Here is a 57,671-nt window from a genome sequence, read left to right as displayed (position 1 = left end):
CGGCTCTTTCATTTACATAGTGGGCAAGGTTCATTTTGTTCTGCTGCTTAATTTTCCCTAACTCCGTCAGCAAAGCCGGATCCTCTTTTTCTTTGAGTAATTCAGACAGCCTGGCGGGATCATCCACCCACTGTTCTCCAATCGTTTCAGTAATTAAATCAGCTAAAGCCGGATTCGCGTGCATGAGCCAGCGGCGATGCGTAATGCCATTTGTCTTGTTGTTGAACTTCTCTGGAAATGTATCATAATAAATCTTCATTTCCCGTTTCTTTAAAATTTCCGTGTGAAGCTTCGCCACCCCATTCACACTATAGCTGCCTACAATTGATAAATGAGCCATTTTTACTTGGCCATCCGCAACGATTGCAAGGCTTGCAATCCTGTCAAAATTGCCAGGGTCCTGTTTCCAAAGCATTTTGCAAAACCGTTCGTTGATTTCATCAATGATCATAAAGATTCTAGGCAGAAGGGATCGTACAAGGTTAACCGGCCATGTTTCCAGTGCTTCACTTAAAGTGGTATGGTTGGTGTAGGAAACAGAAGATTGGGTGATCTCCCACGCTTCCTCCCACCCCAGCTGTTTATCATCCATTAAGATTCTCATTAACTCCGGGATGACCAGGGCAGGGTGCGTGTCATTAATGTGCAGGGCGACTTGGTCAGAAAATGAGGACCATGGCAGGTTTAACCGTTCAAAGTTTTTCACTGCGCTTTGAACTCCAGCTGAAACGAGGAAGTATTCCTGCTTTAACCGGAGTCTTTTCCCTTCCTCAGTGGAATCATCGGGATATAGGAACTCACTGATGGCTTCCAAAGATCGTTTGTGAGCCAGAAAATTGCTTGGTTTTTGCTGATGGTTGAACGCCCTGAGCAGCGTGTCTTCTTCAGTGGCTTCAGCCGACCAAAGCCTTAACGTATTCACTGTCTCATTGTTATAACCGACAACAGGCACGTCATAAGGGACGGCGTTCACTTTTTCATAATCCGTATGTTTGAAACTCAAATTCCCTTCTTCATCTTTTACTGCTTGAACCTGACCCCCGTACCTTACTTCTACAGCTTCCTCCGGCCGCTTCACTTCCCAGACGAATCCCTTTGACAGCCAGTGATCAGGAAGCTCTACTTGATAGCCGTCGATGAAGTGCTGGTCAAACATCCCATAGCGGTAGCGCATACCAAATCCGTGGCCTGCATAACCGAGAGAAGCTAAAGAATCAAGAAAACAGGCAGCCAGACGGCCGAGGCCGCCATTGCCAAGTCCTGGATCTTCCTCTTTTTCTTCAAGACTCTTAAGCTCAAGTCCTAAATCGAAGAGACCTTCCTTTACGATGGATAGAATTTGCATATTCAGAAGATTATTCCCTAATAAACGACCCATGAGAAATTCCATAGAAAAGTAGTAGACTTGTTTTTCCTGAGCCTTCTCATAACGGAGATTCGTTTGAAGCCATTCTTTACTGAGTTTATCCCGTAACAGCGATCCTAAAGCTCTAAAAGCATCGAGATCGGTCGCTATGTCTACTTTTTTACCAAGCTCTGTTTCGAGCTTCTCACAAAACGCCTGTTTAAAATCTTCTTTATCGCTGAACATACAGCTTCCTCCAATCAGGCTCCTCTACTCAAACATCGTTTCATACAACTCCAAGTACTGGGCGGCAGAAAGCTTCCAGGAAAATTGACTCTTCACCATGTTTTTAACGAGCTGCTGCCATGCCGCTTTGTCCTGATAGATTTCCAGTGCTCTTCTAATCGTAAACAGCATATCGTGAGCGTTATAATTCGTAAACGTGAATCCATTTCCTTCTCCCGTCTCTAAATCATAGGAATGAACCGTATCCGCAAGGCCGCCTGTTTCGCGGACAATCGGTGCTGATAGATAGCGAAGCGCAATCAGCTGGCCGATTCCACAAGGCTCAAAACGGGAAGGCATAAGGAATAGATCACTGCCCGCATAAATTTGTCTGGAAAGCCGATCAGAAAAAGTGATGTTGGTCGACATCTTCTCAGGATGGCGGTCCTGTGCCCACTGCAGCATTTGTTCATAATGGTACTCGCCGGTGCCTAGCAGGACGATTTGCAAATCCTCATGATATAAAAGCTCATCGATGATTCGTCCGATTAAGTCAAATCCTTTTTGTTCTACGAGTCTTGAAACGATACCGATGACCGGGATGTCCTTATTAATAGGCAATCCCAGTTCTTGCTGGAGCCACATTTTGTTTTGACGCTTTTTAATTAAAGAGCTGCGGTAAGGGAAAGCAAGCGCCTCGTCTTTCATCGGATCATACTCTTTGTCGTTAATTCCATTCACTATCCCAACTAGTTCATCCGTACGCCTTCGCAGCACTCCATCTAGGTTTTCCCCATAATAGGGGGTTTGAATCTCATTTGCATAGGTTTCACTAACCGTTGTAATAAAATCTGAATAATTCAAAGCTGCTTTCATAAAATTAATGTTTCCAAAGAACTCTAAACTTTCTTCTGTTTTCATAGTTTCATCGAAATCCATTAAATCATGAAGCACAGAATCAGGAAATACGCCTTGATATTTTAAATTATGAATCGTAAAGACCGTTTTCATACCTGCGAGTTCTTCCACATCTTTATAATGAGTTTTTAAGTATAAAGGGACGAGAGCCGCATGCCAGTCGTGGCAGTGCAGTACGTCAGGCTTCCAATCAAGCTCCTTGACCATTTCCAGAACCGCACGGTTAAAGAATATGAACCTTTCTGCTTCATCTCCATATCCATAAAGATTCGACCGTTTAAAATAATATTCGTTATCAATGAAATAATAGGTTATACCGTCATATTCTATATATTCAACCCCGGCATATTGGTTCCGCCAGTTAAGCTGAACGTTCAACGTCGTCAACAGGGTCAGCTGCTGTTTCCATTCTTCTTTCATCTCCTGATATTTGGGAAGGACTACTCTTACCTCCTGCCCCTGTTCCTGCAAGGCTTGAGGAAGCGATCCCAGAACATCGGCCAATCCTCCTGTTTTAATAAAAGGCGAGCACTCTGATCCTATCATTAGAACGTTCATTCATCTCCACTCCTTATTAATTGTTCAAACGATCACGATTTATTAAAAGAAAAAGACTGCCAGAATGATGTCTTCAGACAGTCCTCTTCGTGTTTGTTTTACATGGTCTTCTGTTTTGCTACGACAAACGGCTTCTCTGGAGCACCAATTAACGTGCGGCCATAAGAGATCGTGCAATTCTTGTCCAAAATGACGTTTTCGAGAACGGCATTGCCTTCTACTTCGCAGCGCTGCATAATAATCGAATTCTTAACAACGGCCCCTTTGCCAATCTTTACCCCACGAAAGAGGATGCTGTCTTCTACGTGTCCTTCAATATCACACCCATTGGCAACAAGAGAATTCGTGACGTTGGAATCAAGTGAATATTTTGATGGTGCTTCGTCTTTTATCTTCGTAAAAACAGGAGAAGCCTCCTGGAAAATTTCATCATGAAACTGTTCATTAAGCAGGTTGGTACTGTTTCGGTAATAGCTTTCAATCGAGTTTATGAGCGAAAGCTGTCCCTTATACTCATAAGCGCATATATTTAATTCATTTAATTTTCCTTTGATTCCATCGAAGAAAAAGTGTGAGCATCCATGGGCAATGCATTGCTCAATCAACTCATACAGCAGGTTCTTTTCCACGATATAAGCATCCATATAAACATTCTGGTTTTGCAAATCGTTATGAATGCCTGTGACCCTTCCGTTTTCATCGACATCAAGTTTGTGGGATCTTGCATATTCCGGATAAAGCTCTTCCACATTTTTGTAAATCAAAGTAACATCCGCTTTCGACTGCTTGTGTGCTTCTAGAGCATCTCGATAATCGATGTTATAAATATTTTGAGAACCACAAATTACGATATAATCAGCCAGTGTTCGATTTATAAAGTCAATATTATTGTGGAAATGCTGAAGGTCCCCTCTGGAGATGTCCGTTGGATCATTCCAGTCTGGAGGAAGGATAAACAGCCCCCCTCGTTTACGGTCTAAATCCCACGCTTTTCCTTGCTCAAGATGATCCATAAGGGAACGATACTTCCTGCGCGCAAACACTGCGATCGATTCGATTCTTGAATTAGTCAAGTTGGAAATGGCAAAGTCAATCATCCGGTAGCGTGCAGCAAATGGGACAGCAGCACCGCATCTGAAATAAGTCAGTTCATCCAACACGTCCTGCTCGTGATCTAAATTAATAATTCCCGCCAGTCTGTCCATGGGATCCCTCCTATCTATTAGTAGCATAACTGGAAGCCATTACGCTTCCTTCATCCGCAACCAGAGTGATTTCACTGCCAGGAGAAGGATCTCCGATGACAGCATTGTCTTCAATGACGCTTCCTTTCGCAATTATTGCCCGGTTGATTTTTACATTCCTGCCGATTTTCACTTCCGGCATAATCACTGAATCTTTGACGACACTGCCCTCCCCTGCCTGTACTCCATAGAAGATGATCGACGTATCGACGGTTCCATATATTCTGCATCCTTCGTTAATTAATGCGTTTTTCACGGTAGCGCATGAAGAAATATACTGGGCCGGCTGGTTGGGATTCTTTGAATAAATCCTCCAGGAATGGTCGTTCAGATTTAATTCCGGTTCGTCTTTTAATAGATCCATATTGGCTGCCCACAGGCTGTCTACTGTACCGACATCCTTCCAGTAGCCTTCAAATGTGTAAGCCATCAGCTTCTTATAATCATAGAGAAGAGCTGGAATAATATCTTTACCAAAGTCATGAGAAGACTCTTCATTTTCATTATCTTCGATAAGATATTGTTTAAGTACATCCCACTTGAATATATAAACCCCCATGGAAGCAAGGTTACTTTTCGGTTCCGCAGGTTTTTCGTCAAACTCATTAATCCGCCCTGTATCGTCTGTATTCATAATGCCAAAGCGGCTTGCTTCTTCCCAAGGTACTTCTATAACGGAGATCGTGGCATCGGCTCCACTGCCTTTATGGTAGTCAAGCATCGCACTGTAATCCATTTTATAAATATGGTCGCCAGAAAGCACGAGCACATGCTCCGGCTCAAACTGAGTTAAAAACTTAATGTTCCTATAAATAGCGTTAGCGGTTCCTGTGTACCACCCGCCGCCTTCAGACTGCATATGCGGCGGGAGAACAGAAACTCCGCCATATTTACGATCCAGATCCCAGGAGGATCCGATACCTATATAATTATTAAGGATAAGGGGTTCATATTGTGTTAAAACCCCTACCGTATCAATTCCAGAATTTGTACAATTACTCAGGGGAAAATCAATGATCCGATACTTCCCGCCAAAAAAGACGGCAGGCTTGGCAATTCTTTTTGTCAGCGACTTCAACCTTGTTCCTTGGCCGCCTGCTAGCAGCATGGCAACGCATTCTTTATTTTTCATGATTTATCCTCCTTTGTTGATGATGATCTCTTTAAGAAGCTTACAGCTAATGGGGGAATGGTCATTGTTATATGTTGGTCCTGGCCCTGCCACGGTTCAGGTGTCGTTTGGAGCGGTAACCCATTGGTCTGCCCTGAACCTCCGAAGTCTTCAGCATCACTTGAAAAAATCTCCTGATAGCACCCATGCCTGGGAACGCCTATCTTGTAATCGTGATAGACAACTGGAGTGAAATTACATACGACCACAATCTGATCGTTGGATGATCGGCTGTTTCGCACAAAGGATATAATGCTCTGCTCAAAGTTATTGGCATCTATCCAGAAAAAGCCTTCCTCTTTATGATCAAGCTCCCATAAGGCTGGTAAGTCTTGATATACTTGGTGAAGCTGTTTTACGTAGGATAAAGTTGAGGCATGAGACTCATACTCTAGCAATTCCCAGTCCAAATCCTCCAAGTCCTTCCATTCATCGAATTGTCCAAATTCACCTCCCATAAATAGAAGTTTTTTGCCCGGATGAGCATACATATAAGCTAAAAATAACCGAAGATTAGCAAATTTCTGCCAGTAATCGCCCGGCATCTTATTGAGTAACGATTTCTTGCCATGAACGACTTCATCATGGGAAATCGGTAATACAAAATTTTCAGAGTAGGCATACATTAAAGAAAAAGTAATCAAATTATGGTGGTATTTTCTATGGATTGGATCCATTTCCATGTACTTCAGCATGTCGTTCATCCAGCCCATATTCCATTTATAATTAAAGCCAAGACCGCCAATGTACGTTGGAGCACTGACCAGTGGCCATGACGTGGATTCTTCTGCCATCATGAGGACGTTAGGAGCTTCTTCGAAAATCGCTTCGTTCATTCTTTTAATAAAAGAAACAGCTTCAATATTTTCTCTTCCGCCGTATTCATTTAATTCCCATGCTCCTTCTTCCTTACCAAAATCTAAATAGAGCATACTGGCTACAGCGTCTACGCGGAGACCATCCAAGTGGTATTCTTTCAGCCAGTAAATGGCGTTGGAAATAAGAAAACTTTGAACCTCATTTCTATCAAAATCAAAGGTCAGCGTTCCCCATTGGGTTTTTTCCGCTTTGCTTGGATTCGCATATTCATAGACAGGTTCGCCATCAAACCGTCTTAAGCCGTGGGAATCTTTACAGAAATGTCCCGGCACCCAGTCCAGAATGACTCCGAGACCGTTTTGGTGGCATTGGTCTACAAAATACCGGAAGTCATCAGGTGTACCATACCGGGAAGTAACGGAGAAGTAGCCTGTAGCCTGATACCCCCAGGAACGGTCGAAGGGGTGCTCCGTTAAAGGAAGAAGTTCGATATGCGTATAGCCAAGCTCCTTCACATAAGGAATGACCATATCGGCATATTCACGATATGTATAGAAGACTTCCGGTTCAATGTATTTCCATGATCCTAAATGAATTTCATAAATCGACATGGGAGATTCATAGATGTTGGTTGCCTGGCGTTTTTTCATCCATTCTTCATCATTCCACTTATATTCACGGAGAGGATAGACAACCGAAGCTGTATTGGGGCGAAGCTCGCTGGAGAATGCATACGGATCCGCCTTCAACTGCAAGTGGCCATGGGGAGTTAAAATTTCATATTTATAAATCGTACCTCTTTCCAAATCTGGAATAAACGCGTGCCAGATCCCATTATCATTCATTTTGGTCATCGGATTTTCACGGCCGTCCCATTGATTGAAATCACCTACTACACTAACTTGGACAGCATTTGGTGCCCAAACGGCAAAGCGTACGCCTGACTGGCCATCATACGTTTCCAAATGAGAACCTAAAAGCTGGTAGCTGTATCGAAGGTTACCTTGATGAAATAAATAAACGTCATGCTCTTCTAAAGACGTATGCTCCAACATGAATCCAATCCTCCTCTTCACTAATAGTTTCACTTTATTAAAAACTATAAAAAACCTTATTTATCACTGCTTACAACTATCATAAATTTTTCTGTAACCTTTGACAATTGAGTTTTACAATTATTTTTCTGAAATTTTTGTCGATTTATAGAAAGTTTTGTTAATATTGCTAAAAAAAGTGTAACTTTACATATAGCATTTTAATAAAGCGCTTACAAAATTAAATAAAAAAAACAGGAGATTCTCTATAAAGAAAGTCCCCCGATTTTCAATCGCCAAAACCCGTTTTTTACCTAAAAACCATATCTTGTATGTTTCCGTAGTTTGTGAATCGAATGATTTACCCTTTTATAATTTATTGACGGGATGTGGGAGTAAGAAACTATTTTTAACCCTAAAACTCTATTTATTAATAATTTTTTCAAATGATAGTTAAGCAACTTCCCTTTCCCTCTCGGTTTTTCTTCGATGATAAACGACGTTAATCTCTGCTCCAACCATAAGAATAATACCGGTTAAGAAAAACCAAAGCATTAAAATGATCAGTCCCCCCAAACTTCCGTAAGTCGCTGAGTAATTAGCAAAATTAGCGATGTAAAAAGAGAAGGCAAGCGAAATGATCTGCCATAAAGCCGCAGTAATCAGTGCACCAGGAACAATGTGAGAAAAAGGATGGGTTTTGTTCGGCGCAAAATGATAGAGAGCCATGAGTATCAGAGCCATAACAACGATACTAATCACCCACCTAAGCACTTGAAACAGCACAACCGTATTACCATGAAGCGATAAGGCAGAGTCCAGGAAGTTCGTCAGTACTCCGCCGAATATGGGCAGCACAAGAGCGACAACTATGGAGATGATCATTCCAAGTGTGAGCGCGATGGACAATAACCGAACTCGGATAAACGACCTTGTTTCATCCACATTATACGTGACATTGACCGCCTGGATAAACGCGTTCATTCCGTTGGAAGCCGACCAGACCGTCCCTACAATCCCGATCGTAAGCAGCCCGCCCTTAGGTTTGTTAATAATGCTTAAAATATTTTCCCTGAATACTTCAGCCGTATCACCTGGAAGCAGTTTCTTCATAAAATCCATGGCTGTTTCAGGATCGATATTTAAATAAGGCAGAATGGAAAGAAGCAGAATGAGTAAAGGAACAATCGCAAGTAAATAATGGTACGCCTGTGCCGCTCCTAAGATAGGAATGTTATCTTTCTGAAATTCAGCTCCGACTTCTTTTGCATACTGCTTTAGTTTTTTCATCGTTCTCCTCCTCACTTAAGCAAGCTTTTTGGTAATATATCCCCTTTTTCGCTGGTTTTAACCTTACGAATGTGCACGGTTACTTGTTACCTAGTTTCATTCCCCTTGCGTTGTGGTATTCCATAATAAATAACGAGAGGAGGTCTATGGCCATGTCATTAGTATCGATCAGCTTACTCATCATTGCTCTTGCTTTTGCTTTCATTGCCATATTTGTTGCCATCACATTAAAAGCAGCCTCTAATACGCTTGCAAGTGTTTCAACAACATTAGAAAAAATGGAAAGTAAAGTAGACGGAATTACAACGGAATCTGAACAATTAATGAAAAAAACCAACGCTTTAGCAGAGGATGTCCAGCACAAAAGCGACGCTCTTAACCCCCTATTTGAATCTCTTCAGACCATGGGCACCTCGATGGGAAACGTGAATCATTCCCTTCAAGGAATGGCAGAAAGCGTAGCAGCCGCTTCCGGCAAAACGGATGATCAAGTAGCCAAGGCCATTCGTTGGGGAGACGCCGCTATGGAACTCTACTTAAAATTCAAATCACGTAAAAATAAACAGTAAAGGAGTTGGAACCTATGGACTATTTAGGTATTGGAGTACTCATCATCGGAATAGCTTTTGCCATTGTCTCTATTTTTCTTATCCGCGCCCTAAACAATTTAGCCGGCGTTTTAGGTGGAGTAAACAAGACGGTTCAGCGCCTTCCTGACCAGATGGATGGCATTATGAGCCAAACGACGAACATTCTCCATACGAGTAATGACACGCTCGCTGATCTAAATGAAAAAATCAGCACATTGAGCCCGCTTTTCTATATTGTTGGTGATATTGGAGAATCTTCAAGAAAGCTTACGTCTTCCATGCTTGACATGAGCAAATCTGTGAAGAAGAGTACCCATGAAGGAGAAAGGAAAATCAACGAAGAAGGCTGGCGCGGAATTTATGGAGCGATTGCGCTTACGTATTATCTTTCCCAGAAGAAAAAGGCCTTGAAAGAAGCAGGAAAGCCGATAGAAAAAACTCCTGCTGAACCAGCTTTCCAGGAAGCAGCATCAGGAAGTAACAATCATGAGTAGATTCAACCGTGAATCCTTTCTGGGATTTACCTCTGGAATTTTGACAAGCATGGTTTGGCAACCCGCTCGAAAGTCTGTAATGAAAGGCACGCAAGTCCTGCACCACAAGAGGAACCGTCTTTACGAAGCTGGAAAAGCAAACTACGAGAAGTGGGACTTAATGAAGAAAAAACTACAAGCAGAAATAAAAAAAAATACGTGACGGCTGCAAAGTAATGCAGGCTGGTCATGAAAGGAGCAGGAAAATGACACAAAATCAAACCGCACAAACAAAAAAAGGAAAGAAAAAACTGCCGTTAGCCATTCTTGCAGGTGCAGTCATCGGAGGCGCTTTTATTCTAATTAAAGACCCTCAAGAACGCAGAAGGTTAAAACAGAAAACTTCGCAAACGAAAGACACGGTCTCCCAGTATACGTCAGAGGTAAAGGAAGACCCTTCCGGTAAGAAAGATGAAGTTCTTGACCGCGTGCGCCGCACAGCAACTGTGATTAAAGATGTATTCTCCACGGTTCAGGAAATCATAGATAATGAAGGCAAAGAATTAAAGCAGCAGGCACAAACCATTAAAGACGACTCCCAAGATATGCTGTCCACTGCTCAGGATGTGAAAGAAGATCTAAAAGAAGTAGGAGATAAAACAGCAGAAGCTAAAGAAGAACTGACGACTTCTTCTGAAGAAAAAGAAGAAGCCCACGAGCCAGGAACGATTCGTCGTTAATTATTATAGTGGCGGGCACAAAAATGGCTCAGCCATCCTATTACCCGAACGATGGGGAAATTTTTCAAGATAAGATTTCCCCATCGTTCGGGTTTTTTATGGTTATTCTTATTCAGTTCCTATTCATTCCTTTCGACAATTGATTTAGAAAATGGAAGAATATCCGTTCCGACAGCTTGTTTCACTTCCCTCAGGTCTTCAGAACGCCGGCCATTTCGATGTTGGCCCAGGACGTGTGGTCCTCGCTTGTGTGTGCAGCTGTCCACGTTGATAAAAACGAAGAGTGTTATAGAAGTGGATTAACCATTCCAGCGTAGGAAATACCCGGAGTCTTCTACGGGAGGAAGGGTCGGTGAGACCCCGGTGCAAAAGCACGAGCAGACTCACCCGCCGCCCGCGAAAAGCGGAATGTATTTCCTGAGCGACCATTCAGCCCGATCGATAAAGTCAATATTTAGCTGTCCTTCGGTATTTTCTTTCATTCTCATTAGCAGGACTTATGCTGAAAGACATCGAAATACATACTCGTCAAGAGCTAAAGGCAGTTAAGAACCCTAATTGAGAAAGGAAGCTGGAGAGATGAATAATCACGAGATTGATTACAAGCTTTATGGGGATGACATGCAATTCGTTGAAGTGGAGCTTGATCCTGAAGAAACCGTAATCGCAGAAGCAGGCAGCTTAATGATGATGGATGACCAGGTGGAAATGGAAACGATATTCGGTGATGGATCTGACAGCGATGGCAACGGACTCATGGGGAAATTATTCGGAGCAGGGCGACGCGTGATTACTGGAGAAAGTCTGTTCATGACAGCATTTACAAACGTTGGGCAAGGAAAGAAACATGTAGCTTTTGCTTCTCCGTACCCAGGGAAAATTATCCCTATGGATTTAAGTGAACTCGATGGGAAATTGATCTGCCAAAAGGATGCTTTCCTGGCTGCCGCTAAAGGCGTTTCCATTGGCATAGAGTTTCAACGCAAAATCGGCACGGGATTCTTCGGAGGAGAAGGCTTCATTATGCAAAAGCTGGAGGGTGACGGCATGGGGTTTGTCCATGCGGGAGGCACGATGCACAAACGTGTATTATCCCCTGGGGAAATGCTCCGGGTCGACACGGGCTGCCTCGTCGCAATGACCGGCGGTGTAGACTATAACATTGAATATGTAGGAAAAGTTAAAACCGCTTTATTTGGCGGAGAAGGACTTTTCTATGCCACTTTACGAGGACCGGGAACGGTTTGGATTCAGTCTCTTCCATTCAGCCGACTGGCCAGCCGTGTGTTTGCTGCCATGCCGAAGGAAGGCGGCTCAAAAGGTGAAGGCAGTATTGCCGGAGGGCTGTTTGATTTACTCGGAGGCGACCGCCGATAATATGACCATAAACGAAAGGGCTTGCTTATTAAAAGCAAGCCCTCAGCTTGTAGAGAGACCTCAAGTTTTTTCAATAAGTTGGTCTTTTATGCCCCTCGGGCAAATATCCCTTCGTTTTCCACAGCCTTTCACGACACAAGGGCGTGCCGAATTTAATCGAACAGCTTTAATAAAACAGCTCCCTCGAGAAAAACGCACTGCGAGATCTCGGACCGCCCCTTGTTGGTTAAAGCCATTATTAGCTAGTCATTTCATGCTGCAATGGTTTCTTTACCAAACTTCAACAAAACTTATATTATGTGGATAAAAATGGAATAAATTCTCATAAAGTGAAGGGGGAAATGGGAGACTCCTGCAGGAGGAAGAGACAGGGCGAGATCACGGCGGTCGTATGACCGAGGAAGCTCGCCGTCGCCTGCGGAAAGCGAGCGTTTCCCTGCCCCCTCCCTACTAATCAAGGTGAGACTTTTTCAACAGCCTGAGGACTTGCTCTTTACACAAATAACAACCGTATCGCTCCGATGGCCGCAAATGCAAGCACCAGCATCTGGAACGTGCGCTGCGGGAGAAGCTTAAGCACTTTAACCCCAATCAGTGCTCCTATTAAAATCGTAGGAATCAACCACAAATTAAAAGAAATCGTCTCCGTAGTAATCAACCCTAAATAGATGTAGAACGGAACTTTAATAAGATTGACGAACAGGAAGAACCACGCGCCTGTCCCAACAAACTCCTGCTTAGGCAGTCCTTTCACAATTAAGTAAATCGCCATCACACCGCCGGCCGCATTGCCAATCATCGTTGTAAATCCGGCGAGAATTCCCATTAACGAAGTAAACCATATCGAATCTGGAAGCATTTCATTAAACTTTTCCCCAAGACGTTCCCTGCTGAAATGCAGAATAATTAAAGCAAGCACCAGCGCTCCAATCATCGGCTTCAGCTGTTCACTGTTCACTTGATCCAACACAAAATAGCCGGCCACAATCCCGATTAATACCCAAGGAAGCAGCGAAAGCAAATACCTCCAAACGACACTTTTCCGAAAGTAGGTAACCGCAAACAAGTCTCCGACAATTAACATAGGAAGTAATATACCAACCGATGCTTTAGCAGGAAATATGTACATCAGAATCGTTACAACGAGAATACCCAAACTGGAAAGCCCTGTTTTCGTAAATCCTATGAAAATAGTACAAATAAGGACCATTATCCATTGAAATAATGAAAGATCAAACATTTCCCTCACTCCTCTCTCCTTCAAGCGGATTCTCGCACGTTTTAATTAATCAGGCTATGGCAAGAATAACAGGTAGTTACATCTCTGGAGGATGCGCCATGAAAACTAAAACGATTGATTACCTGCTGATCTTCTTTATTTTAACAACGTTTGTTTGTTATTTCCTAATCAAACAACTCGTATGGGACCACATTGGGATCGAAGCGAATATTGAAAAAATGAAAGCAGCAGCAAATCACGAACAATGGGCGGAAGCAAAATTAACGGCTGAAGAATTAAAAAAGGATTGGGAGCATTACAGAGGCATTATAGCCTTGAATTACGGGGAGAACGACTATACATTATTTGAGGAAGCTCTTGAGCACGTCGCTGCCGGCAGTCAAGCCCACGATGCTGAGAAAGTGCTTACCTATACGGAGATTTCTCAAGACCTCTGGGAAAATATGAATCAAATCACCCCGGAGCCATAAGGAGATCATGATGGAAGCCACTGCTTATATCACCCGCTGTGTGTTTATGTTAATTGTGACTTGGACGGCCATTCGTCTGATCGGAAAAAAATCCATTTCCAATATGACGTCGTACGACCTGGCAGCTATTATGCTGATCACTACAGTCGCTGCCGAACCATTGGTCTATAAAATTCCTTCCAAATCGACAATAGGAGTCATTACGCTGACTATCTCGACTATCCTGCTCGGCTTCATTTCTTTGAAGAAATTTTTTTATAATATCGATTCCCTCCCTGTGATTGTAGTCGCCAATGGCAGCATTGTAGAAAAATCATTAAAAAATGCCCGCATGAACATTCCTTTGCTGCTCTCAGAATTAAGACTTCAAGGATACCAAAATATTGCTGACGTTCAATTTGCGATCATTGAACCAAACGGGAAACTCTCTGTCGTACCTAAATCCCAGGCCAGACCCTTGCAGCCAAGCGATATCCACCTTCCGCCGAGTTCCGTCTCCCTAAGCTTCCCACTCGTTATTGACGGGAAAATCATTCACGAAAACCTTGCTTTTTTGAACCAGAATGAAGCTTGGCTGATGTCTCAGTTGAAGGCTTTCACTGTGACAACACTTAATGATGTCCTGCTTGTGCAAATGGATGGACAAAGACAAATGCAAGTAATTAAGCGTGACGGAAACATAAAAGCGCCTAATGTAACGTGACGGATTATGATCTTCTTCGACTAGTCTAAGCCTTAAAGTTTTCGCAGCTATCCCCTTTTCGGAAAGGTTTATTGTTTGTTTAAGCAAGTTACCTCTATTTGATCTAAATCCATACCGGCATCATCCAGTTGTTTCACCGAAACCTTTTTTGTTTCTCCCGGGAGGAGATCAAAAAAGTTGTCGGAGGTAATGATGGATTTGTCATAAGGAATAAGCTTAACGAACCTTGCCAGACCGTCCGTCGAAATATGAATTTCATTTTTTTCATGTACCCTTGTGACGGATAGGACGGTCGGCGGGAGGACTAAGTCTTTCTGATCCTTTAAATAATAGAGATTTTTGTCACATGCGCCGGATGAACTGCTCACGCAGACGACTATTTCCTCCGGGAGACAGCCATTCAAAACGTCTGCTTCCGCAAACTCTGCCAGCTTGAGTGTTTGATTTGCTCCGAGTTCGAACGGGATTTCTTTCCTGCATATCCTTTCCCCTTGAAAAGAATAGCTTTCCAGCACAACCACATCCTTCCACTCGGCAATCAAATCGTTCAAAACCCAAAGGGTAATCGTTCCACCGGGTGCCACGTCTAAGTTCAGGTGCTTTGGTGCAAAGAATTTTTTGCTGTAGTAGTATGAAGCCTTCGGGAGCAGCTCATAATCGATCATCGACCAGCTTGTTCCCGGCCAGCAATCGTTGAGCTGCCAGATGAGCGCTCCGCTCGTTACAGGCTTTTGCCTGCGGTAATGCTCCACAGCGAGCTTCAGCCCTTCCGCCTGTGTCAGCATCGAGTAATCGATGTATTCGTTGATCGATTGCGGTATTCCTGTATATCCTTCCATGAGCAGCAAACCTTTGTGATGATGATCGTCCTTATTCCTATAAGCCATTTCCGCGCTTCCCCAATAAAACTCTCCCGCGGGAAGGTATTTTTTTAAAGTGAAAGCATTCGCGGAGGCATGCATGCCAAACTCACTGCTGAACAGCGTAAAATCCTGTTTATAGTTTTTAAAAGAAACGCCCTCGACGCTGTAATTCTGCGTGGCCGGCTCACCGAATTTCCTCGGTTCAATGTTCCCGTGCCACACCTGCCAGTTATGCCGGTCTCCTATTTCTTCAGAATCATGATCGTTGCCGCCATACGGGCTGCTCGGCCAGTAAAAGCGGTTCGGATCCAGCTTACTTAACAGCTCTGGCAGCAATTGATGATAAATTTTTTCCCCGTAAAAAGGAGTGTCGATCCGGCCTGAGGCGTATTCCACTTCATACAGCCAGTCATTTTCATTATTGCCGCACCATAACGCTAAGCACGGGTGGTTTCTCAGCTTCGTGATGACCGCTTCTGCTTCTTCTCTTACGTTATTCATGAAGTTTTTGTTGTAATCCGGATATAACGCGCAGGCAAACATAAAATCCTGCCAGACTAATAGGCCGTGCCGGCTGCATTCTTCATAGAAGATATCCTTCTCGTAGATCCCCCGCCCCAGACGCGCAGCATATTCATATTGGCTTCTTTCGCAAGTCCGATTAGATGATTATACCGTGAATCTGGCACTGATCCAGGAAAGCTGTCTACCGGAATCCAATTGGCCCCTTTCGCAAACAGTTCTACACCGTTTAATACAAAAGTAAACCGCTCATTGCCTTCATCATCTTTTTGTTTCAGCTCAAGCTCCCGAATGCCGAAAGTGCAATTGTAATGGTCAAGCACTGCGTCATCCTTGGCCAGGAGGACTTCAAGCTCATATAAAAACGGGTCGCCAAGGTCATGCGTCCACCATAATTCAGGATTTGCGACGTCTAACTGGACCGTAGTCCTGCCGTCCCTTCCTGCCTCAACGGTATAGGAATCTGTCTTTTCCTTGCCTTTTACTAACACCGTGAGCGAAAGCTCCTCGTTCACATCGGCCAGCCTGCTTGTAACCACGTCCACTTGGATGGTTGCCGCTTCTTTAGAAGCTTCTCTCGTTCTTGCATAGACATTTTCGATTTCCGCCTCCTGTTTTGTTTCTAGTAAGACGTCTCTCCATATTCCACAGGTGACGATTTGCGGACCCCAGTCCCAGCCGAAATGGTATTGGGCTTTTCTCGTCCATATTCTATCCTTGCCAAATCCGGCCCAGTAGTTTTTTTCTTTTTCTTTGACTCGTTCGGCAACCGAGGCAAATTTGACAGCGATGACGTTTCTGCCTTCCCTGAGCTCACGGGTGACATCAAAGTGATGAGCGATAAACATATTTTCCGTTGATCCAAGTTCGACTCCATTGACATAAATCGTGGCAAAAGTGTCCAAACCTTCAAAGGTCAACTGCTGCCGTGTGCCCGGGTGATCTTTTCTAAAAAAGATAAATTCTTTTCTGTACCACCACGTTTTATCCTCCACCCATTTACATTTAAGGTCGTTGTGTCCAAAGAACGGATCTTCAATCAAGTTACGAGCGAGCAATGTGGAGTGGACGTCACCCGGAACTTCTGCTTTCATCCAGTAATGGTCAATATAATCGGGATCCGCTACTGTCAAATCGCTGACCTTTCCTTCCTCAACATCGTGCAGCTTCCAGCCTTCTGATAAATTCATACCTCTACCTCCTCGTAAATGTTACACGACTAAAATGAAAAAAGGCACCCAGCCTTGAGGCTCGGCACCTTGAACGATCACTTCAGGACAAACTGCATGCCATCCTTAAAGTTTTTACTAAAGATAATAAACAGAATCAGAATAGGCATCGTCAGCAGAACGGAAGCTGCATACATCGGACCTGGGTAACCTCCATAAGGGCCAAACATCTGCGCGAGCAGCACGTTTAATGTGAGCATATTCTCGCTGTTGACGACAAGCATATCCCATAAGAGCTCCACCCAGCGTTCCATAAATAAAAACAGGAAGATAATAGTGGTAATCGAACGGGACATCGGCAGGACGACCCTCCAGACAATTTTAAACTGGCTGGCTCCATCCATCTTTGCTGCCTCAAGCAGTTCATCAGGGAGACTGCGGAAGAAATTCGTGTACATAAAGATCGCCCACAAATTTACTGCTTTCGGCAGAATCATCGCCCAATACGTGTCGTACATCCCAAAATAACGAATGATTAAAAACAGAGGGATGAGCAGAATGATGGCCGGATAAAACATTTGAAATAAAATTACGTTGTTGATAAACCGGCTGCCTTTAAATCTTAATTTCGCTAATGAATAACCGACAAGAATGGCCGTCGCCATCATTAAAATCGTGGAAGTCAGCGTAACAAAGACACTATTAAATAACGCCCGCAGCCACGGTCGTGCCAGCACTCCTTCGCCGCCAAAAAACAGCCATTTATACGATTTCAGCGTAAGTTCTGTAGGAATGATTTTCCGATCCACTTGATCCCAGGGGGCAAGAGATCCGAGCACCATATACACGTAAGGAGCAACCATGATAACCAAGACGACAGAGGCTAAAATATACAGCAGCGTTAATTTGAACGTTCTATTCCCAGCCATGTTTTGCCCCCCACTTCTCGAGAATTTTACGGAACACTAGAATGGATCCGAACGTGACGACAGAATTGATGACCGCGATCGCCGTTCCATAACCCGCATTCAGCTGTTGAAAGGCTTGATTATAGATCTCCAGCTGCCACGTATGGGTGGATAGTTCCGGTCCCCCGCCGGTTAATACATAAGGTTCCGTAAAAATCCCAAACATTAACCCCACGGCTAAGATGGAGACCGTATAAAAAGATGGGTACAGCATCGGAATCGTCACGTGCCAAAACCGTTTCCAGCCCACGGCTCCATCGATGGCCGCCGCTTCATAAATTTCCTTAGGAATGCTCTCAAGTCCGGCTACAAACAAAAGTGCATAGTAGCCTGCGAATTTCCATGCCATCATTAATGCAATGATTAATGGAGCAAGAATGGTGGAGCCGAGCCAGTCGATATCCAGGCCAAATGTCCCTCTGAGCCAGATGTTTAACGGACTGTTGTAAGACAGCACTCCATTCACGACAATCGCTGACGCTACTCCTGATGCCAAGTAAGGCAGGAAGAAGGCCACAGAAAACAGCCCTTTAAATTTAGGCAGTGCATGAATTATGACGGCAAGAAACAAGGCACCCGCAATGACAATAGGCACGAACATCACTAAAAATTTATACGTGACAAAAAAAGCGGCTCTAACACTTTTACTGAAAAAAGCTTCAATAAAGTTCTGAACGCCTACAAAATCATAATCCGGCGCAATTAAATTCCAGTTCGTAAAAGCTAAATAAGTCGCCCATAATAACGGAAATAAAAAGAAAATTGCTGTATAGATGAGGTAGGGGCTGGCAAACAGCCACCCCAGCCTCGCATTTTCTCTATTCATTTACTTCAACACCCCGTCAATAGCATCCTTCATGTCCTTCCATGCAGCTTCCGGATCTTTATCTCCTTTAACTACAGGATTAACCGCCTGTTTTCCAATCGCTTCTTGAATTTCTACCGTCTTTTCATTATCAATCGGAGGTACAGCATTTGGAATATTTTTAGCAAATTTCACTAATTGAGGGTTTTCCTCGAAATAAGCGGTAAAGGTGTCATTACTGGACAAATCGTCACGTGCAGGTGGAAGACTAGTGTCCTTCAGCCACTTCAAATCATTTTCAGGATTTGAATAGACCCATTTAACAAAATCAAACGCGGCCTGCTGCTCTTCTTTTGTTGCCGAAGCGTAAATGGACAGCCCTTTTGTATCGGCAAAGGTTTTTGCGTTCTCAGGATTCATATCATCAGGTACTGGCGGCATAGAAAGCTCATAAGTCTCGCCATACTTCATTTCCGGAAACTTATCGGCCCAGTAAGTAAAGGTCCACGGACCTAAATCCATCATGATCGATTGACCGGTTTCGAACGGATCGGTCGCTTCCCGGGTTAACAGCAGGTCTTTGTTACTTAAATCACTCATAAATGATAATGTGTCGATACCCGCTTGATCGTCAGCAATAAATTTGCTGCCCTCGACGAAATTATTGCCTGAAGACGCGGCGTTATAAAGCATGAAGAAATCAAACCATCTAGCCCACCACGTAGGCTTAACTAGATCAGCACGGGCCCAGAGGAATTTATCCGGATGCTTTTCTTTTAATTTTTCTCCCACTTCAAGGACTTCACTGTACGTCTTCGGAGGTTCTTCATATCCAAGTTCTTTAAGAATATCCATTCGCCAGCTGAACAGCATTGCGTTTGTGTAAATAGGCAGCACGTACTGGCTGCCGTCAGCAAATTTCCATGTGGAAATGGTGTCGGTCATTTTCCGATCTTTGATTAATTCATCATAGCCATCGAACTCTTCAAGCGGCACAATCGCACTCGACGCAGCTAATTGAGCAGCAAACCCACGGGAGATATTTTCAGAAATCGTCGGCGCATTACCCGCAGCAATCGCCGACTGGATACCTGCTTCTGACGACGGGCTCTCAGGCATTGGTGTTACTTTAATGGTGACTTTATCGTTTTCCTTCATGTATTCATCCGCCATCTCTTTCCAAAACGCCTGCTGCGTCGGGTTCGGCGCAGACCAGAATTGAATGCTTACACTTCCATCTTTACTTCCCTCGCCGCCTCCAGATTTACAGCCTGAAGCTACAAGTGCAATCACTACTACCATCACGATTAAACGTGCCCAGTTATTTTTCTTCACGATTACATTCCCCTCCTAAATAAGCTGTTTTGTTGTTCCAAACTGACAAATGGATCAAAAATGACGGCTCTGTATGCTTCCGCATCACTCGCTCCTACATAAAGTGCAGCTTCCTGGTTGTTTAAGCGTTCGATGCCACCACTGAACAACACGTCGGTTAAATCCGGCCTTTTCGCTTCTCCTTCTGGAAAATCATCACGGCAAGCAATGATTTTCATATGGGAAATTTGATTATGCACAGGATCGTATTGAAATACAATGGGATAATAATGACGGTTCCCGGCTTCATCAAACGCTGCCATGTGACCGAGCACGCCTATTTCGTTATTTTTCAAAAGCCGTACTTCGTTAGCCCCGCCCCATTCTTCATCAGCGAAATGTGATTCAATCAACGGAGCTTCAGCGATGGTTTCCGCTTGCAGCTCTTCGAGTTGGGATATAGAAGTATAGCCCATTTTCCCCCGGCCGCCTTTTTCTCCCTGAGGCCTTGTGAACACACCAATGCTTTTATCCTCAAGCTCGACTAAGCGGATATCCTTCATGCCATCAGGTCCTGATGCAAAACGGGTTAAGCCGGATAATCCATCCCCTTTATAAAAAACGGTCCGCCATGATAACGCGCCTTCGTTTGTCGGATGAGGAAAAATCTCCACCCCGCCAAACACGAGCTCATCATGGATTTTCGAAACAAACGGATCCTGCAAGGAATACGTTGGGAGTCCCGGTTCAGGACGCCATTCTCCATTTTGCTCAGAGAAGAAAACGACCTCTGAATTTTCCGAGTCGCGTGCTTCGACTCTTCCGGCGATGATCCGTTTTCCGTTGTCTTCAAAAGGAGCTGTAATGTTGTAGACATCTCTCTTCCCTACCCCAGCAAAAATCAGTTTTTCCGCTTCTTTTACTAAACGGTTTGCCCGGTATTCTGTTAACAAACTTTCCACGCGGTACAAGACGGCACCTCCTTTCAGCGATAAGTCAGTTGTGAAAAAATATCTTCAAGATTCATCGTGGCTGCGGCCATGGAAGTGTCAGAAGCTCCATAATAAACTGTAATTTCCTGCTCCTCCACGACAGCCCCGCAAGTGAAAACAACATTGCCAAAAAATCCGCTTGTTTCATAATCACTCTCAGGCGTTAAGATGGGCTCTTTTGTTTTAGCAAGGATTTGTGCCGGGTTCTGAAGGTCCAGCAGCACGGCTCCGAGACAGTAACGGTTGTTTTTATCAGCCGCATGGTAAATTTCCAGCCAGCCTTTTTCAGTCCGTATGGGAACGGCTCCGCCGCCGATTCGCCCGTTATCCCAGCCGTCTTCACTTAATCCCAGTAAATATTGATGATTTCCCCAGTAAAGCAGATTATCAGACTCGGCAATCCAAATCTCCGGACGTCCGATGCCTTTAGGAACAGGCCTGTGAAGACAGTAATACTTGCCATTGATTTTTTCCGGAAAAATGGCGACATCCTTATTCTCTGGATGAAGCATTAATCCATGCCTTTTCATGCTGGAGAAGTTTTTCGTTGAAATAAGGCCAACTCCGATACCCTCAGGCGAAACTGCACTATATTGAATGTAATACGTATCATCGATCTGTGTGACCCGTGGGTCTTCAATGCCCCACACCTCCCGTTCGTTCTCAGGGTAGATCAATGGTTCATCATCAATTGTAAAATGCCTGCCATCCTTACTGCGGGCGATTCGAATGTAGGAAAGAGAAGTTAAATAAGCTGCTCTCCCACTCTTTGCGTAAGTAATCGATCGTGGATCGGAAAAATCATAGCGGGGATCCTTTAGATCGAGCTCTGCCATCTGCAGCTTTCCTGTTCCACTCGATAAATCAATATAAGGGGCTTTAATTACTTCCTTGTCCGTTGTCAAAGGGCGTTCGGCCACCCTTAGAAGCAAAAGGACTTCGCCATTGTATTCAGCTACTCCTGCGTTGAAAACGCCAATCACTTCATGGTCATTGTGATAAGGCTTCACCTGCTGCGGAGTGATCAGTGGATTCTCCTGAAATCGAATTACATTCATAATGCTTTTTTCTCCTCCAAGCTTCATATAGTAGTTTTCTGAAAACCCTTTCATGTTTGTGAATAAGTAAAGCTTCCTCAATGAATTGGAAGCGATTAACAAATTTTAGTAAGATAATGATAACTGGCCCATGATTACAAATTACTTGTAACGTTAACAAAAACGCCAATCAGTAACGTTACAAAGAATTATACACCGTTAACTTGTAATGTCAACGGTTGATCGAAATATTCTTAAAATAGCTACAAATAAGCAAACCTATTGATAAACTGATCAAATTAACGTATATTGTTTTGTAACGTTACAAATGAACGAATCATCTAATAGAAAGGTTGAACCTTTTATGGCAAAAAGAGTGACCATGCAGGATATTGCCGATGAGCTGAATATATCGAAGAACTCTGTATCCCAGGCATTAACCGGAAAACCCGGAGTCAGTGATGCTACAAGAAAACAAGTTTACAAAACCGCCGATAAGCTGGGATACAACTACGTCCCGAAAGGCTCTCAGGCAAACGACGCGGAGTCTGCTGTATCAGGAAATATTGGATTGATTGCTTCTGAATTTGCTTTCTCCATGAAAAGCTTTTTTGGTGAAATCTATTTGACGGTTGAAGAAGAAGCCCAGAAACAAACGAAAAACTTATTATTACAGTCCATTAATAAAAAGTCCGAAGAAAGCTTATCGCTGCCATCCTTTTTAAAAGATCGTTCGGTTGATGGCGTATTGATTCTCTCCCATTTAAACAATGATTATATTCAGGAAGTCATTAATACAGGTGTACCGACTGTTCTAGTCGATCACCATCACCCTAATATTGAAGCTGATGCCATTCTTACCAATAACCGCTTCGGGGCATACAGAGCCGCCCAGCACTTATTAGAGCTTGGCCATAAGAATATCGGCTATGTAGGAAACGTAGATTTTTCTCCGAGCTACCAGGAGCGTCTGGAAGGGTTTCTCCTCGCATTGAAGGATTACAACGTTCCTGTAAACGAGGAATTTTTGTTTAAAGATGCCCGTGAAGAAGATGACGTCATTAACCGCTTTATCGAACAGCTCCCCAAACAGCCCACGGCCTGGTTTTGCGTCAACGACGGCCTTGGTTATCTAGTCAATTCCGGATTAAAGCAGCTCGGGATTCATGTGCCTGATGATGTTTCTATTTGCAGTTTCGATAACGGCCAGCTCTCGCAGCTTTCTACACCAAGAATTACTTCGATGGATATTGACCTTAAACTGTTTGGACGGACCGCCGTTAACCGATTGATCTGGCGGATGGCAAACAAGGACGAACCGTGTCAGGAAATTCTCCTCCCAGCAAAGCTGGTGCCGGGAGAATCAACCAGCAAAGCCGTAAGCACTGCTCCGTCCAAAGTAGCAGACTAACAAATAGATGAATCCTTCTTTCAACCTATATTCATGAAATCGCATTGACTTTATCTGTTTACTGCGGTAATGTGTTAGACAAATTTATACGGAATACATCCTTATCAAGAGCAGGGGAGGAACTTGGTCCCGCGATCCTGCAGCAACCTGTCCATAATGACAAGGTGCTAACTCCAGCAGACAGAAGTCTGAGAGATGAGGAAGAGTAACGGCCTCTTCCTTTTGAAGTGGCCGTTTTTTATTGAAAAGGAGGATTTATTATGACGACGGTTGGTTATTGGTTTATCGGGTTTGCTCTTGTTTATACCGTTTATTTAATTTTTATCAGCCAGGTCGCAAGGAAAAAAGCCGCCGATGGAAATGGCTATTTTGTAGGCGGCCGCAGCTTTAATACGCTGTTTGTTACCGTTTGTATCACGGGATTGTTTTCGGGTTCCTCTTATATTGCCATTATTGAATTGAGTTATCTTCACGGAGTCTCAGCTGTGTGGTACGGGGTTGCAGAAACCGTGCAGGTCCTGATTATCGCTTTAGTATTGATTGCACCTTTCAGGAAAAAAGCACTTGTCACGATTTCCGGTCTGCTCGGAGACCGGTACGGAGAAAAAGTCCGCGGCTTAGCCGGTGCCATTACGGCATTCACTTTTCCGATGTGGTCGGTCGCTACCGCATTAGCTTTTGCTTCAGCGCTCTCGGTTTTTACAGGCATTTCTCTTGTATGGTCTGTCGTGCTCACTGCGACTTTGTTATTTGCATATTTACAGTTCGGCGGCATGTGGTCCGTTGGATTGACGCAATTAAGCAATGTCGTGATCTTTTTCATCATGCTTGCCATCGGCACCTACGCTTTCTTTGTAAATCCAGGGGTCGACGGACTGAAGGAATTGTTTCAGGAAAAACCTCAGTATGCCCATGTCGGCAGTGTCGGAATGCAAACCATCCTTGCTTGGTTTGGCACGTTTTTATTCAATGTCATCCTTGCCCAGGCCGCCTTCCAAATGGCACTTTCCTGCAAAACGGCTAAACAGGGACGTAACGGTCTGCTTTATGCTTCTCTGTTAGGTATTCCTTTAATTGCCGGCGCGGTTTTATTCGGGCTTGCTGCAGCCCAAGCTGTCCCTGGAGAAACACGTGGGTTGATCGCCGTTCCTATGTACTTGATGGATACACTTCCCGCCCCGCTTGTTGGATTGTTTTTCCTCGGTTTCTGGGCAGCAGCGCTCAGCTGGGGGGCTCCGTGTCAGTTTTCCGGAGCAACCAGTCTTGGCCGGGACGTCGGGAAGGCAATCAACCCGAAAGCAACTGAACAGCAGCTGGTCAAGTACACGAAATGGTCCCTGCTGTTATTAACTCTGCTTATGATCGGATTTGCTATGCTGCGTGCAGAACAATCGGCATGGTGGAATGTGCTTGCCTGGGTGACGCGGAACTCTGCCACCTTCGCTCCAGTTGTTGCAGCTATTTTTTGGCCGGTCGTAACGAAGCGGGCCGCTTTTGTTTCCTTATTTACCGGCTCTGCCGCCGGCCTTCTCTGGTACCACCTTGGCGGCTGGGCGATTAATGGCTTTTATTTGAACATCCATCCGGTGTGGATCGGAATGATCGCCAACATCGTGACCATTGTTTTCATCAGCCTGCTTGATTCTTCTAACGAATGGAAATGGAAAGGATCCGTCAAGCATCTGGGCACGTATGCTTTAGCTGGAGCAGTCGTTTTAATCCTTCTCACCGCGGGTTTCTTTCACGAATTATACCGTTCGGGTTTACTCGGACTTGTGTTAACACTGATTGTATCCGGTTTGTTCATTGCCTGCATGAGTTTTACTAAACCGGCAAATCACACGCAAGAAGAATATTCAAAAATCGTTTAATCAAATGAAAGACGGCCGGAGTTAATCTTCCGAGCCGTCTTTTTTTACAGTTTTTTCTCCATATAAACCTGTCGCATGCTCGTTTCAAATCCTCGACCTTTCAAGAGCTTTACAGCGGTACAGCTGGATTCAGGAAAATTAAACGTCATCCGCTTGCAATGGATGCGCGGCTGAAAGATCCGCCCTAGTCCAAACTCCAGAGCTTCTCGATAGGCTGGATGCTGCTCCTCCCCGCCTGTTTGAAACAAAAGAATCGTTTTCAACCTGCCCTCTTCGTCATAGCGCCGTTTATATAACAGATAAGCAAGCACTTCTCCTTCCTTCTTCACGACGGCAAGCTCACCGTCCAGACGGAGCGACGGCCATTGACATTGCCACGGCACACGCTTAGGAGAAAACTTTAGGTACTGAGCTTGTGAAGCGATGGACGTCTCTAACTGGAAACCCTGCTGGTTTGCAGCTGTTTGAAGTGTACCTTCCTGCTGTAAAAAAAGCAGAGTCTCTATCTTTTTATAACCCATTTTTTCATAGAGCTTAATCGCTCTCCCGTTATCGCTGAGCGCTTCCAGACTGGCTGTGGTTACATCGCGCTCTTGATAAAGCTGCAAGGCATGTTCAATCAGCTCCCTGCCTAAGCCTTTCCCCCGATAGGAAACAGGGATGCCTGTCCCTCCATTCCAGGCGCGCATTTTCCCCTGCTGCTCCCGGATTCCGTTCAGCACGATGCCGGCCGGCTTGTGATCCTTGTAAGCAATAAAAGAAAGTTCAACAGACAGCCCATCAGCTGTGAACCGTTGAATCAGCCCTTCAGTAGTGACAGAAACATTCATGGAATACCCTTCAAAACATAAATTCCAAATCTCAGCCGCTTCTTTAAGGGGCACCTCATTGAGCGTTTTGAATGCAAGCATGAAATCTTCTCCTTCCGGACATATTGTAAAGAATACGTTAATGGTTTCTACATAAATAAATTTTTTCCTCTTTTCATTCTGTGAGCAGGTTACTAAAAGAAAGCAGGGAAGTGTGCTAAAATCAGTTGTTAGGTAATTATTTGAAAAGAAAGAAGGAATATTGACATGGCGGAAGAACAAGCACAGCAGCAGGAAGCCATCAACCGGGTACCGTTGATGATTGTATTAATTTCTGGTGCATTCGTTGCAATCTTAAACCAAACATTGCTTGCTACTGCGCTGCCGAAAATCATGGCTGACCTTCAGCTTGATGCAAATACGGCCCAGTGGCTGCAGTCGATTTTTATGCTAGTAAATGGCATCATGATCCCTATTACTGCTTTTTTAATTGAACGATTTACAACACGGAGACTGTTTATGACGGCCGTAGGACTGTTTGCAGTTGGAACTCTCATCTGTGCGCTCGCACCAAACTTTATTGTCCTTTTATTAGGAAGAATTCTGCAGGCATCAGGAGCGGGAATTATCCTTCCGCTTATGCAGACCATACTGTTTCTTGTCTTCCCGATTGAAAAGCGAGGGGCAGCGATGGGAATGTTCGGGTTAGTAATTGCCTTTGCTCCAGCTATCGGGCCCACACTGTCAGGATACTTAGTCGAGCATTTTCCTTGGAGAAGTTTATTCTATATTATTTTACCGATCGCTATCTTAGATATGTTCCTTGCTTACTTTATCTTAAAGAACGTAACCAAACAGACGTTTCCTCGCGTGGATACACTGTCAATTATTTTATCGACCTTCGGCTTCGGAGGATTGCTTTACGGATTTAGTGTAGCTGGTAATGGAGGCTGGGGACACCCTGAGGTCATTATTTCGCTCATCGTTGGAGCGATAGCCCTGACGCTGTTTATCCTGCGCCAATTGAAACTTGAAAAACCCATTCTTGAATTCCGGATTTTCAAGTATAAGATTTTCACGTTAACGACGGCCCTGGGCATGGTGACCTTTATTGCGATGATTGGCGGAGCGGTTATCCTGCCGATCCTTATGCAGAACATGCTTGGATTCACAGCATTCGAATCAGGCTTAATGCTGCTTCCAGGCGCCTTGCTCATGGGAATTATGAACCCGATTACCGGGCGGCTGTTTGACAAGTTTGGCGCAAAGTGGCTGGCGGTTATCGGACTTGCGCTGCTTGCCTTTTCCACCTATATGTTCACAGACATTACTCCCGAGACCACATTCACGTACCTCGCTGTGGTGAATGCAGTAAGAATGTTCGGGATAGCTATGGTGATGATGCCTGTAACTACAGCAGGGTTAAATCAGCTGCCACAGCATTTAATGCCGCACGGAACAGCAATGAACAATACGATGAGACAGGTTTCCGGCGCCGTTGGTACCGCTCTGCTCGTCTCCATTATGACGAATCAGGCGCATCCATCGGAAGGAGTCACCGGTCTGATACACGGCGTGAACGTTTCCTTTATCGCTGCGACGCTTATCGCCCTTGTCGGTGTCATCTTAGCCTTTTTCATTAAGCATTCCCAGCCGGAAAAAGAATACGGTGTATAGTGAAATCCATCTCCCGTTTTTACACGGGAGATTTTTTATTTCACCATTTTTCTAGCTAAAGGATAAATCCCGATGCTCTGCAGGACTAATGACAGCACGACTACCGCGAAACTGATAGACAATAGTTGATCCCCTTTTCCAAGGAGCTGGGCGTGAAGGCTTAACAAAAGGAACACAGACATCGTTCCCCGTATACCCGCCCACGAAATAAGCGAAGCCCGTTTCCAATCAATAAATTCCCGCCATCCGCTGAATAATTGCATGGAAGCAGCAACCACCATAAACCTTACTACAACGGAGCCCATAAATATGACAATGGCAAGGATCCAGGAAATCGACGTTAAGTATTTCGTAGCTTCAATTCCAATTAATAAAAACACAAGCGAGAGCAGCGATGGTTCCACAACATCCCAGAACCCAGCCAGGGCCTCCCTGTAATGATCTTCTTTATTCATGTGGTCAAACTCCCAGGAAATCATGATCCCGGCTGTTACCGTAGCCAGTACTCCGGAAAAGCCGAGATGTTCTGCCAGATGAAAGATCCCATAGGCAGTGACAATACTGAGCATGACCTGATACTGTTTGTGATGCGTAATATGAACGGCCCGGCTGCAAAGCCAGCCTATCCCCAGTCCGAGAACGATCCCTCCAATAGATACATAAAGAAATTCGCCAAAGAAGGACCATATATGAAAAGATTGACTGTTGACATACATGCCTGCAAGCACCCCGAATAACACGACACTCGTTCCATCATTAATCATCGACTCCCCATCCACAACATCAGCGACACTCGGGTCATTTGATGACTGCTTCAGAATTGAGACTACAGAGACAGGGTCCGTCGGAGTCAGAATGGAAGCAGCGAGAAAAGCACCGGCCAAGGAAATAGGAAAAAACCAGCCAGCGACTACATACATAAGCAATCCCAGCAATAAAGCTGTCGAGATTAAACCGACGGTGCTGAGCACACCAATAATACCGGCATACTTGCGCAGCGCCTGAGGAGAATATGTATAGGCTGACGTAAATAACAAACCCGGAAGAAACACATCATAAATCACCGTTTCAGATACTTGAATAGTTGCAAAATAAGGAACAAAAGATAAGATCATCCCCGTCAACAGGAGGAGAACAGGAACGGGAAGGTTTTTTTGCTTTTTATCAATGGTAAATATGATATAACCGATACTTAGCAACAGGACAACCTGGGAAGCAGACACGTAATATCTCTCCTTTTTATTTGAATGATTTTATAGGAACTCCCTGTCACAGAAGCAAAGATTTTGACAGGAATGGCAAGGATCAGCTATTTTTATAGAACTGAATACTGAGTAAGCTTATCTGATTTCATGAATTTTAACTATCTTAAAGGAGGTTCAAGCATGAAAAAAATTTGGCAAGGTTATTTAGAAGCGTCTCTGATTAAAAAGATCACCATTGCCTTAACCGCCGGTATAGTCGTCGGGTTGATTTTCGGTGAGGACGCAGCTGTATTAGCACCTTTGGGAGATTTATTGATGCGGTTATTAAAGTTTGTGATTCTCCCGCTCATTCTGTTCACCTTGATCATCGGCGTCAACCAGACGAGTATTAGCAGTCTCGGACGGATGGGAGGAAAAGTCTTTCTCTATTATCTCATCACGTCAGCAGCAGCTATGATCGCCGGAATACTCATAGCAAGCATTTTCAACCCTGGGTCAGGTACTTCTTTAACCGGAAACGAAAGCTTCGAAACACCCGAGAATCCTGGAGTTGTTCAGGTCTTATTAAATATTGTCCCTGATAATATCATAACAGCCTTTACGGAAATGAATCTTCTCGGAATTATTTTTACTGCAATTGTATTCGGGATTGCGATTTCCTTTTTAAGAGCTTCTGATTCGTATAAAGAGATCGGGGAGCAGGTTTATCAAGTAGCAAGCGGCCTGAATGAAGCTACACTCGTTGTCATGAAAGGGATTCTTCAGTATGTACCGATTGGGATTTTTGCTATTATTGCTAAAGTTGTCGGCAATCAAGGCACAGAGACTCTATTATCTCTGGGAAAATTTATTCTCGTATTGTACGCGGCGCTTCACGTCCAGCTTGTGCTCTATATTCTATTTCTTACTTTGGCAAAAATCCGCCCAGCGTCGTTTTTCTCAAAAGCCCGCACACCAATGCTGACAGCTTTTGTAACGCAAAGCAGTTCAGGTACGCTGCCGCTGACCTTAGATGCTGCAAGAGGACTCGGTCTCAAAAAAAGCCTATACGGATTCAGCCTCCCGCTCGGAGCCACGATTAATATGGATGGTGCGGCAATTCGGATTGCGGTGTCTGCTGTTTTTGCAGCCAACGTTATTAATGATCCGTTAAGTTTTACCGCAATCCTGCAAATTGTGATTGTCGGAACGCTTGCCTCTGTTGGAACCGCAGGAGTTCCTGGAGCGGGTATTATCATGATTGCAACGGTCTTTTCACAGGTGGGACTGCCCATGGAAGCTGTTGCTCTTTTAACAGCTGTCGATGTGCTTGTCGGTATGGGCTGTACGGCTCTAAATGTCACCGGTGATCTCGTCGGAACTTCGATCATTAATCGCACGGAGAAGTCTTCTAAGTTCACTGCTTCCTCAGAAACGTAAAAAAAGTCTTCAGGGTTTCCTGAAGACTTTCAATTTGTTGAGGAGGAAATTTGAACTTTGGATCGCCCGCTTTTCCACCGAGGTCTCGTAATATCTACCCCACTGAAATGCGGAATTCCATGAAAAACCTCTACGGGTTTCCGTTATACAAGAGAGATTCCGTATACTGTTTTCCTGCTAATAAATCATATTCCAGCAGACGGTATTGATTGAGCAGCTGCTTTTGTTTATCCGTTAAATCAGTAATGATCTGATTCTCGTCATCGAGCTTCACATTTGATTTGATTCCGTTAAACTCACTGTGCACTTCCGATAAGAACGAGTAGAAAGGGGATACCTCCAGCCCTGCATATTGAAGCACCATGGATGGGAAGAATACAGGACTCACCGTCCCCAGATCCTTTTGTTCGATTGGAAAATTCGCATACATGAACATCGGAGTCTTGGAGTACATGACGTCCTCTTCCGCTTTTGACTTTCCCTCAGCGAAATGCGTTTCTTTATATAATGCTTTATTGTCCCCGAGGATCGGCAAGTGATCGCCCCAGAAGACGACAATGGTCGGTTCATCCAATTGTTCAAGCTCGTCAACCAGCATCTGCATGGCTACGTCCGATCTGCGGATTCCTTCGACATATTCTTCAAGTACCGGTGTCTGCTCTTTAGATAATCCTGAAACTTCAATATCCGGATGTTCATAGCGATCACCGCGGTACGGAAAGTGATTCTGCATCGTTACGCTATGAACAAAGGTCGGCTCCTTATGATCTTTAAGTACCTTCAATATTTCTTTCGACACAGATTCATCAGCCACATACCTGCCCGAATATTTCTTGAAGGTAATGTCCTCCACGCTGATAAAATCATTAAACCCAAACCGGTCGTACACGCGGTTCCGCTTATAAAACACTTTATTATTCGGATGATAAGCGGTCGTGTAATAGCCCATATTGTTCAGTGTCGACACTAACGTAGGGACAGGCGGCTGTTTTTCGATCATCTCCTGATAAGGAATCGTTCCTTCTTTTAGAAAGGCCATGGAGTACCCTGTCAGTGCCTCAAATTCTACATTAGCCGTGCCACCGCCAAACATAGGGGACAAAATATTTCCGGATGGGTACTCTTTCATCAGTTTCCTGATATGAGGCATCGGATCCGCACTGAATGTAACATTCGGAAGTCTTGTCGGATCCCAAAACGCCTCACTCATTAAATAAATGATATTAGGTTTTTCCTTAGGTTTTGTATCCGGATTAAAAACGCTGACCGCACTTTCCTTTTGGAGCTCCTGGGCAATTTCTGTGACTTGTGATTTGTTATACTTGTCCGGCTCTTTAAACTGATCACCCTGAAGATTCGAGACAAAGGCAAACAGAAAGCCATTTTTCTTAAAGTTTGTAAGCTGGTTCCAGCCTACCGCTTTAATCTCCAACTTCTCCAACCCTTGTTTAACAAAAGTGCTTTCGTAATACGTACAACTGTACAAGAGAAATGCAGTGACAGGAATGAGCACTAGTCTCGCCCACCAAACCGTTTTGATCTTCGGGAGAAACGGCACTAAAAACAGCAGGATGACAATAGCCACAAGGACAGCCGTAATCCGTCCAAACGATAAGTAACCAGCGATCATCGGCAGCACTTCCTTCATATGGCCAAGCTGTTGAAAGTCAGCCGGATAAAGGGGCTCGCTGCGAAAGTTCATTTTGTTGTAATGGACATAAGCAAGTGCAGTTCCTACTGTGGTAAAAAGAATCATCGATAAATACACATTTCCGAAAACAAAATAAAACAGACAGGCAAACAAAAACAAATAGAGCACACCGATCAGGAAGCGGGCACGGTTTTCCTGAATCCAGTCGATTGCCCTGTCCGGGTGCATAAATTCCTCTGCTGCTTGAAAAATAAAGTTCACAAAAACTGCGGAAGCAATGAGCATCACGAGTAAGATGAGGATTTTACATCCTCTCATAAGGACTTTATGCTCCTGGATCTTTACCAGCAGCTTCAACTGGAGAGGGACTGTTAATAACAGCAACCCTCCTCCAATTAATACGAGCATCCCGAAAAATTTTGTATGTACTTGAACCCAGTCGATTGCTGGATTGGTTTGAAACGAATGACTCGCCCACTGATAAATCGATAGAACCAGCAACGAGATAAATAGATTTCCCACCACGAACGCAATACCGGCGCCGACCTTTTGCATAGCTTGTTTCATACCTTCACTCTCCATCAAGTAACGCATTAGAAGTTCTTATTGCATTATATTACAAATGTAAATCTAATGTAAATTTTGTGTTAAGCACAGCCTTATAAAGGCAAATAAAAAAACAGCCGGGATTTACCAGCTGCAGTCTGTAGAAAAATCTACTCCGAGCGAACCTGAAGATAAGGTTAAAGCTCAGGAAAGTTGAAAACTTGAAGGGTCATATGAAAAGTGATCAATTAATCAATTGAAACATTCTTCAATTCACTTGATTTCTTTGTATCTTCTGTGGGAGTATTCTCTATTTCTTTAATTCCTTCATTAACGGCTTCCAGAATTGTTTTTCCCGCACCCATGATTTGTTTTGATAACTCTGGAGGTAAATGATCCATTACACTTTTAGATACTTTCAACTTATGCTTGATTAAACATTTAATAAAGGATTCATTCATTTTGACCGCCCCCAAAATAAATTCGTAATTTTTCATTCTCAAATTTCGCTTTATAGATAGAATAGTCTAACAGCGTTCTAGGCAAGGTAATATTGCGTTTGATATTCCCGATTTTTATTATGAGCTCATCCCCCTTCTGATTTAGTGACAGCTCATTTTTCTGAACAAACGGCATCTCAATCTCCATCATGTAACCGTCCCCATCGCTGATTATCTTTTGGGCTCGACCTTTATACTTGATTTCAATCGGATCCTCCTCTTTGAAAACTTCCTTCCCCATTCGGTCAAGCATCGTCATTCCAACTACTTCCTTCTCAAAAAGGGGGGCATTATAAATAGGAATGGGACTAAAGCTTTCTTTAATGTCTTTTTTGTATTTCTTTTGGATGTCCTTCCATGATTGAAAATACGTATCCGTCACCTCATCAGGTATAACACGATTGATGACAACGGCATCGATATTGAAATCGTATAGATTCAAATAAGTAAAGCTCCGCTGCGCTTCTTTTATGACCATTTTTTCTGGATTCACCACGACTCGAATACTTGTTGTATCCCGTTCGGAAAAAATCTGTTTCATTTCATCTAATTGGTAATACATTCTATCAATTTCCTCTAACACTTGCCCAGAAGGCATCGGGATTTTCGTAATCGATTGGGCTATCGGTCCAACAACTTTAACAGCCTTCTTTTTCAAAGGGAAAAGTTTTTCCATCCACCAGCGAAGCATTTCCGGAAAACTCAGTAATGCTAGTGTTTCTCCTGTTGGGGCGCAATCAATAATAATGACATCATAAAAATCTTCTTTATAATATTTTAAAATTCTTAATAGGCTGAGAAGGTCCTCCATACCAGGAAAAACCGTTAACTCTTGTGTAGTAATATCTTTCACTGCTTTACTTGTAAAAAGTTCCGTCAGATAACTCTGAACCTTTCCCCATCCCTCTTCCACTTCATGAATCGTATCGATTTCATGCGCCCACAAATTCGCAGCTGCCTCTACTGGCTCATTTGTCAGCTTCATATCAAGGGAATCTCCCAGACTATGTGCTGGATCTGTACTGATGACAAGCGTTTTCTTTCCCTCTTTTGCACATTTAACCGCTGTTGCAGCCGCCACACTTGTTTTTCCCACTCCGCCTTTTCCCGTGTACAAAATAATTCTCATGTTTCTTCCTCCTTTTTATTCATTAACCGAATAGTACGTAAAACGAAGTATTTATCAAAAAATTAAGCATTTCAGCTACTGTCGCCAAAAAACTTAATATTTCTTACAATGGATCGTACGGATTACGAAATATTGGTTAAATGAAAATCCAAGCCTCCCAAGCTTTTCCTACAGAAGCTATTCAATCTCGATTTTTTTAATCGAATGATTATCTTCCGGCTGGACATGATCTTCACTTAACTTTTTCTGAACACTACTAATGATTTTTAATACAATCTGAGTTAGGAATTGTTTCTCTTCTTCTGTCAAATTGTCTAAAACGACATTCACATAACTTGAAACCATATTCATAATCTCTTTAACCAAACCAGTTCCTTTTTCAGAGAGCTTCAAAATCACGATCCTTCGATCATGTTCACTTCTACACCTGTGTATAAAACCGTTCTTTACGAGTCGATCCGCAATTCCTGTCGCCGTACTCATAGGAGAATTTAAATACTCTACGATTTCCCTCATCGTAATTTCTTTCCGTTTATAAAGATATAACATTGTTAAAATCTCTGATTTAGAAAATTTCAAATCAAGTTTAAGCCATTCTTCAGGGAAAAATAATTTTTCGATATGATTAAAAAATAGATCTTCCAGATTATCAAAATCAGTCATTGTATCACCTGCCGAATAATTCGTCTTACGAAGTATTATGGTTTTACTGTATAACTGTTTGTTTCGTTTGTCAAGTTGAATCCATACTTTACAATTATAAAACCATCTTCTCCGGTAAGGATGATCGGATATATGCTGACTATATAATTGGATTTATGTAGGACAGTCCGATGCTGGCACAAGAGATGCCAACATCGAACGTCCCTGCTTCCTGAATTGCCGTGAAAAGCGAGTATCATCTCCCCTTTTTAAACAAAGGGGAGATGATACTTCATACTCACAACCGGGATTCCAGCTATTTCTTTCACCTTAAATACTAAAAGTAAGGGTATGTCTGCCCCCTATGAAAGGGAAGCATCTTTACTTGCGCTATCCATTTTCTTTCCGAATCGTTCTTTTTCTATCTGTTCAAGAGATTTGCCCTGGGTATCCGGTGCCAGCCAGACGCCGATGACGAAATGAATAACGAGAAAGACAATCATCGTAATCCCCGCGATTTGAAATCCAAGCTTGTCCATAACGGTCGGCAGCACAAACGACCATATTGCGATTCCTGTTCTTACAAGGAAATACATGAACCCTTGAGCTCCCGCCCTGTAAGTAGTCGGGAACAGCTCGCTTGCCCACAGGCCGTAAAATGCCTGGGCGCCAATTCCAGCGGCACTCCCCCATAAAATGACAAAAGCAAAAAGGGAAAACCAGTTCATCGGAGCAAATGTGAGAATCAGCCAGGCTGCTATGCCCATGATCGCTCCGATAGCAAAGATCAATCTTCTGCTGTATTTGTCCCCGAGCTTCATAAAGCCAAAGTATGTGGTGAGAACGGTGAGTCCCCAAAGAAATACTTGAAGCAGGTTGGCCTGAACTCCTGACAGCCCGCCTACATTTTCATAAATGTAAGGCATGAAATATCCCATCGCTCCAGCAGTTAAGTTCCAGAATAAATAAATTCCGATTAATAGAAACAACGCTTCACGGTTGACCTTGAGGCTGAATAAGTCTTTAAACGCTCGTTTCGACAGGGCCTTTGTTTGAGCCTGTTCTTTTTCCTTTGTTTTGTTGGCTTTCCAAATGGTAGATTCAGATAGTCCCTGACGAATATACCAAGTAATAAAAGCGATGATGAGTAAATGGACAAAGATCAGACGGCTCCCTAGCAGTCCCAGTGGAGCAAGCAATACGGCAAGCAAAAAGGTTAAAGTCGGTCCGACAGACCAGGCGAACTGCGCCGTTCCGACGTGTGCCGCCCGCTTTTCATGAGGGGCTTCTTCCGCAATATACGTCCAGGAAGCAGGAACCCCTGCTCCGACTGCCACACCTGTGATAACGGTTCCAATTAACAGCATCGGAAAATTGAACGAACAGGCGATCAGCAGCACTCCGAGCATATATACAAGCAAATCGTACGTATAAATAAATTTCCTGCCATATTTGTCACACAAATAACCGCCGATTAAAGCGCCGATTGCCGCGCCAAAAGCGTTGGCACTCACGGCACTGAGCAGTCCGATAGAAAGACTGCTCAGTCCGAGATAGGCCTGCCAAAGAGACAGGCTGCTGGCAGCCGCGATGATCGAACCTGCTTCGATATAGTTCGCCATGGAAACAGAAATGGTCGCTTTCCAACCAGTGGTACTTTTACTTCCTATTCTTCCCACTGCTTCATCTCCTTTCAATTATCTTTTCTGTAATAGTTTTCAGAATAATAAAAATTAAAGCGCTTTATTTTTATTCTATGAACAGAGTATCGATAATTGACAGAAAAGTCAATACAAACAGACATATTTTATTTTTTATTACTAGTTTTTATTTTTATTTATTTCTGTAATTTTGTATATTACGCATCTGTTTCAAACTTAAACAAAAATATCCATTGGATTTTGTGGGTGTACAGGAAAAGATTAGCTGCTGACACAAGAAAGAACCGGAAGCTTTCAACTCCCGGCCCGCCAGCAGATTCTATCGTTCATTTTCCAAGAGTGAACAAGCGGAAAATCCACATAACTAAAGCTTGCAGAGAAATTTTTTGGTTTCCCGGCAAGCTCTTTTTGATTCTTTATGGCAAGTAAAACATATCCTTCAATTCGACAGATACTGGACTGTGATCGTCATTCGTCTCCATAATATCCGCCATATACGCCCACCACCGCCGGCACACGTCGGTCCCGCTCATTTGCTCCCATTTTTCTTCATCTTCAATTTCAAGATAGGCAAACAGCTCGCCGGTCTGCTCGTTTAAAAAAATGGAGTAATTATGAGCGCCATGCTCTTTCAGAGCGGCATTCATTTCCGGCCATAGTTCATCGTGTCTTCGCTTATATTCCTCATAAGAACCTTTGTTGACATACATCACGGACGCTTTCCGTATCATAAGTTCCAAGCTCCTAATAGAAAATTTTAATTCATCAAAGTAACGGTTTTAATAGGGATGTTCAGTTCTTCGAAGGCATTCACATAATCCGCTCTCACATGGTCGTCTGTAAGAACGGAAGAGACATCCGCAAGCCTGCCGATTTGGACGAAGGTACGGATATCAAATTTTGATGAGTCTACCATCAGCACTGTTTCATCAGCGATGTTCATCATCTGTCTTTTAATGAGGGCCTGCCACTCATTTGAATCCGTCAGGCCGCCGCGCAAGTGGACGCCTTTGCACGAAATGAAAGCCTTATCGACGTGATAGGTAGTTAAGGAGTTTTCCGCAAGCGGACCCACGAACGAGAGAGATTTAGGCAGCAGCATTCCTCCGGTAGAAATCACATTGACTTTCTCCTTTTTGCTCAGCTCAACGGCGACTTTGACAGAGTTCGTGATGACCGTCAAAGGCAGATCAGGAAGCTCTTTTGCCATATACCAGGCGGTAGTGCTCGCATCGAGAATAATCTTTTCCCCTGGTATGATTTGTTTGACGGCTTCAAGGGCGATGGCCCTCTTTTCATGTGCATTTGTAATTTCACGTTCCAAATAAGACGTTTCTGATTGCTCTTCCTGCACGCTGACGGCGCCGCCATGGCTTCTTCGCAGCAGGTTTTGTTTTTCCAGCTTTTCCAAATCTCTGCGTATCGTTTCTTCGGTTACAGAAAAGTGCCTGCTTAACTCTGTAACGCGTATGCTTAATTTCTCATTCACTAAATCGACAATTTTACGCTGCCGTTCGGCTACTAACACGCCAAAACCCCCCGGTCCTGCTTAAAGTTTTATTTGTGTGGTTTTATGTGGAATTACGTTCATTTTCTTACTTCTTCACTATAACATATCCCTTCACAGCAGGCACCTGGCAGGCGTTTAACGTTATAAAATCAGCGCTTAGTAAGCACCTCTTTTTCATAGGTGCGGACTTCATTCAGCCACGTCTCTTTCACAGGAACTTCCATCTGGCTGCAATAGTAATCCCAAATCGCTCCAAACGGATACGTCTTGAATTCTTCCAATAAAGTGAGCCGTTCTGTAAAGTCACCTTCCTCCTGCAGCTTCTGTAAATGGTCGTTCGGCATGAGCAGCGCGTATAATAAAGCTTTAATCATGTTCCTTGTCCCGATGGTCCATGCTGCCACCCGGTTGATGCTGGCATCAAAGAAATCAAGGCCGATCCTCACTTGATCGAGCGCATCACAACGTACCAGTTCCAGCGCAATTTCTTTTAATTCTTCATCTAACAAGACGACGTGGTCACTGTCCCAGCGTACCGGTCTTGATACATGCAGCGCTAATTGGTCTGTGTACATCAGCATCGCTGAAATCTTATTTGACACCATTTCAGTCGGGTGGAAATGCCCGGTATCCAACAGACAAAGCTTATGATTCTGCAAGGCATAGCCGAAATAGAATTCATGGGAACCCACTACATACGCTTCCGAACCAATCCCAAACAACTTGCTTTCGACGGAATCCAAATTATAATTTTCACTAATTTCGGATTGAAAGATGCGGTCGAGGGAATCCTTCAGCCGCTTCCGAGGGGTTAAGCGATCACTCGGAAGATCTTTGTAGCCATCAGGAATCCAAATATTCGTAAGCGCAGCTGTACCCAGCTCTTTGCCGAAATACTCGCCGATTTTGCGGCTTGCTTTGCAGTGATTGATCCAGAATTCCCTGATTTCCTCATTTGGATGAGACAAGGTTAAATCATCCGCCGCTTTCGGATGGGAGAAAAGGGTCGGGTTGAAGTCTAAACCTAACCCTTGCTCTTTAGCCCAGTTCACCCAGTTTGCAAAATGTTTAGGTTCAAGCTCATCGCGGTCAACGACTTCCCCCTCTGTCTCCGCATAAATGGCGTGCAGGTTAATCCGGTGTTGTCCCGGGATGAGAGACAGCGCTTTCTCAAGATCGCTGCGCAGTTCTTCAGGAGTGCCGGCTTTACCAGGATAATTTCCTGTCACATCAATCCCGCCGGAGAGCTCATTGGCGTTCACTTCAAAACCGCCGATATCATCTCCCTGCCAGCAGTGAATTGAAATCGGGATCGATTGTAACCGGCGAAGAGCCTCCTCGACATCGACTCCCCACTTCTCGTAGCTTTTTTTCGCTTCCTCATAGGCTTCTTGTACTGTCATTGGTTATCGCTCCTTTACTTTAGGTTGATAAGTTTTTATTGAAAAAGACTGTTTCGTAATCGCTCTCGCTTCGTCCACATCCCTGATTTCTCCTAACGCAATCTTCTGGGCGATAATATTCCCAATAGCCGTCGCTTCCACAGGACCAGCGTCAACGGGCTTCTGGGTGACGTCAGCGATCAACTGGTTGAGAAATTCGTTTTGGGAACCGCCGCCAATGACATTAATTTTTTTGAATTCCCTTTCAAAAATGTCTTCAATTTCTGCGACGGACGTTTGATAGCTGGCAGCAAGGCTGTCAAAGATGCATTTCGCTACCTCTCCAGGATCGTTTGGCACAGGCTGGGAAGTTTCCCTGCAGTATTCCTGGATCGCTGCCACCATATGGTCAGGCTTTAAAAACCGGTCGTCGTTCACGTCTACGATTGAGTGCATGCTGCTTGCTGCTTCAGCCATTTCTACTAAATCAGAAAAAGAATACTGATCGTTGTAATTGCGTTTCACCTCTTGGATCATCCAAAGGCCCATGATGTTTTTCAGAAACCGGAACTGATAATCCATTCCGCCTTCATTCGTAAAATTGTAATCGAGGGCTTTCGTGACACAAATGGGAAAATGGTTCTCAACACCAATCAACGACCACGTTCCAGAGCTGATGTAAATGGTGTCCTCCTGCTGGGGTACAGAGATAACGGCAGAACCGGTGTCATGCGTAGCCGGCAGCACCACCTTCATAGAAAAGCCGAACTCTTCTGCGATCTCCTCCTTCAGACGTCCGAGCTCAGTTGCCGGCGTCTGGATCTCCTGAAACATGTCCTGGTTGATTCCGAGGGTGGCAAGCAATTCCTTATCCCAATGCTTCGTAAATGCATTGACCAGCTGTGTAGAAGTCGCATTGGTGTATTCATTGGCTTTTACCCCTGTCAAAAGGAAGTTTAAATAATCAGGGATCATAAGGAAGGTTTTGGCCTTGTCCAGAATTTCCGGATGCTGTTCTTTTAATGCATACAATTGATAAATGGTATTAAATTTTTGAAACTGGATGCCTGTTTCTAAATAAAGCCGTTCTTTGGAAATCGTTTCAAACACTTCCTCCATCTTTCCATCGGTGCGCGGATCCCGATAGGACACGGGATCCATAAGCAGCTCATCCTTTTCATCCAGGAGGACAAAATCAACCGCCCACGTATCAATTCCAATGCTTGCAGGCTCAATTCCCCGGGCTTTACATTTATGGATTCCACTTTTAATTTCATGAAAGAGGTGGTGGATATCCCAAGAGTCATACGCCCCTTTTTTTGTAACGTGGTTATCAAACCGGTGCACCTCATCCAGCCATAAACGACCGTCATCCACGCTTCCGAGAATCAGCCTTCCACTCGAGGCTCCGATATCAACAGCTAAACTGTAAATTGTCATTCGATTCACCCTTTATTAACGGTTCAATTTAAAACGCTTTCAATAATCGGTCACTAAATACCTTCCTCCTGCTGCAAGCAGGAAAAGAAGAAGAAAAGTGTAATAAAGAATCTTCCCCATTACACTTTTCCAAGGTTTATCTCGTAAAGGCTGCCGGAACACCGCCATCTACGGTGATCATACATCCTGTCGTTTTCTCAGAATGTGAGGAAGCAAAAAAGGCAATCGAATCGGCAATATCCTCCGGATAAATGTTGACTTGGAGCGTAGTCCGTTTACGGTAGTGCTCTTCTAATTCATCCGGGTCTATGCCGTAAGCGGCAGCCCTTTCATTCCGCCAGCTTGAATTCCAAATCGCCGAGCCTTGAAGCACAGCATCCGGCAGCACCGAATTGACTCTTATGCCATGCTGACCTCCTTCTGCAGCGAGACATCTGGCAAGGTGGGCTTCCAATGCTTTCACGGAGCTGTATGCAGAAGCATTTTTTCCGGCGTACACGGAGTTTTTCGAACCGATAAACACCATACTTCCGCCAATGCCCTGCTGCTCCATTTTTCTAAAAGCTTCGCGGCCGACGAGGAAATATCCTGTTCCCAGGACATTCATATTTAAATTCCATTCCTTCAGCGTCGTTTCGGAAATCGGACTGGAAGTCGCGAGTCCCGCGTTATTCACGATGGTATCAAGTCCTCCATAGGCTAACACCGTCTTCGCAAAAGCTTCCTCCACTTCTTCTTCTTTCGTCACATCCATTTTCACGGCAAGCGCACGGTCCACTCCGAACTCTTCGTTGATCTCAGCTGCCAGCTTTTCTGCGCCTTCGATGTTCAAGTCGGCGATCACAACATGAGCTCCGTCTTGGACGAAACGACGGCAGGCAGCACTTCCGATTCCGCCAGCCCCTCCGGTTACAAACGCAATGTGTCGTGAAAATTCGGCTTCCGGTGGAGCGAGAGAAAGCTTGTAGAGTTCAAGCGGCCAGTACTCGACCTGGTAGGATTCCTGCTCATTAAGAGAAACAAAGCTTCCTAGAGCTGCAGCCCCTTTCATGACAGCAATCGCCCGGTGGTACAAAGCTCCGCTGACTCTGGAATTTTTCACGTCTTTCCCTGTATTCACCATCCCGATCCCCGGAATGAGCACGACGCGCGGAGCAGGCTCCACCATCTGGTCGCCCTCTTTCTTATTCCGTTCAAAATAAGCCCGGTACTCTTCCTTGAAGGCTTCAATACCTGACTGAAGCTTTTCAACCAGCTGTTCTTCGTGTTCTTCCTGCGGGTTCCAATCGACGTATAACGGCACCCGTTTTGTATGGACGAGATGATCCGGACAGGCGGCGCCGACTTGAGAAAGCCCGGGCGCGTCATGACTATTCACAAACTCCATCACGTCCTCACCACGATCACAGGTTAAGAGCATCTTCTTCTCATCGCTTACGGATCCGCGGATGACCGGCATCACTTTTGCCAACAGCTTCTCTGCCTCTGATTCCGAAAGTGACGAGTACTTCTCTCCGTTGAAGGCGCTTACTTTTTCGACCTTATCGTGGACAAATAATTCGGCTTCCTGGATGACCTTAATCGTCTGCTCATACGCTTCTCCGGACGTCTCTCCCCATGTGACCAATCCATGCTTCTCCATTAAGACAAGCTCTGCCTGCGGATTGTTCGCGACTCCTTCGGCAATCATTTTGGATAACGTAAATCCCGGCCGGATATAAGGAACCCAGACGAACCGGTCGCCAAACAATTCTTCCGCGATCTGCTTCCCGTTATCGGCACAGCAAATGCTGATAATTGCATCCGGATGAGTGTGATCGACGTGTTTAAATGGAAGAAAAGCGTGAAGCAGCGTTTCAATGGAAGAACGAGGATGACGATGATTAATCATACAATGCCCGAGGTATTCGACCATTTCCTCATCAGACATTTCCTCTCGTTCTAAGAGCGGTTGAATATCGTCTAAGCGCAGCGCTGTAAAGTTTTGCTCTTTCATGGTTGCTAAGTCTGAGCCGCTGCCTTTTACCCACATGACATCCACGTCCTTGCCGCGGAAATCCTTTTCGACCGTTTTCATCGAGGTGTTTCCCCCGCCAAAATTGCAGACAGAACGGTCTGCACCGAGAAGATTAGAACGATAGACGAGCTCCTGCAGTCCTGAGTCTAATTGTTCTGCTTGATTGGTATTCCACAAGTTTTCAACCAACTTGATCCCTCCAACTTTTGAATTTTCTGTTTTTTGTTCTGTTTAAACCATAACATACCTTTGTTTATTTTTGAATACATTTATATTTTTTGAGAAAAGTTTTTGAGTGGATCTTCTGCCTTCGTTATTTGGACAAAAGAGATTCCATTGCGGTTAAGGGGAAGGTAGTAAATCCGCGGGCATAAAAAAACTTGTGAAAAAACCAGAGGCTTCTCCACAAGTGATTGTTTTCTACAGCTACTCGACGTTGCTGTGCTGCTTGAAGGCTTGATCATGACCGATGTCTTTAAGCTCTGCGTAGCTGAGGCAGATCGTATCAAAAACGATATGGGCACATTGGTCAAATAAAGACCCGAGCGGCTGAATCGTCTGCCGTTCGTCCTCCCGGCGGTATTTCGTAGCTGCTGGCACACGCAGCACTTTAGAGGCGTGGGAAGCTAGGTCGGAGTCAGGGTTGGTCGTTACAGCAATGACCTGACAGCCGAGTTTTTTCGCTTTTTCCGCTGTCCACACGACGCTTTTCGTTGATCCAGAGCCTGAAATCGCGACGAGCATATCATCTTCCTTAATGGAAGGTGTGATCGTTTCGCCAATCACATAAACCTCAGCTCCTAAGTGCATAAGACGCATCGCAAATGATTTTGCCATCAAACCAGAGCGTCCTTCACCGATGACAAAAATTCTTCCTGTCCTCTGCAGGTCAGCCGCGATTTCAGTTAATTCAGCTTCGTCTATGAGACTTGTCACCGATTGAATTTCTGAGAGAATCGTCTCCATTTTTCCCATTATTTGACCTCCTCCTGTTTGCTTAATTGCTTCAGCCGGGATGCAGCTGCCTTGCGGTCGGCTGCTTTCGTGATCGCTGAGCCAATTATAACAACCTCCGGACGCAGCATTTGCAGCTTATTAAAGGAAGCTTCCGTAATTCCTCCGGCGACCGCCATTCTCAGCCCCTGGAACATCGAACGGGCCAATTCATTCTTTTGGCCGCCCATTTCCTGTTCATCTTTACTAACATGCTCACAAAAGATCGCCGTTTCAAACGGAAGCAGCTTTTCTTTTTGACTGTCAGACAGATGTAATAAATCAATCATGACTTCTCGCTTATATTTCCCTGCTGTTTCCAGACAGGCTTCAATGGTAGCGGGAGACGCTGCTCCCATAACAGTCATGACATCCGCTCCTGCCTCGAAACAAAGTTCTGCTTCATATTTGGCGTTATCAATCGTTTTCATATCGGCAAGGATCGTTTTGTTGGGAAAACGGGCTTTCATCCTTTTCACACTATCCATACCAAATTCTTTGATCAATGAAGTGCCCACTTCAATCCAATCGACATCGCCTTCTACTTCTCCCGCAATGGATACAGCTTCTTCAATGGTCAGCCGGTCCAGCGCCAGTTGAATGTTCATGCCAACTCCTCCTGTTTCATTTTTAATAAACCGGTTTAGTAAAAAGGCGCAGCAGAGTGCTTGAAGGCTTTGCTGCACTCGTTATTCCTTTACGTCTCCCGAATGACTAACTCACAAGGATAAACATGTTCCTTTGCTTCCACCGGTTCTTTTTGGATCTGCTTCAGCAACAATTCCGCTGCTTTTCTCCCCATTTCCGCAGCAGGCTGTGAAATGGTAGAGACCGCAGGGGTGGAGACCGCTGCGTACTGAATATTATCAAATACGATCAAGGAAAAATCGTCCGGGATGGTCATCTCTTTTCGCTTCGTAAACTTCAGAAGCTCAAGAAACACTCGGTCGTTCCCCGCCAGCAAAGCCGTAGGCGGATGATTGGAGGAAAACATTTTTTCAAGCTCTTCCTGCAGATCGCTGATCGGGTTATTAATGACGTAATCCTCATTCCAGTCGATCTGATAATCTTCAAGACACCTTTTGTAGCCTTCCACCCGTTCCGCTCTCGGTGTAATCGTTAACGATTGGGTAACGATGGAAATGCGTGTATGTCCCTGTTTCACGAAGTGTTCCACTGCTTGATACGCACTCTCAATGTTATTCGAGACAATCCTCGGAAGATTGATATCGCCTGCTTTCCGGTCCATAAACACGACCGGATATTTAGCATGAATCATACTGTCGTAAAGCTCTATATTTTTCCCGGTTGGAAAAATGATCAACCCATCGACTTGTTTAGCCATCAGCATTTCGATATACTTCTTTTCCTTCACCGGATCATCATCGGCATTGCATACGATCGCCTGGATATCTGCATCATAGCAGTACTCTTCAATCGCATGACTGACTTCCGTTGAAAAACGGTGCTTGATGTTGGCGACAATAATCCCGATCATCGACGTTCTTTTCTGTTTTAAGCTGCGTGCTAAATAATTGGGCTGGTAACCAAGCTCGGTGATAGCTTGCTGAATTTTTCTTCTTGTTTCTTCGCCCATATATTCATAGCGTTTGTTCAAAAACTGGGAGACCGTGCTTTTGGAAACACCTGCTTCCTTCGCAACGTCTGCCATCGTCACTCTTTCCATGTCATCAACCTTTTTTCAATAGCATTGTCCTTCTATTGTAATATGACCTCCTTGTTTTATCTACCCTGACCCATGGGAAAGGATGGATGCCGGGACACATCCACCGGCATCTCATCCTTCTATGTCATAGTCAAGTTAGACTGTTTTGCTTTTTAAATTCACTTGTTCTGCCGGGGATTTCTTGCGTTTTTCTCCAGCACTAGCCGCCCAGATCGTCAAGATTGCTGAAGCTAAAAGTGAACCGGACATGAAAATATACGAAGCTCCAAATCCGCCTGTCAGTCCGTTTAAATAACCGACCAAATAGGAGCCAACGAAAGAACCAAGCGCTCCCATACTATTGATTAAAGCCATCGCACCACCAGCCACGTTTCGAGGCAGTAGCTCTGGGATAATCGCGAAAAATGGTCCGTACGGAGCATACATCGCACCGCCGGCAATGATTAACAAGACAAACGACAGCCAGAAGTTGCTTGTTCCTAGTAAATAGGAGCAGTAGAATGCAACGGCACCGACTAATAGAAACGGCCAGACAAAGATGCTGCGCCTTAGCATTTTGTCAGAAAAATAAGAGCCTGTAAGCATAAGAATGACGGCTAATACGTACGGCACGGCAGACAGCCAGCCTGTAGAAACGATGTCCATATTCGGAGCGGCTTTAATAATAGACGGCAGCCACATAACAAAGCCATACACACCAATACTCCATAAGGCATATTGCAGACTTAACAGCACAACGGTTTTATTCTTAAACGCTTCTCGATAGTTTTTGACAGGTTTAATTCCCTGCTGCTCTTTATCCAATGCTTCCTGAAGGGAGACCTTCTCCCCATTAGATAACCATTTGGCATCTTTCGGTTCATCATTCACAAGTTTCCACCAAATAAAGGCCCAGATGATCGCGGGCACACCTTCTAAAATAAACATCCATCTCCAGCCGAAGGAGTGCAGCAGATAACCAGATACGATCGACATCCAAAGCACCGTTGCCGGGTTACCGAGAATGAGGAACGTATTGGCACGCGACCGCTCCTCTTTTGTAAACCAGTGACTTAAGAACACAAGCATCGCCGGCATAACAGCGCTTTCAACAACGCCAAGTAAGAATCTGATCGCAAATAAGAAATTTACATTCGAAATCATTCCGGTTAAGCTGGCCAGAATTCCCCAGAGGATTAAAGACCAGAAAATCAGGACTTTTGCACTTTTATTTTCCGCATAGTGCGCCCCGGGTATTTGAAAAAAGAAATACCCAAGGAAGAACAGGGATCCTAATAAGGAGGAGATTCCCGGTGTAATGTGCAGATCCTTAGCTAGACCTGCAGCGGCACCGAACCCGTAGTTGGCCCGGTCAAGGTAAGCAAGACTGTACGTAATAAAAGCAATAGGAATCAACCGAATCCAGCGCTGTTTTGCTAGAGTTTGTTTCATCTTACTTCGCTCCTTTTAAGTGAGTATTCATAAAATCTTCGAGACTATTTTTATCAGGATAGCCATCGTTATCCCCCGGGGACTGGACAGCTAGAGCCCCAATCGCATTTCCTCTGAACACGGCATCCTTAATCTCTCTTTGTTCCAGCAGCCCGCTGACAAGTCCTACGGCAAAGCCGTCTCCTGCGCCAACGGTATCCACGACGTGAGCCACTTTGATGCCCTGCACGTAACCGCGATCTGTCTTAGTTTGATAGTAAGCACCTTCTTCGCCGAGTTTAACGACGACGAGCTGAACCCCAAGGTCAATATAAAAAGCGGCGATTTCTTCCGGAGTGGAACAGCCGGTAAGTACCTGACCTTCCTCAATCCCGGGCAGCAAAACGTCTGCTTTAGCAGCAGCTTCGTTGGTGACAGCTGTCATTTCCTGCTCGGTGTTCCATAGGGAAGGACGTAAATTCGGATCAAAAGAAACAGTTTTTCCTTCCTTCTTCATAAAATCAAGCGTATGTTCTGCAAATGCTCGAACCGATGACGAGACCGCGAGCGGAATCCCTGTCATATGAAGGTGATCTGCTTTCTTAAAATATCCTTCGTTAAAATCTTCTGTTTTTAAACGGCTGGCCGCTGATCCTTTCCGAAAGTATTGAACCTCGGGATCGCCTTCAAAGACTTTGGATTTAAGCTGAAAGCCGGTAGGATGCTCGGAAGAGGCAAGGACGTGTTCAACGTTGACCCCTTCTTCCTGCAGCCGTTCCATGACAAATTTTCCAAAGGCATCATTGCCGACTTTACTCACCCATCCTGATCGAAAACCAAGCTTAGCCATACCAATCGCAAAATTGGTTTCGGCTCCCGCTAATTCGCGGATAAACCGGCTGACTCTGTGAAGGGGGCCGGTTTCTTCTGCATAAAACATAGCCATTGCTTCACCAAACGTTACGACATCTAATTTTTCCATACTCCATCCTCGCTTTCTAATCCAGCTCTTCCTACCATCTCTACATAAGCCGCTACGTCTTTTTCATCCTGAACCGGAAATTCAAGCGCTTTCAGAATCTCCGCTGAAAACTGACCGGCGGCCTGCTTCCATTGCTCCTCTTCATCTTCAAGCAGCGGAAGCGTGACGAGTTCTCCATGTCTTTCTGTTACGTATTTAAGGTGCAGATAACGCACCCGGTGACCCAGCGCCTGTAGAGCCTCATCCATCTCTTCATTGACAAACTTCCAGTTTCCAACATCAAACGTCATCTCTATCGAGACCCCTTCGTTGGAAGCGGTTGTAAAAAAGTCCTTCAACACTTCAAGACGGCCGCCATAGTCCGTTTGGTCATTCTCTATAAGAATCTCAAGTTGAGGCGACCACCGATCGATCAACTCCCGCAACGAATCGAAAGGCGAACGGGAAGCTTGATAGTTTCCTAGAGAGACCTTAAGCAGGCTGGCCCCGAGACCGGAAGCTTCCTGGCAGATGAGCTCCAGTTCTTCGGAGTTCAATTCCCCATTTTCGCACCAGAGCCCGGCCGGAGCCGAGTACACGACAAACAAGCCATAATCCTTCAGCCTGTCTTTAAGTACGGCGAGCTCTGTGTTCAGATTTTTAATAAGCTCTCTTCGTATTTCCACCCCGTACGCTCCGCCGTTGAAAATCGGAGCAATAAAGGCTGCCTGCCCCTTGTTATACACATCCTGATCGGCGAAGGCGTTTAAGGGGACGATCACTTTATTCATGAAGCAACCCCTTTCCAAAACTTAGGTAAACCGGTTTAGTAAATCGATTTAGTTGAAGTATAAAGGAAATGTAAGCGTTTTTCAACATTTAATTTGGGGGTTTTTTGATTCACCACTTTAGAGGGGGTGCTTTTGGCATACACAAATGCTGTCCATAACGATTCAGATTTCGAAAAGAGAAACGTTTGCTTTCTACTCTCCTGCAGGCAAAAGGTCAGTTGGAGGATGGCACTGGGCATGCCGAACCTAATCGATCCTTTTCCAGCAGTTCCTCCTCTTCGACTTCCAAGATGCCGCCATGTTTTTTTAAGCCTGCCCTGCATTCTGCAAAAGCTATCGTGAGTCACTTGGGGTCACTAAAACGGATCCTGAGAAAAAAACAGCTTACAGTAAAAACAAGAACGTTTTTACTGTAAGCTGAAAAGCTAAGCTATTGAATTCGTTGAGGAGCTAATTCGATGGCCTGTCGAAGAGCTTCGAGCATGCTTTTTTCATCGGCCGCACCTTTTCCAGCGATATCAAAGGCGGTTCCATGGTCTACGCTTGTACGAATAATCGGCAGACCGACGGTAATGTTGACCCCTGCATCAAGGCCGAGGACTTTAATCGGGCCGTGTCCCTGATCGTGGTACATCGCCACCACGATATCAAAATCTCCTCTTACGGCACGGAAAAACAACGTATCCGCTGGCAGCGGCCCCTGGACGTTGATTCCTTCTGACTGGGCCCGTTCTACACCAGGAATAACCTTCTCTTCTTCTTCTCCGTACCCGAACAATCCATTTTCTCCCGCGTGAGGATTAATCCCGCACACAGCAATTTTCGGATCTTTCACTCCTGATTGACTGAGCGTCTGATGCGCCATTTTAATGACGTCGTACACCCGCTCCGGTTCGATTCGGTCGATCGCATCCTTGAGACCAATATGGGTCGTGACGTGAATGACTTTCAGTTTCGGAGAAGACAGCATCATAGAGAAGTTCTGCGTATCCGTGAGTTCTGCTAAAATTTCTGTATGGCCCGGGTATAAGTGCCCTCCCTTGTGGAGCGCTTCTTTGTTGAGCGGCGCCGTGCAGATGGCATCGATTTTACCAGCATTGGCGAGTTCAATCGCTGTTTTCAAATATTCAAAGGCTGCATGCCCCGCTTCTGCAGCGACCTCCCCGAACGGAAGATCCTCAGAAAGCAGGTTCAAATCGAGACAGTACACGGTATTGTCTTCAAGCTCCTGAGCAAAGGAAGTCTCTTTATCAGCCGTACGGAAGGTCAAATCAGCGCCGAGGATGTCCCGGGCTTGCTCCAGCCGCTTCTGATCTCCGATCACGAGCGGGATGGCTTGCTGTCTTATTTCTTCCGAAGCAAGGCTCTTGACGATAATCTCAGGACCGACCCCTGCTCCGTCACCCATAGTGATACCGATGATTGGTTTGTTGTTCATCCTGATTTTCCCCTTTCAGATTGATCATTGCCCGGTAAATGGAAGCATCTGTTCCAAAAGCTCCCGCTTTCGTAACCACATGCACTTTACGTTTGCTGCCTAAAAGCTCACCGAGGGGAATGCCCGCTTCCAGCTGGCGGTATAACTGAATGCCTTTAGCCCCCAGGCTTCTCGCTACATCCTTAGCTGTGTCCCCGCCGGTTAATACGAGGGAGCTTAAAGCTGGGTAACTAGTAAGAATGCGATCTGTCAGCTTTCCAAGCTCATGTGAAATTCGTTTTCCAATTTGCAAGGTGTTCAGCTGCTTCTCCTCAGCCAGCCGGGCAACTTTCTCTCTAATTTCTAACGTGGAAGGGACGTAAAGGACAACATCCCGCCCAGCTTGAAAGGCCTCAACAGCGGCCCGGCAATAGACTTCTGCATATTCATTCCATGAATCTTTCAGCATTTGTTCTGTATCCACAATGACAGGATGGACGCCAGTCTGTTCTGCAGCATAGAGCACTTGCTCCTGTGTAGTTTGTGACAGGCTGCCGCATACAGTGAGTACCGGTCCACCCGGCACGACTTCTTCTAAGTGATTGTTTTCCTGTGTTTCAATCCCAAGCACCTCAGGAAGGACTTCAGCTAATCCTGCTGATCCTGCCCAAATCACTTTGTTACTAATTCTACTTATTCTCTCTGCTATCTTACGCAAATCTTCCATACTCTCAGCATCACAAATGAGGTACGGTGTCTCTCTATCTTTTAATTGATTTATATAATACATCCAGTCGTCTTCACTTTTATGGAGAACATCTGCTGTAAGTAAAGCGGTTTGCTTCCCAGTAGATGCCTCGATTAAGGATGGCAGATGAGCCTCCTTCACTGGATGCTTAGGATCATAAGCAAGTTCCGTACCGGATACCGGCTGTCCGTGTAAATAGTGGACGCCGTCCTTCGTCGTACGGCCATATGGCGGAAAGGCAGGGGCTACCACGACAAATTCCGGGGCATATACCTCTCGGATGGATTCTAATTCCTCTCCCACATACCCGCGGAGTGTGGAATCCATTTTTTTATAAATGTGCGGGTAGCCCTTCTCTATTAAAAACCGGGCCGCAGACTTTGTTGCTTCCATTGCTTCTTGAAGGTCTAAGGCCCGGGAGTCTGTATCGATCACAATCGATTCGCCAAGCTCCATACGGGAGTCAGGGAGCTCGAAAAATACAGAGGTGGCGAGTCCCTTTTCTTTCAATTGAACGCCGCTGTCGTTAGCACCAGTTAAATCATCGGCGATCATTCCAAAACGATAACTCATCGAAATTCCCCATTTCCTTGCAAAACTTTCTAAGCTGTCACCTGGTGTTCAGAGTCGCTTGAATAATCGTCCGGCAACTGCACCCCTTTACGTTCGAGTCTCTTCACTAAGAAGCCGATATAAATCGGGAGCAGAATCGCTGTCGTTACTGTAGAGGCAGCGACTTGGACCGTAGCCAGTTCCGTCACACTGGCAAAGCTGGCGTTGGCAGCGGCAATAGCGGCAGGGGTCGCCACAGCATTTCCTGCGGTTGAACCTTCCGCAGCTCCGGCAATCGGATTCCATTTAAATGCTTTAAATACGAAATAACCAGCAGTACCCGTAATCAGCGTTGTCGCCACTCCAAGCAGAATTCCGGATAATCCGCCTTCAATGATTTTCCCAAAATCAATGCCCATTCCTAACGCAAACGCGAAAAACGGGATCAGCATGGAACTTCCTTTATCAAGGAATTCCCTCATTTCTTCATCAAGGTTCCCGAGCACCATTCCAACGATAATCGGAAGCAGCACGGAGATAAATGACGCCAAGGAGAACAGACCATCAACAAAGCCCATCGCTCCAAAAATGGATAATGCTACCATCGTAAAGAAAGGACCGTCATTTAAGGCAAGCAATGAATAAGCGGCGCGATCGGTTTTGTTGCCATACTGGCCGACAATCGCAATGTAGAGCCCGCCATTACTATTAGTCATGGCAGCGACAATGGCAATCGGCGCAAGGCCAAGCCACAGACCATTCGATCCTGCCAGCAAGTAAGCAAGCAAACCAAACGCTGCCCCCACGACCCACTTGACTGTGAGTAAGGTAGCTCCTTTTCCTAAACTCACTCCTACCGTACGAAGATTGATTTGTGCTCCTGTACACAACAGGAACAAAGCGATAAGCGTACCTGCTCCATCGACGAATAAAGATTGCGTAAAGTTGCCGATCCGTAGTAAATCCGGAGCAGCCGTATTAATAATAGCGGCGATTAACAATGGGACAACCATCATTCCACCAGGAATTCTTTCCAGCGTTGCTTTAATTTTCATCTTTTCTCCTCCTTGATCATAACATAACTGTTACAAAATAAAACACAAAATAATGATAAAAGCGATTACAAGTTTAATAATAACGCTTACAATTTATTTTTGCAACAGTAAAACATAAAAAAAGAGAAATTATTGCTTGTTTTTAAACAAAACGCAAAGATGTATGTTTATTTTTGCAACAATAAAACGCAAGCTTTATGAATTAAGCTTGCGCCATAATGTCGTTCGATTCATGCCGAGCCGTTTTGCAACATGGGACTGGTTATTTCCTTCCTGCTGCATCACCTTATGAATGATCTGCTGCTCCATGTCTTTTAACGTACCTTCTAAAGGGATCGTATTGTGGTAATCCTGTACAGGGGCTTCCACAAGATCCTTCATCACCTTTCCTACATCTTCGGATTCGATATAGGACTTGCTGCTGGTAATCATCAATTTCTCTGCGATCTGCTTAAGCTGATCCACATTTCCAGGCCAGTCATATTCATATAAAGGCTTTAAGGCGTCTTCCCTGATGCCGATCGTTTCATACCCATATTTCATGTGGTTTTCCGTGATAAATGCCTGCACCAATTCCTTAACATCTTCAACCCGGTCCCTTAAAGGCGGCAGGTAGATCGATGCCTGCGGTACTTTATAATAAAGCTCGTGGTCAAACTCTCCCTTATCCACTTTCACAGCCATTGCTGCATCGGAAAGGATAAACACTTTGTACGTGCCCGCAAGCTCAGATGCGAGCTTTTTGAAGCGGCTTTGACTTCCCTGCTCCATCGCCTGAACATTACGAAAGACGACACTGCCCTCAGAAGGAAGCTGCTTGCTTTTTCCTGAAAAAATTGCGGCTGCTTCTGTTACGTTCACCTCAGCTAAATCCACCGACAATAAAGGAGAGGAATGCCCGTAGGTTTCGAAGTGCAGATTACACGCATACATCATGCGTCCCGTCCCTTGTTCTCCTTCAATCCACAATGGAGAGTCGAGCTCGGTATATCTTTTTATATTTTCTCTTAAGTTTTTTGCGACCTGGCTCTTCCCGGAAATCGGTATGTAAGAGAGATTGGATTTGATTTGCAATCCCGCTCGTTCTTGAACCAGTTCTTTTTGAAATACAGCCCCTACAAGATAATCGTTTAAAGGGTACCCATATATGTGGTAACTCTCTTCCCTTAAGGAAGCTTTTTCCCAATGACTCTTTTGTTCGGTGCTGATTTTTTTCATAAGCGTTTCAAAACCCGCCGTGTTCAAAACTTCAGCGTCCATCTCTGTACGAAAGGATTTATTTTTCACAATCACCGTATCCCTAGTATCGATGACAGCAATCGGCTGAGGAAAGCCTTCAATGACTTCTGAATAAACGGAAGCCTGCGAGTGAACACGCTGGATTAAGCGGTACAGTCGTTTCGCTTCTTCAAAAGCTTCCATCAGTGCTTCTTTTCCTGACGTAATTAATATTCCCTGCAGGCCGATCTGCTCGGCCTGGCGAACGGTTACAACGTCTCCTATGACCACTGAGTAATGATCCTGCTTCAAATCACTCACCAGCTTTTCTACTTCCGTCCGGCTGCCGATCGTGATCGTCGATACGTCCATATCAAGGATACTGCAAATCGTTGATGCTCCTCTTGTAATATTAGGAAAACCAACTAGCGCAGCTTTGCCCTGCATGCCTTTCAATAAGGTAAAAACCCGCAGCATGTCATAGCCGCTGATCTTAATATCAACGACAGGAAGGTTTACCTGCTCTTCAATTAAACTAGCCGTACCTCCACGGCTGATAATCATCTCATACCCTTCTGCTTCAGCCGCCTTGGCTATGCTGACGCCATCTTCGAGGTTGCCGATTTTTATATCGATGTGCAGTTCTTCATCGTACCGTTTATAATTTTTCCCAATTTCAGCCAGCCCCTGGTAAGGAGCAATCAATAAGGTCTTAATCATAGCCCACCCTCATTTGTTGCATCTTTAAACACCTTTATTTTTTCACAAAAAAAGAGGTTAAGCAAGGTGTTTACCACTGGGAGTGCTTTCTTCTGGCAGAAGAAGAAGGGATATTTTCCAGCTTGCGATATTTCGCCACCGTCCTTCTTGAAATTAAAATGCCCCTTGTTTTTTTCAGCATTTCGGCAAGAGCGTGGTCGGAGAGAGGCTTTCGCTTGTCTTCTTTATTTATATAATCGAAGAGGAGATGCTTTACTTCTGCACTGGATACATCCGGTCCATCTACAGTTGATAGCTTTGAGGAAAATAAGCGCTGCAACGGAACGATCCCGACAGGTGCTTGAATCATTTTATCCTTTACGGCGCGGCTGACCGTTGATTCATGAATCAACAGCTCTTCGCTTACTTCTTTAATCGTCAAAGGCTTTAACACAGCCGGGCCGTCGGTGAAAAAGCGGCGCTGCTTTGCTATGAGCACTTCCATAATAGCGATCAGCGTCGTCTGGCGATGTTCAACCGCCCGCTTCAGCATGGAAGCCTGCTTGTAACAGGCTTCCAGAAATTCTTTCGCTTCCCCGCCTTTCCAGTGGTCATAATGGTGGTTCAAGCTCAAATGGAATTCTGGAACGGAGAGATATAAGTTTCCCTGTTCTTCTGCAATTGTAACGTCCGGCGGCAAGTAAGAAGCAGGAGAAGCAGACAGCCCCTGGCACGGATAAGGCTTGCACTTGGAAAGTTTATGACGGACGTCTTTTATTCTATCCGCTGAGACGTGGAATAGCTTCGAGAGAGACAGATCACTTTCCTCAGCGATGTCTTGTAAATGATGGGCTGCTATTTCGTGAAGAAGCTGGTCCTCAGGGAAATGCTTATGTACTTGAAAGGTGAGAAAGTGCTGCCACCCCGGGAGCCTAGCCCTTCAGGTTCAAGCATCATCAGCTGCCTTCGTGAATTTTGCACCTCTTCTACTTCTATAGAGAAGACGTCAGCAAGCTGCTGGTCTGTTTCTTCGAGAAATCCCCGCTCACTTAAACTCTCCACCAGTACAGCAAGCACCTGCTTCTGATGGCGGCTTATATCCAGCCAGCCAAGCTGCTCGTGGATATCCGTCCGCCAATCAAACGTTTGTTTAGGAAGATAGGAAGTGTAATCTTCCTTGTTGGCGATCGACTTGAATTCAAGCAACGGATTCTCAAGAGTTTTCTCTTCTATGAATTGCTCTAAGTCTGCATAGGTATATGTGAGAAGCTCAATATTCTGACGAAGCTCTTTGGTCATATAAAGCTTTGTCGTCTGGGTTTGCTCAAGCTTCATCAGAAACACTCCTCTTTTCGTAACAAAGGTGCCCGCACCCGTTCGCGGGCAGAGGCACCTTTGCTGGTTATTTCATGACTAATACAGGACAAGCGGAATGGTTGACGACATGATTGCTGACGCTTCCGAGTAATAACTTCTGAACTCCGCCAAGACCTCGATTTCCCATAATAATAAGATCAATCTTGTGTTCTTTGGCATAGTTGCAAATCGTTGCTCCTGGATTGCGGTTAGTCTCTCCTACTAACACGTTCGTAACAGCGGTTAATTGAGCTTCTTCAATTTCTGTCCTCACCTGGACCATGTCCGATTCATATTTTTCGGCAAGTTCATGTCCAATATTGCGCATAAACGCAGCATTAGTGACCGGGCCCGTACCAAAAACGACCGTGATCACGTGAATGACAGAGCCAGGATGCTCTTTGGCTTTGGCTTTCGCTTCTTCTACCGCATGATTACTCATTTCACTGCCATCATAAGCCACAAGGATTTGCATTGCCATCGAAACCCACTCCTTTATTAGAATGTAACTCGTTGTTAATTTAAGTTTAACATAAGTTCAGCACAGGAATTAAAAGGAAAAGTTCTATTTAAAGCCTTCCACACCAAAAAATTGGCAAATTTGTAACCTTTTTCTAATTTATCCGACGAATAGCTAAAAGGGGGTCTACCGATGAAAAAAATCCTGCCAGTCCTTATCCTTGCTTTGTTTTTAACGGCTTGCCAGCGGCCGGCACCCGGCGGAAGCAGTTCAACCGTGATCGACTGGGTTGATTTTGTAAAATGGGACGGAGTTGAGTACCACCGCGTCAATGACCGCGTCTTAAGCAGCACGGACATGCTTGGCGATAAGGTAGGAGAGGTCAATTTTAAAGTAGATGAGAATGTGACGAATCCTTCTTATCAAACAAAAAATGGCGATGCAGCCTTTTTGCACAAAGGTACAAACCTCTATCAAGTGAAAGGAAATCCATCCTGGATCGCTGTCAAGGATCCAAACGAAGTCAACGATTACCGGCTGTATCAGGCTTCCGGGGATGAGGAAAAGAACGATTTTAAAAAAATTGAAGAAACAGAAATCGACCGGATTGAAGTCTATCACGGCCAGCAGCCGCCGATTAAAGTCACCACCCATTCAGATCCCGGATCGATTCAGAAATATATAAATCTATTAAAGAAAGGCGAGCCTGATCCAGGATTCACACCAGATCGCACCGATGAAAACAAAGACCCAGAATATTATGAGCTTGTTTTCTACTCGAAAGAAAATGGCGCGTATAAGCAATCCGTCCGCTTTGATGGCAAAACGTGGTTCTGGCATCAAGGGGAAACAGAAACACTGCCGAAAGAGATCGAGCCGCTTTTCTCAAAAGCTTAAACAGAAAAGAGGAGGGAAACACCTGCCTGATTTAAGCACTCGTTTCCCTCCTCTTTTTATTTGTTCATTAAATGAGACCAATAGAAGCAAGAATAATAGCTACGATTACTGAGACGACCGGAATAAGTACGGCAACTACAAAAATATCTTTGTAGCTGTCTCTATGCGTCAGTCCTGTAATCGCAAGCAGCGTCAGCACTGCTCCGTTGTGGGGAAGCGCATCTAAACCGCCCGAGGAGATCGATGCCACCCGGTGAAAAGCTTCCGGGCTGATTCCTGTATTCATCGCAATCTCATAATATTTGGAGCCCAGCGCTTCCAAAGCAATTCCCATGCCTCCGGAAGCAGAACCTGTAGCCCCGGCGAGTACGTTAACCGCAACAGCTTCTGAAATGAGTGGATTTCCCTTTACACCCATGAGAAGCTCGGTCAACCGTTCAAATCCCGGCGCGGCACGGACAACGGTTCCGAAACCGACTGCGGCACTCGTATTAATAATGGCAATGACCGAACCGCTCGCCCCACTGTTAATCGAGGGAACGAACTTTTTGAATTTCGTTACGTTCAACAACATAATCAACACAATTCCGGAAATGAGCGCGGTGACAACATCCCATTTTAATAGATTTAAGGTTAGAAGTACGGTCAACAGCGGAAGAATAGAAAGAATAAAATGAGGCACGTGCTCAT

50 protein-coding genes, 2 pseudogenes and 1 riboswitch (2 of these 53 only partly in view) are annotated in these 57,671 nt (G+C 44.7%); of the genes and pseudogenes, 12 read left to right on the top strand and 40 right to left on the bottom strand.

Annotated elements, in window-relative coordinates; translation table 11 throughout:
- From MUN89_RS03450 to MUN89_RS03425, 6 genes are all read right to left on the bottom strand, one after another.
- Positions 1 to 1,591, bottom strand: the 5' portion of a protein-coding gene (locus MUN89_RS03450) for a glycogen/starch/alpha-glucan phosphorylase (protein ID WP_244711433.1). Its footprint begins 851 nt before the window's first position; only the first 1,591 of its 2,442 coding nucleotides appear in the window; its start codon is at positions 1,589 to 1,591; its stop codon lies beyond the left edge, outside the window.
- Between the two features lie 24 nt (positions 1,592 to 1,615).
- On the bottom strand, positions 1,616 to 3,046 hold the full coding sequence (gene glgA, locus MUN89_RS03445; RefSeq protein WP_244711431.1) for a glycogen synthase GlgA: 1,431 nt from the start codon (positions 3,044 to 3,046) through the stop codon (positions 1,616 to 1,618).
- A gap of 98 nt (positions 3,047 to 3,144) precedes the next feature.
- Entirely contained in the window at positions 3,145 to 4,251 is a 1,107-nt protein-coding gene (gene glgD, locus MUN89_RS03440) for a glucose-1-phosphate adenylyltransferase subunit GlgD (protein ID WP_244711429.1), read from the bottom strand.
- 10 nt (positions 4,252 to 4,261) lie between these two features.
- Positions 4,262 to 5,422 (bottom strand): glucose-1-phosphate adenylyltransferase, encoded by a 1,161-nt coding sequence (locus tag MUN89_RS03435; RefSeq protein ID WP_305852439.1) that lies wholly within the window; start codon positions 5,420 to 5,422, stop codon positions 4,262 to 4,264.
- The gene (glgB, locus tag MUN89_RS03430) at positions 5,419 to 7,335 is read right to left on the bottom strand and encodes a 1,4-alpha-glucan branching protein GlgB (RefSeq protein WP_244711427.1); all 1,917 of its coding nucleotides are present in this window, start codon (positions 7,333 to 7,335) and stop codon (positions 5,419 to 5,421) included. Before glgB ends, MUN89_RS03435 begins: the two co-directional genes overlap by 4 nt.
- Before the next feature lie 432 nt (positions 7,336 to 7,767).
- The gene (locus tag MUN89_RS03425) at positions 7,768 to 8,604 is read right to left on the bottom strand and encodes a YihY/virulence factor BrkB family protein (protein WP_244711425.1); all 837 of its coding nucleotides are present in this window, start codon (positions 8,602 to 8,604) and stop codon (positions 7,768 to 7,770) included.
- Positions 8,605 to 8,756: 152 nt separating this feature from the next.
- Here MUN89_RS03425 and MUN89_RS03420 point away from each other — a divergent pair, with 152 nt between their 5' ends.
- From MUN89_RS03420 to MUN89_RS03400, 5 genes are all read left to right on the top strand, one after another.
- Entirely contained in the window at positions 8,757 to 9,173 is a 417-nt protein-coding gene (locus MUN89_RS03420; RefSeq protein WP_244711423.1) for a DUF948 domain-containing protein, read from the top strand.
- Positions 9,174 to 9,187: 14 nt separating this feature from the next.
- Complete coding sequence (locus MUN89_RS03415; RefSeq protein ID WP_244711421.1) at positions 9,188 to 9,688, top strand: DUF948 domain-containing protein; 501 nt, start codon at positions 9,188 to 9,190, stop codon at positions 9,686 to 9,688.
- Positions 9,681 to 9,890 carry a hypothetical protein gene (locus tag MUN89_RS03410; protein WP_244711419.1) on the top strand — a complete coding sequence of 70 codons (210 nt, stop codon included), beginning with the start codon at positions 9,681 to 9,683 and terminating at the stop codon, positions 9,888 to 9,890. Before MUN89_RS03415 ends, MUN89_RS03410 begins: the two co-directional genes overlap by 8 nt.
- A 43-nt stretch (positions 9,891 to 9,933) precedes the next feature.
- On the top strand, positions 9,934 to 10,407 hold the full coding sequence (locus tag MUN89_RS03405; protein ID WP_244711418.1) for a hypothetical protein: 474 nt from the start codon (positions 9,934 to 9,936) through the stop codon (positions 10,405 to 10,407).
- Between the two features lie 579 nt (positions 10,408 to 10,986).
- Entirely contained in the window at positions 10,987 to 11,784 is a 798-nt protein-coding gene (locus MUN89_RS03400; RefSeq protein ID WP_244711416.1) for a TIGR00266 family protein, read from the top strand.
- A 493-nt stretch (positions 11,785 to 12,277) separates the two neighbouring features.
- Here the strand turns inward: MUN89_RS03400 and MUN89_RS03395 are convergent, their stop codons facing one another.
- Positions 12,278 to 13,024: a sulfite exporter TauE/SafE family protein gene (locus tag MUN89_RS03395; protein ID WP_244711414.1), complete on the bottom strand. Its 747-nt coding sequence runs from the start codon at positions 13,022 to 13,024 to the stop codon at positions 12,278 to 12,280.
- 98 nt (positions 13,025 to 13,122) lie between these two features.
- Between MUN89_RS03395 and MUN89_RS03390 the strand changes: the two genes are divergently transcribed.
- Positions 13,123 to 13,494 (top strand): hypothetical protein, encoded by a 372-nt coding sequence (locus MUN89_RS03390; protein WP_244711412.1) that lies wholly within the window; start codon positions 13,123 to 13,125, stop codon positions 13,492 to 13,494.
- Positions 13,495 to 13,501: 7 nt separating this feature from the next.
- A complete protein-coding gene (locus MUN89_RS03385) occupies positions 13,502 to 14,197 on the top strand; it encodes a DUF421 domain-containing protein (RefSeq protein WP_244711410.1) in 696 nt (231 codons plus the stop codon).
- Between the two features lie 68 nt (positions 14,198 to 14,265).
- Here the strand turns inward: MUN89_RS03385 and MUN89_RS22065 are convergent.
- The 6 genes and pseudogenes from MUN89_RS22065 to MUN89_RS03350 all read right to left on the bottom strand — a co-directional run bounded on the left by MUN89_RS22065 (position 14,266) and on the right by MUN89_RS03350 (position 21,888).
- Positions 14,266 to 16,772, bottom strand: a pseudogene (locus MUN89_RS22065) (beta-mannosidase).
- Between the two features lie 77 nt (positions 16,773 to 16,849).
- The gene (locus tag MUN89_RS03370; protein WP_244711405.1) at positions 16,850 to 17,680 is read right to left on the bottom strand and encodes a carbohydrate ABC transporter permease; all 831 of its coding nucleotides are present in this window, start codon (positions 17,678 to 17,680) and stop codon (positions 16,850 to 16,852) included.
- Positions 17,667 to 18,545, bottom strand: a complete 879-nt coding sequence (locus MUN89_RS03365; RefSeq protein ID WP_244711403.1) for a carbohydrate ABC transporter permease — start codon at positions 18,543 to 18,545, stop codon at positions 17,667 to 17,669. The genes MUN89_RS03370 and MUN89_RS03365 overlap by 14 nt, the downstream gene beginning before the upstream one ends.
- On the bottom strand, positions 18,546 to 19,859 hold the full coding sequence (locus MUN89_RS03360; RefSeq protein ID WP_244711401.1) for an extracellular solute-binding protein: 1,314 nt from the start codon (positions 19,857 to 19,859) through the stop codon (positions 18,546 to 18,548).
- 2 nt (positions 19,860 to 19,861) lie between these two features.
- On the bottom strand, positions 19,862 to 20,809 hold the full coding sequence (locus MUN89_RS03355; RefSeq protein WP_244711399.1) for an MTP-1 family protein: 948 nt from the start codon (positions 20,807 to 20,809) through the stop codon (positions 19,862 to 19,864).
- Positions 20,810 to 20,823: 14 nt separating this feature from the next.
- A complete protein-coding gene (locus MUN89_RS03350; RefSeq protein WP_244711398.1) occupies positions 20,824 to 21,888 on the bottom strand; it encodes a BtaManbiosPhlase in 1,065 nt (354 codons plus the stop codon).
- A gap of 343 nt (positions 21,889 to 22,231) precedes the next feature.
- On the opposite strand from MUN89_RS03350, the gene MUN89_RS03345 reads away from it, so the two are divergent.
- On the top strand, positions 22,232 to 23,278 hold the full coding sequence (locus MUN89_RS03345; protein ID WP_244711396.1) for a substrate-binding domain-containing protein: 1,047 nt from the start codon (positions 22,232 to 22,234) through the stop codon (positions 23,276 to 23,278).
- Between the two features lie 98 nt (positions 23,279 to 23,376).
- Positions 23,377 to 23,480, top strand: a riboswitch (SAM riboswitch).
- A 58-nt stretch (positions 23,481 to 23,538) separates the two neighbouring features.
- The gene (locus tag MUN89_RS03340) at positions 23,539 to 25,149 is read left to right on the top strand and encodes a sodium:solute symporter family protein (protein WP_244711394.1); all 1,611 of its coding nucleotides are present in this window, start codon (positions 23,539 to 23,541) and stop codon (positions 25,147 to 25,149) included.
- 44 nt (positions 25,150 to 25,193) lie between these two features.
- On the opposite strand, the gene MUN89_RS03335 is transcribed toward MUN89_RS03340, so the two are convergent.
- Positions 25,194 to 26,060, bottom strand: coding sequence for a GNAT family N-acetyltransferase (locus tag MUN89_RS03335; protein WP_244711392.1), 867 nt, complete (start codon positions 26,058 to 26,060; stop codon positions 25,194 to 25,196).
- A 165-nt stretch (positions 26,061 to 26,225) separates the two neighbouring features.
- On the opposite strand from MUN89_RS03335, the gene MUN89_RS03330 reads away from it, so the two are divergent.
- Positions 26,226 to 27,635 (top strand): DHA2 family efflux MFS transporter permease subunit, encoded by a 1,410-nt coding sequence (locus tag MUN89_RS03330; protein WP_244711390.1) that lies wholly within the window; start codon positions 26,226 to 26,228, stop codon positions 27,633 to 27,635.
- A gap of 35 nt (positions 27,636 to 27,670) precedes the next feature.
- Here MUN89_RS03330 and MUN89_RS03325 read toward each other — a convergent pair whose 3' ends face one another.
- Positions 27,671 to 28,858 (bottom strand): cation:proton antiporter, encoded by a 1,188-nt coding sequence (locus tag MUN89_RS03325; RefSeq protein WP_244711389.1) that lies wholly within the window; start codon positions 28,856 to 28,858, stop codon positions 27,671 to 27,673.
- Between the two features lie 162 nt (positions 28,859 to 29,020).
- On the opposite strand from MUN89_RS03325, the gene MUN89_RS03320 reads away from it, so the two are divergent.
- On the top strand, positions 29,021 to 30,259 hold the full coding sequence (locus MUN89_RS03320) for a dicarboxylate/amino acid:cation symporter (protein ID WP_244711387.1): 1,239 nt from the start codon (positions 29,021 to 29,023) through the stop codon (positions 30,257 to 30,259).
- A 130-nt stretch (positions 30,260 to 30,389) separates the two neighbouring features.
- On the opposite strand, the gene MUN89_RS03315 is transcribed toward MUN89_RS03320, so the two are convergent.
- The 24 genes and pseudogenes from MUN89_RS03315 to MUN89_RS03205 all read right to left on the bottom strand — a co-directional run bounded on the left by MUN89_RS03315 (position 30,390) and on the right by MUN89_RS03205 (position 56,105).
- Entirely contained in the window at positions 30,390 to 32,477 is a 2,088-nt protein-coding gene (locus MUN89_RS03315) for an LTA synthase family protein (RefSeq protein WP_244711385.1), read from the bottom strand.
- Positions 32,478 to 32,704: 227 nt separating this feature from the next.
- A complete protein-coding gene (locus MUN89_RS03310) occupies positions 32,705 to 32,917 on the bottom strand; it encodes a hypothetical protein (RefSeq protein ID WP_244711383.1) in 213 nt (70 codons plus the stop codon).
- On the bottom strand, positions 32,910 to 34,085 hold the full coding sequence (locus tag MUN89_RS03305) for an ArsA family ATPase (RefSeq protein ID WP_244711382.1): 1,176 nt from the start codon (positions 34,083 to 34,085) through the stop codon (positions 32,910 to 32,912). The genes MUN89_RS03310 and MUN89_RS03305 overlap by 8 nt, the downstream gene beginning before the upstream one ends.
- 177 nt (positions 34,086 to 34,262) lie before the next feature.
- Positions 34,263 to 34,748 (bottom strand): MarR family winged helix-turn-helix transcriptional regulator, encoded by a 486-nt coding sequence (locus MUN89_RS03300; RefSeq protein WP_244711380.1) that lies wholly within the window; start codon positions 34,746 to 34,748, stop codon positions 34,263 to 34,265.
- Between the two features lie 341 nt (positions 34,749 to 35,089).
- Positions 35,090 to 36,406, bottom strand: a complete 1,317-nt coding sequence (locus tag MUN89_RS03295; protein ID WP_244711378.1) for an MFS transporter — start codon at positions 36,404 to 36,406, stop codon at positions 35,090 to 35,092.
- Between the two features lie 398 nt (positions 36,407 to 36,804).
- Positions 36,805 to 37,119: an L-rhamnose mutarotase gene (rhaM, locus tag MUN89_RS03290; RefSeq protein ID WP_244711376.1), complete on the bottom strand. Its 315-nt coding sequence runs from the start codon at positions 37,117 to 37,119 to the stop codon at positions 36,805 to 36,807.
- A 26-nt stretch (positions 37,120 to 37,145) separates the two neighbouring features.
- On the bottom strand, positions 37,146 to 37,916 hold the full coding sequence (locus MUN89_RS03285; protein ID WP_244711374.1) for a DeoR/GlpR family DNA-binding transcription regulator: 771 nt from the start codon (positions 37,914 to 37,916) through the stop codon (positions 37,146 to 37,148).
- Positions 37,917 to 38,047: 131 nt separating this feature from the next.
- Complete coding sequence (rhaA, locus tag MUN89_RS03280) at positions 38,048 to 39,301, bottom strand: L-rhamnose isomerase (RefSeq protein WP_244711372.1); 1,254 nt, start codon at positions 39,299 to 39,301, stop codon at positions 38,048 to 38,050.
- Between the two features lie 3 nt (positions 39,302 to 39,304).
- Entirely contained in the window at positions 39,305 to 40,720 is a 1,416-nt protein-coding gene (gene rhaB / locus MUN89_RS03275; protein ID WP_244711370.1) for a rhamnulokinase, read from the bottom strand.
- A gap of 136 nt (positions 40,721 to 40,856) precedes the next feature.
- Positions 40,857 to 42,926 (bottom strand): bifunctional aldolase/short-chain dehydrogenase, encoded by a 2,070-nt coding sequence (locus tag MUN89_RS03270; protein WP_244711368.1) that lies wholly within the window; start codon positions 42,924 to 42,926, stop codon positions 40,857 to 40,859.
- Positions 42,927 to 43,163: 237 nt separating this feature from the next.
- On the bottom strand, positions 43,164 to 43,712 hold the full coding sequence (gene hxlB / locus MUN89_RS03265; RefSeq protein ID WP_244711366.1) for a 6-phospho-3-hexuloisomerase: 549 nt from the start codon (positions 43,710 to 43,712) through the stop codon (positions 43,164 to 43,166).
- Positions 43,712 to 44,338: a 3-hexulose-6-phosphate synthase gene (gene hxlA, locus MUN89_RS03260; protein WP_244711365.1), complete on the bottom strand. Its 627-nt coding sequence runs from the start codon at positions 44,336 to 44,338 to the stop codon at positions 43,712 to 43,714. Before hxlA ends, hxlB begins: the two co-directional genes overlap by 1 nt.
- 89 nt (positions 44,339 to 44,427) lie before the next feature.
- Positions 44,428 to 45,417, bottom strand: a complete 990-nt coding sequence (locus tag MUN89_RS03255) for a LacI family DNA-binding transcriptional regulator (RefSeq protein WP_244711363.1) — start codon at positions 45,415 to 45,417, stop codon at positions 44,428 to 44,430.
- A 135-nt stretch (positions 45,418 to 45,552) separates the two neighbouring features.
- Entirely contained in the window at positions 45,553 to 46,848 is a 1,296-nt protein-coding gene (locus tag MUN89_RS03250) for an MFS transporter (protein ID WP_244711361.1), read from the bottom strand.
- A gap of 1 nt (position 46,849) precedes the next feature.
- A complete protein-coding gene (locus tag MUN89_RS03245; RefSeq protein WP_244711359.1) occupies positions 46,850 to 47,809 on the bottom strand; it encodes a sugar kinase in 960 nt (319 codons plus the stop codon).
- On the bottom strand, positions 47,797 to 48,579 hold the full coding sequence (locus MUN89_RS03240) for a sugar phosphate isomerase/epimerase family protein (protein WP_244711357.1): 783 nt from the start codon (positions 48,577 to 48,579) through the stop codon (positions 47,797 to 47,799). The genes MUN89_RS03245 and MUN89_RS03240 overlap by 13 nt, the downstream gene beginning before the upstream one ends.
- Before the next feature lie 430 nt (positions 48,580 to 49,009).
- Complete coding sequence (gene pdxA, locus MUN89_RS03235) at positions 49,010 to 50,017, bottom strand: 4-hydroxythreonine-4-phosphate dehydrogenase PdxA (RefSeq protein WP_244711356.1); 1,008 nt, start codon at positions 50,015 to 50,017, stop codon at positions 49,010 to 49,012.
- Positions 49,980 to 51,317, bottom strand: a complete 1,338-nt coding sequence (locus MUN89_RS03230; RefSeq protein WP_244711354.1) for a four-carbon acid sugar kinase family protein — start codon at positions 51,315 to 51,317, stop codon at positions 49,980 to 49,982. Before MUN89_RS03230 ends, pdxA begins: the two co-directional genes overlap by 38 nt.
- Before the next feature lie 29 nt (positions 51,318 to 51,346).
- Positions 51,347 to 52,351, bottom strand: a complete 1,005-nt coding sequence (locus MUN89_RS03225) for a 2-keto-3-deoxygluconate permease (RefSeq protein ID WP_244711352.1) — start codon at positions 52,349 to 52,351, stop codon at positions 51,347 to 51,349.
- A 195-nt stretch (positions 52,352 to 52,546) separates the two neighbouring features.
- Complete coding sequence (locus tag MUN89_RS03220) at positions 52,547 to 54,289, bottom strand: sigma-54-dependent Fis family transcriptional regulator (RefSeq protein WP_244711350.1); 1,743 nt, start codon at positions 54,287 to 54,289, stop codon at positions 52,547 to 52,549.
- Between the two features lie 70 nt (positions 54,290 to 54,359).
- Complete coding sequence (locus MUN89_RS03215) at positions 54,360 to 54,968, bottom strand: RNA polymerase factor sigma-54 (protein WP_244711348.1); 609 nt, start codon at positions 54,966 to 54,968, stop codon at positions 54,360 to 54,362.
- A 3-nt stretch (positions 54,969 to 54,971) separates the two neighbouring features.
- A pseudogene (locus MUN89_RS22060) lies at positions 54,972 to 55,127 on the bottom strand (hypothetical protein); the annotation flags it as partial.
- Positions 55,124 to 55,603 (bottom strand): RNA polymerase factor sigma-54, encoded by a 480-nt coding sequence (locus tag MUN89_RS03210; protein WP_244711347.1) that lies wholly within the window; start codon positions 55,601 to 55,603, stop codon positions 55,124 to 55,126. The pseudogene MUN89_RS22060 and the gene MUN89_RS03210, both read right to left, overlap by 4 nt.
- Positions 55,604 to 55,670: 67 nt before the next feature.
- Positions 55,671 to 56,105: a universal stress protein gene (locus MUN89_RS03205; RefSeq protein ID WP_244711345.1), complete on the bottom strand. Its 435-nt coding sequence runs from the start codon at positions 56,103 to 56,105 to the stop codon at positions 55,671 to 55,673.
- A 171-nt stretch (positions 56,106 to 56,276) separates the two neighbouring features.
- On the opposite strand from MUN89_RS03205, the gene MUN89_RS03200 reads away from it, so the two are divergent.
- Positions 56,277 to 56,981, top strand: coding sequence for a hypothetical protein (locus MUN89_RS03200; protein WP_244711343.1), 705 nt, complete (start codon positions 56,277 to 56,279; stop codon positions 56,979 to 56,981).
- A 67-nt stretch (positions 56,982 to 57,048) separates the two neighbouring features.
- Here MUN89_RS03200 and MUN89_RS03195 read toward each other — a convergent pair whose 3' ends face one another.
- Positions 57,049 to 57,671: the final stretch of a GntP family permease gene (locus MUN89_RS03195; protein ID WP_244711341.1), read on the bottom strand. It continues 661 nt past the right edge of the window; only the last 623 of its 1,284 coding nucleotides appear in the window; the start codon falls outside the window, past its right edge; the stop codon is at positions 57,049 to 57,051.

The sequence above is a fragment of the Halobacillus salinarum genome, from assembly GCF_022919095.1.
GTDB lineage: Bacteria > Bacillota > Bacilli > Bacillales > Halobacillaceae > Halobacillus_B > Halobacillus_B salinarum.
The sequence above is the reverse complement of the archived record's forward strand: the minus strand, read 5'-3'. Positions and strand labels throughout refer to the sequence as shown.

Excerpts from the sequence above, each read along its gene's own strand:
- glgA (WP_244711431.1), bottom strand. The coding sequence starts at position 3,046 with ATGAACGTTCTAATGATAGGATCAGAGTGCTCGCCTTTTATTAAAACA.
- glgD (WP_244711429.1), bottom strand. The coding sequence starts at position 4,251 with ATGGACAGACTGGCGGGAATTATTAATTTAGATCACGAGCAGGACGTG.
- MUN89_RS03435 (WP_305852439.1), bottom strand. The coding sequence starts at position 5,422 with ATGAAAAATAAAGAATGCGTTGCCATGCTGCTAGCAGGCGGCCAAGGA.
- glgB (WP_244711427.1), bottom strand. The coding sequence starts at position 7,335 with ATGTTGGAGCATACGTCTTTAGAAGAGCATGACGTTTATTTATTTCAT.
- MUN89_RS03425 (WP_244711425.1), bottom strand. The coding sequence starts at position 8,604 with ATGAAAAAACTAAAGCAGTATGCAAAAGAAGTCGGAGCTGAATTTCAG.
- MUN89_RS03420 (WP_244711423.1), top strand. The coding sequence starts at position 8,757 with ATGTCATTAGTATCGATCAGCTTACTCATCATTGCTCTTGCTTTTGCT.
- MUN89_RS03415 (WP_244711421.1), top strand. The coding sequence starts at position 9,188 with ATGGACTATTTAGGTATTGGAGTACTCATCATCGGAATAGCTTTTGCC.
- MUN89_RS03410 (WP_244711419.1), top strand. The coding sequence starts at position 9,681 with ATGAGTAGATTCAACCGTGAATCCTTTCTGGGATTTACCTCTGGAATT.
- MUN89_RS03405 (WP_244711418.1), top strand. The coding sequence starts at position 9,934 with ATGACACAAAATCAAACCGCACAAACAAAAAAAGGAAAGAAAAAACTG.
- MUN89_RS03400 (WP_244711416.1), top strand. The coding sequence starts at position 10,987 with ATGAATAATCACGAGATTGATTACAAGCTTTATGGGGATGACATGCAA.
- MUN89_RS03395 (WP_244711414.1), bottom strand. The coding sequence starts at position 13,024 with ATGTTTGATCTTTCATTATTTCAATGGATAATGGTCCTTATTTGTACT.
- MUN89_RS03390 (WP_244711412.1), top strand. The coding sequence starts at position 13,123 with ATGAAAACTAAAACGATTGATTACCTGCTGATCTTCTTTATTTTAACA.
- MUN89_RS03385 (WP_244711410.1), top strand. The coding sequence starts at position 13,502 with ATGATGGAAGCCACTGCTTATATCACCCGCTGTGTGTTTATGTTAATT.
- MUN89_RS03370 (WP_244711405.1), bottom strand. The coding sequence starts at position 17,680 with ATGGCTGGGAATAGAACGTTCAAATTAACGCTGCTGTATATTTTAGCC.
- MUN89_RS03365 (WP_244711403.1), bottom strand. The coding sequence starts at position 18,545 with ATGAATAGAGAAAATGCGAGGCTGGGGTGGCTGTTTGCCAGCCCCTAC.
- MUN89_RS03350 (WP_244711398.1), bottom strand. The coding sequence starts at position 21,888 with ATGAATGTAATTCGATTTCAGGAGAATCCACTGATCACTCCGCAGCAG.
- MUN89_RS03345 (WP_244711396.1), top strand. The coding sequence starts at position 22,232 with ATGGCAAAAAGAGTGACCATGCAGGATATTGCCGATGAGCTGAATATA.
- MUN89_RS03340 (WP_244711394.1), top strand. The coding sequence starts at position 23,539 with ATGACGACGGTTGGTTATTGGTTTATCGGGTTTGCTCTTGTTTATACC.
- MUN89_RS03335 (WP_244711392.1), bottom strand. The coding sequence starts at position 26,060 with ATGCTTGCATTCAAAACGCTCAATGAGGTGCCCCTTAAAGAAGCGGCT.
- MUN89_RS03330 (WP_244711390.1), top strand. The coding sequence starts at position 26,226 with ATGGCGGAAGAACAAGCACAGCAGCAGGAAGCCATCAACCGGGTACCG.
- MUN89_RS03320 (WP_244711387.1), top strand. The coding sequence starts at position 29,021 with ATGAAAAAAATTTGGCAAGGTTATTTAGAAGCGTCTCTGATTAAAAAG.
- MUN89_RS03315 (WP_244711385.1), bottom strand. The coding sequence starts at position 32,477 with ATGAAACAAGCTATGCAAAAGGTCGGCGCCGGTATTGCGTTCGTGGTG.
- MUN89_RS03310 (WP_244711383.1), bottom strand. The coding sequence starts at position 32,917 with ATGAATGAATCCTTTATTAAATGTTTAATCAAGCATAAGTTGAAAGTA.
- MUN89_RS03305 (WP_244711382.1), bottom strand. The coding sequence starts at position 34,085 with ATGAGAATTATTTTGTACACGGGAAAAGGCGGAGTGGGAAAAACAAGT.
- MUN89_RS03300 (WP_244711380.1), bottom strand. The coding sequence starts at position 34,748 with ATGACTGATTTTGATAATCTGGAAGATCTATTTTTTAATCATATCGAA.
- rhaM (WP_244711376.1), bottom strand. The coding sequence starts at position 37,119 with ATGATACGGAAAGCGTCCGTGATGTATGTCAACAAAGGTTCTTATGAG.
- rhaA (WP_244711372.1), bottom strand. The coding sequence starts at position 39,301 with ATGACAGTACAAGAAGCCTATGAGGAAGCGAAAAAAAGCTACGAGAAG.
- rhaB (WP_244711370.1), bottom strand. The coding sequence starts at position 40,720 with ATGACAATTTACAGTTTAGCTGTTGATATCGGAGCCTCGAGTGGAAGG.
- hxlB (WP_244711366.1), bottom strand. The coding sequence starts at position 43,712 with ATGGGAAAAATGGAGACGATTCTCTCAGAAATTCAATCGGTGACAAGT.
- hxlA (WP_244711365.1), bottom strand. The coding sequence starts at position 44,338 with ATGAACATTCAACTGGCGCTGGACCGGCTGACCATTGAAGAAGCTGTA.
- MUN89_RS03255 (WP_244711363.1), bottom strand. The coding sequence starts at position 45,417 with ATGGAAAGAGTGACGATGGCAGACGTTGCGAAGGAAGCAGGTGTTTCC.
- MUN89_RS03250 (WP_244711361.1), bottom strand. The coding sequence starts at position 46,848 with ATGAAACAAACTCTAGCAAAACAGCGCTGGATTCGGTTGATTCCTATT.
- MUN89_RS03245 (WP_244711359.1), bottom strand. The coding sequence starts at position 47,809 with ATGGAAAAATTAGATGTCGTAACGTTTGGTGAAGCAATGGCTATGTTT.
- MUN89_RS03240 (WP_244711357.1), bottom strand. The coding sequence starts at position 48,579 with ATGAATAAAGTGATCGTCCCCTTAAACGCCTTCGCCGATCAGGATGTG.
- pdxA (WP_244711356.1), bottom strand. The coding sequence starts at position 50,017 with ATGAACAACAAACCAATCATCGGTATCACTATGGGTGACGGAGCAGGG.
- MUN89_RS03230 (WP_244711354.1), bottom strand. The coding sequence starts at position 51,317 with ATGAGTTATCGTTTTGGAATGATCGCCGATGATTTAACTGGTGCTAAC.
- MUN89_RS03225 (WP_244711352.1), bottom strand. The coding sequence starts at position 52,351 with ATGAAAATTAAAGCAACGCTGGAAAGAATTCCTGGTGGAATGATGGTT.
- MUN89_RS03220 (WP_244711350.1), bottom strand. The coding sequence starts at position 54,289 with ATGATTAAGACCTTATTGATTGCTCCTTACCAGGGGCTGGCTGAAATT.
- MUN89_RS03210 (WP_244711347.1), bottom strand. The coding sequence starts at position 55,603 with ATGAAGCTTGAGCAAACCCAGACGACAAAGCTTTATATGACCAAAGAG.
- MUN89_RS03205 (WP_244711345.1), bottom strand. The coding sequence starts at position 56,105 with ATGGCAATGCAAATCCTTGTGGCTTATGATGGCAGTGAAATGAGTAAT.
- MUN89_RS03200 (WP_244711343.1), top strand. The coding sequence starts at position 56,277 with ATGAAAAAAATCCTGCCAGTCCTTATCCTTGCTTTGTTTTTAACGGCT.